Source organism: Janthinobacterium sp. ROICE36 (genome assembly GCF_002869965.1).
In the GTDB taxonomy this organism is placed as follows: Bacteria; Pseudomonadota; Gammaproteobacteria; order Burkholderiales; family Burkholderiaceae_D; genus Janthinobacterium.
In genome coordinates this window covers 1-53,366 of record NZ_PEBS01000042.1, presented here as the reverse complement: position 1 = coordinate 53,366, position 53,366 = coordinate 1, and the positions used below count along the sequence as shown (strand labels likewise).

At 59.1% G+C, this 53,366-nt stretch carries 66 protein-coding genes, 1 tRNA gene and 2 pseudogenes; 57 read left to right on the top strand and 12 right to left on the bottom strand.

Annotated features, from left to right (window positions below):
- Positions 1-135 precede the first annotated feature (135 nt).
- Positions 136-423, top strand: a complete 288-nt coding sequence (locus CSZ94_RS17440) for a hypothetical protein (protein ID WP_146009829.1) — start codon at positions 136-138, stop codon at positions 421-423.
- A gap of 66 nt (positions 424-489) precedes the next feature.
- Here CSZ94_RS17440 and CSZ94_RS17435 read toward each other — a convergent pair whose 3' ends face one another.
- From CSZ94_RS17435 to CSZ94_RS17415, 5 genes are all read right to left on the bottom strand, one after another.
- On the bottom strand, positions 490-1,335 hold the full coding sequence (locus tag CSZ94_RS17435) for a DUF7946 domain-containing protein (RefSeq protein WP_146009828.1): 846 nt from the start codon (positions 1,333-1,335) through the stop codon (positions 490-492).
- 845 nt (positions 1,336-2,180) lie between these two features.
- On the bottom strand, positions 2,181-2,501 hold the full coding sequence (locus tag CSZ94_RS17430) for a hypothetical protein (protein ID WP_102122671.1): 321 nt from the start codon (positions 2,499-2,501) through the stop codon (positions 2,181-2,183).
- A complete protein-coding gene (locus CSZ94_RS27670; RefSeq protein WP_146009827.1) occupies positions 2,498-2,950 on the bottom strand; it encodes an SHOCT domain-containing protein in 453 nt (150 codons plus the stop codon). The genes CSZ94_RS17430 and CSZ94_RS27670 overlap by 4 nt, the downstream gene beginning before the upstream one ends.
- Before the next feature lie 99 nt (positions 2,951-3,049).
- Positions 3,050-4,012, bottom strand: coding sequence for a hypothetical protein (locus CSZ94_RS17420; protein ID WP_102122669.1), 963 nt, complete (start codon positions 4,010-4,012; stop codon positions 3,050-3,052).
- Positions 4,012-4,734: a LexA family transcriptional regulator gene (locus CSZ94_RS17415; protein ID WP_102122668.1), complete on the bottom strand. Its 723-nt coding sequence runs from the start codon at positions 4,732-4,734 to the stop codon at positions 4,012-4,014. The genes CSZ94_RS17420 and CSZ94_RS17415 overlap by 1 nt, the downstream gene beginning before the upstream one ends.
- 70 nt (positions 4,735-4,804) lie before the next feature.
- Between CSZ94_RS17415 and CSZ94_RS28765 the strand changes: the two are divergent.
- Together CSZ94_RS28765 and CSZ94_RS28760 are read left to right on the top strand one after the other, a co-directional pair.
- Positions 4,805-5,008: pseudogene (locus CSZ94_RS28765) on the top strand (helix-turn-helix domain-containing protein); the annotation flags it as partial.
- Positions 5,009-5,038: 30 nt separating this feature from the next.
- Positions 5,039-5,176, top strand: coding sequence for a hypothetical protein (locus tag CSZ94_RS28760; RefSeq protein ID WP_258001049.1), 138 nt, complete (start codon positions 5,039-5,041; stop codon positions 5,174-5,176).
- Between the two features lie 11 nt (positions 5,177-5,187).
- Here CSZ94_RS28760 and CSZ94_RS17405 read toward each other — a convergent pair whose 3' ends face one another.
- On the bottom strand, positions 5,188-5,583 hold the full coding sequence (locus CSZ94_RS17405) for a hypothetical protein (protein ID WP_102122666.1): 396 nt from the start codon (positions 5,581-5,583) through the stop codon (positions 5,188-5,190).
- An 87-nt stretch (positions 5,584-5,670) separates the two neighbouring features.
- On the opposite strand from CSZ94_RS17405, the gene CSZ94_RS17400 reads away from it, so the two are divergent.
- From CSZ94_RS17400 to CSZ94_RS28055, 18 genes and pseudogenes are all read left to right on the top strand, one after another.
- Positions 5,671-6,183: a hypothetical protein gene (locus CSZ94_RS17400; RefSeq protein ID WP_102122665.1), complete on the top strand. Its 513-nt coding sequence runs from the start codon at positions 5,671-5,673 to the stop codon at positions 6,181-6,183.
- 322 nt (positions 6,184-6,505) lie between these two features.
- The gene (locus CSZ94_RS27665) at positions 6,506-6,781 is read left to right on the top strand and encodes a hypothetical protein (RefSeq protein ID WP_146009826.1); all 276 of its coding nucleotides are present in this window, start codon (positions 6,506-6,508) and stop codon (positions 6,779-6,781) included.
- Positions 6,782-6,824: 43 nt separating this feature from the next.
- Positions 6,825-7,016 carry a hypothetical protein gene (locus CSZ94_RS17395; protein WP_102122664.1) on the top strand — a complete coding sequence of 64 codons (192 nt, stop codon included), beginning with the start codon at positions 6,825-6,827 and terminating at the stop codon, positions 7,014-7,016.
- Between the two features lie 78 nt (positions 7,017-7,094).
- A pseudogene (locus CSZ94_RS17390) lies at positions 7,095-7,334 on the top strand (helix-turn-helix domain-containing protein); the annotation flags it as partial.
- Between the two features lie 20 nt (positions 7,335-7,354).
- Entirely contained in the window at positions 7,355-7,519 is a 165-nt protein-coding gene (locus CSZ94_RS28060; RefSeq protein WP_180977519.1) for a hypothetical protein, read from the top strand.
- 88 nt (positions 7,520-7,607) lie between these two features.
- Positions 7,608-8,285, top strand: a complete 678-nt coding sequence (locus tag CSZ94_RS17385) for a Rha family transcriptional regulator (RefSeq protein ID WP_102122662.1) — start codon at positions 7,608-7,610, stop codon at positions 8,283-8,285.
- The gene (locus CSZ94_RS17380) at positions 8,282-8,665 is read left to right on the top strand and encodes a hypothetical protein (RefSeq protein ID WP_102122661.1); all 384 of its coding nucleotides are present in this window, start codon (positions 8,282-8,284) and stop codon (positions 8,663-8,665) included. The genes CSZ94_RS17385 and CSZ94_RS17380 overlap by 4 nt, the downstream gene beginning before the upstream one ends.
- The gene (locus tag CSZ94_RS17375; RefSeq protein ID WP_102122660.1) at positions 8,662-10,266 is read left to right on the top strand and encodes a DNA cytosine methyltransferase; all 1,605 of its coding nucleotides are present in this window, start codon (positions 8,662-8,664) and stop codon (positions 10,264-10,266) included. The genes CSZ94_RS17380 and CSZ94_RS17375 overlap by 4 nt, the downstream gene beginning before the upstream one ends.
- 345 nt (positions 10,267-10,611) lie before the next feature.
- The gene (locus tag CSZ94_RS17365) at positions 10,612-11,091 is read left to right on the top strand and encodes a nuclease domain-containing protein (RefSeq protein WP_219726017.1); all 480 of its coding nucleotides are present in this window, start codon (positions 10,612-10,614) and stop codon (positions 11,089-11,091) included.
- Positions 11,088-13,715 carry a DNA methyltransferase gene (locus CSZ94_RS17360; RefSeq protein ID WP_102122658.1) on the top strand — a complete coding sequence of 876 codons (2,628 nt, stop codon included), beginning with the start codon at positions 11,088-11,090 and terminating at the stop codon, positions 13,713-13,715. The genes CSZ94_RS17365 and CSZ94_RS17360 overlap by 4 nt, the downstream gene beginning before the upstream one ends.
- On the top strand, positions 13,712-14,119 hold the full coding sequence (locus tag CSZ94_RS17355; RefSeq protein ID WP_102122657.1) for a hypothetical protein: 408 nt from the start codon (positions 13,712-13,714) through the stop codon (positions 14,117-14,119). The genes CSZ94_RS17360 and CSZ94_RS17355 overlap by 4 nt, the downstream gene beginning before the upstream one ends.
- Positions 14,116-15,180, top strand: a complete 1,065-nt coding sequence (locus CSZ94_RS17350) for a YdaU family protein (protein WP_102122656.1) — start codon at positions 14,116-14,118, stop codon at positions 15,178-15,180. Before CSZ94_RS17355 ends, CSZ94_RS17350 begins: the two co-directional genes overlap by 4 nt.
- On the top strand, positions 15,167-16,015 hold the full coding sequence (locus CSZ94_RS17345; RefSeq protein WP_102122655.1) for an ATP-binding protein: 849 nt from the start codon (positions 15,167-15,169) through the stop codon (positions 16,013-16,015). Before CSZ94_RS17350 ends, CSZ94_RS17345 begins: the two co-directional genes overlap by 14 nt.
- A 36-nt stretch (positions 16,016-16,051) precedes the next feature.
- Positions 16,052-16,402, top strand: a complete 351-nt coding sequence (locus CSZ94_RS17340) for a hypothetical protein (RefSeq protein ID WP_102122654.1) — start codon at positions 16,052-16,054, stop codon at positions 16,400-16,402.
- On the top strand, positions 16,399-16,746 hold the full coding sequence (locus CSZ94_RS17335) for a DUF1064 domain-containing protein (protein ID WP_258001048.1): 348 nt from the start codon (positions 16,399-16,401) through the stop codon (positions 16,744-16,746). The genes CSZ94_RS17340 and CSZ94_RS17335 overlap by 4 nt, the downstream gene beginning before the upstream one ends.
- Positions 16,746-17,156: a hypothetical protein gene (locus CSZ94_RS17330; protein WP_102122653.1), complete on the top strand. Its 411-nt coding sequence runs from the start codon at positions 16,746-16,748 to the stop codon at positions 17,154-17,156. The genes CSZ94_RS17335 and CSZ94_RS17330 overlap by 1 nt, the downstream gene beginning before the upstream one ends.
- A gap of 84 nt (positions 17,157-17,240) precedes the next feature.
- Positions 17,241-17,783 (top strand): hypothetical protein, encoded by a 543-nt coding sequence (locus CSZ94_RS17325; RefSeq protein WP_102122652.1) that lies wholly within the window; start codon positions 17,241-17,243, stop codon positions 17,781-17,783.
- A 252-nt stretch (positions 17,784-18,035) separates the two neighbouring features.
- Entirely contained in the window at positions 18,036-18,212 is a 177-nt protein-coding gene (locus CSZ94_RS28055) for a hypothetical protein (protein ID WP_180977518.1), read from the top strand.
- Here CSZ94_RS28055 and CSZ94_RS17320 read toward each other — a convergent pair.
- The gene (locus CSZ94_RS17320) at positions 18,209-18,625 is read right to left on the bottom strand and encodes a type II toxin-antitoxin system HicB family antitoxin (RefSeq protein ID WP_102122651.1); all 417 of its coding nucleotides are present in this window, start codon (positions 18,623-18,625) and stop codon (positions 18,209-18,211) included. The genes CSZ94_RS28055 and CSZ94_RS17320 overlap by 4 nt on opposite strands.
- A gap of 69 nt (positions 18,626-18,694) precedes the next feature.
- Positions 18,695-18,871, bottom strand: coding sequence for a type II toxin-antitoxin system HicA family toxin (locus CSZ94_RS17315; protein ID WP_102122650.1), 177 nt, complete (start codon positions 18,869-18,871; stop codon positions 18,695-18,697).
- A gap of 296 nt (positions 18,872-19,167) precedes the next feature.
- On the opposite strand from CSZ94_RS17315, the gene CSZ94_RS29305 reads away from it, so the two are divergent.
- The gene (locus CSZ94_RS29305; protein WP_102122649.1) at positions 19,168-19,644 is read left to right on the top strand and encodes an HNH endonuclease signature motif containing protein; all 477 of its coding nucleotides are present in this window, start codon (positions 19,168-19,170) and stop codon (positions 19,642-19,644) included.
- Positions 19,645-19,668: 24 nt separating this feature from the next.
- Positions 19,669-19,742 (top strand) — tRNA-Gly (locus CSZ94_RS17305).
- 119 nt (positions 19,743-19,861) lie between these two features.
- Here CSZ94_RS17305 and CSZ94_RS17300 read toward each other — a convergent pair.
- Positions 19,862-20,080, bottom strand: coding sequence for a hypothetical protein (locus CSZ94_RS17300; RefSeq protein ID WP_102122648.1), 219 nt, complete (start codon positions 20,078-20,080; stop codon positions 19,862-19,864).
- 21 nt (positions 20,081-20,101) lie between these two features.
- On the opposite strand from CSZ94_RS17300, the gene CSZ94_RS27660 reads away from it, so the two are divergent.
- Both CSZ94_RS27660 and CSZ94_RS28050 read left to right on the top strand, forming a co-directional pair.
- Entirely contained in the window at positions 20,102-20,299 is a 198-nt protein-coding gene (locus CSZ94_RS27660; protein ID WP_146009825.1) for a hypothetical protein, read from the top strand.
- Positions 20,300-20,387: 88 nt separating this feature from the next.
- The gene (locus CSZ94_RS28050) at positions 20,388-20,534 is read left to right on the top strand and encodes a hypothetical protein (protein WP_180977517.1); all 147 of its coding nucleotides are present in this window, start codon (positions 20,388-20,390) and stop codon (positions 20,532-20,534) included.
- Between the two features lie 36 nt (positions 20,535-20,570).
- Here CSZ94_RS28050 and CSZ94_RS17295 read toward each other — a convergent pair whose 3' ends face one another.
- Positions 20,571-20,816, bottom strand: coding sequence for a hypothetical protein (locus tag CSZ94_RS17295; protein ID WP_102122647.1), 246 nt, complete (start codon positions 20,814-20,816; stop codon positions 20,571-20,573).
- Between the two features lie 90 nt (positions 20,817-20,906).
- Between CSZ94_RS17295 and CSZ94_RS17290 the strand changes: the two genes are divergently transcribed.
- The 14 genes from CSZ94_RS17290 (at position 20,907) to CSZ94_RS17225 (ending at position 33,461) form a co-directional block, all read left to right on the top strand.
- Positions 20,907-21,152, top strand: coding sequence for a hypothetical protein (locus tag CSZ94_RS17290; protein ID WP_102122646.1), 246 nt, complete (start codon positions 20,907-20,909; stop codon positions 21,150-21,152).
- Between the two features lie 34 nt (positions 21,153-21,186).
- A complete protein-coding gene (locus tag CSZ94_RS17285; protein WP_102122645.1) occupies positions 21,187-21,807 on the top strand; it encodes a hypothetical protein in 621 nt (206 codons plus the stop codon).
- Positions 21,807-23,126: a terminase large subunit domain-containing protein gene (locus tag CSZ94_RS17280; RefSeq protein ID WP_102122644.1), complete on the top strand. Its 1,320-nt coding sequence runs from the start codon at positions 21,807-21,809 to the stop codon at positions 23,124-23,126. Before CSZ94_RS17285 ends, CSZ94_RS17280 begins: the two co-directional genes overlap by 1 nt.
- Before the next feature lie 14 nt (positions 23,127-23,140).
- Positions 23,141-24,508: a DUF4055 domain-containing protein gene (locus CSZ94_RS17275; protein ID WP_102122643.1), complete on the top strand. Its 1,368-nt coding sequence runs from the start codon at positions 23,141-23,143 to the stop codon at positions 24,506-24,508.
- The gene (locus CSZ94_RS17270) at positions 24,509-25,732 is read left to right on the top strand and encodes a hypothetical protein (RefSeq protein WP_102122642.1); all 1,224 of its coding nucleotides are present in this window, start codon (positions 24,509-24,511) and stop codon (positions 25,730-25,732) included. It begins immediately after the preceding gene.
- Between the two features lie 73 nt (positions 25,733-25,805).
- Complete coding sequence (locus CSZ94_RS17265; protein ID WP_102122641.1) at positions 25,806-26,738, top strand: hypothetical protein; 933 nt, start codon at positions 25,806-25,808, stop codon at positions 26,736-26,738.
- A gap of 133 nt (positions 26,739-26,871) precedes the next feature.
- Positions 26,872-27,666, top strand: a complete 795-nt coding sequence (locus CSZ94_RS17260) for a DUF6651 domain-containing protein (RefSeq protein ID WP_102122640.1) — start codon at positions 26,872-26,874, stop codon at positions 27,664-27,666.
- Between the two features lie 168 nt (positions 27,667-27,834).
- Positions 27,835-29,004 (top strand): P22 phage major capsid protein family protein, encoded by a 1,170-nt coding sequence (locus tag CSZ94_RS17255; RefSeq protein ID WP_102122639.1) that lies wholly within the window; start codon positions 27,835-27,837, stop codon positions 29,002-29,004.
- 53 nt (positions 29,005-29,057) lie between these two features.
- Entirely contained in the window at positions 29,058-29,480 is a 423-nt protein-coding gene (locus CSZ94_RS17250; protein WP_102122638.1) for a hypothetical protein, read from the top strand.
- 62 nt (positions 29,481-29,542) lie between these two features.
- On the top strand, positions 29,543-31,690 hold the full coding sequence (locus tag CSZ94_RS17245) for a hypothetical protein (protein ID WP_102122637.1): 2,148 nt from the start codon (positions 29,543-29,545) through the stop codon (positions 31,688-31,690).
- Between the two features lie 12 nt (positions 31,691-31,702).
- Positions 31,703-32,218 (top strand): DnaT-like ssDNA-binding protein, encoded by a 516-nt coding sequence (locus CSZ94_RS17240; RefSeq protein WP_102122636.1) that lies wholly within the window; start codon positions 31,703-31,705, stop codon positions 32,216-32,218.
- Entirely contained in the window at positions 32,215-32,586 is a 372-nt protein-coding gene (locus tag CSZ94_RS17235; RefSeq protein WP_102122635.1) for a hypothetical protein, read from the top strand. Before CSZ94_RS17240 ends, CSZ94_RS17235 begins: the two co-directional genes overlap by 4 nt.
- 3 nt (positions 32,587-32,589) lie before the next feature.
- Complete coding sequence (locus tag CSZ94_RS17230; RefSeq protein ID WP_102122634.1) at positions 32,590-32,964, top strand: hypothetical protein; 375 nt, start codon at positions 32,590-32,592, stop codon at positions 32,962-32,964.
- 20 nt (positions 32,965-32,984) lie between these two features.
- Positions 32,985-33,461, top strand: a complete 477-nt coding sequence (locus CSZ94_RS17225) for a hypothetical protein (RefSeq protein WP_146009824.1) — start codon at positions 32,985-32,987, stop codon at positions 33,459-33,461.
- On the opposite strand, the gene CSZ94_RS17220 is transcribed toward CSZ94_RS17225, so the two are convergent.
- On the bottom strand, positions 33,456-34,013 hold the full coding sequence (locus tag CSZ94_RS17220) for an NUMOD4 domain-containing protein (protein ID WP_180977516.1): 558 nt from the start codon (positions 34,011-34,013) through the stop codon (positions 33,456-33,458). The genes CSZ94_RS17225 and CSZ94_RS17220 overlap by 6 nt on opposite strands.
- Positions 34,014-34,114: 101 nt before the next feature.
- On the opposite strand from CSZ94_RS17220, the gene CSZ94_RS17215 reads away from it, so the two are divergent.
- The 18 genes from CSZ94_RS17215 to CSZ94_RS28750 all read left to right on the top strand — a co-directional run bounded on the left by CSZ94_RS17215 (position 34,115) and on the right by CSZ94_RS28750 (position 52,253).
- Positions 34,115-34,516 (top strand): phage tail terminator-like protein, encoded by a 402-nt coding sequence (locus CSZ94_RS17215; protein WP_102122631.1) that lies wholly within the window; start codon positions 34,115-34,117, stop codon positions 34,514-34,516.
- A gap of 67 nt (positions 34,517-34,583) precedes the next feature.
- Positions 34,584-35,789 carry a phage tail tube protein gene (locus tag CSZ94_RS17210; protein WP_102122630.1) on the top strand — a complete coding sequence of 402 codons (1,206 nt, stop codon included), beginning with the start codon at positions 34,584-34,586 and terminating at the stop codon, positions 35,787-35,789.
- Between the two features lie 93 nt (positions 35,790-35,882).
- Positions 35,883-36,389, top strand: coding sequence for a BRO family protein (locus tag CSZ94_RS17205; protein WP_102122629.1), 507 nt, complete (start codon positions 35,883-35,885; stop codon positions 36,387-36,389).
- A gap of 123 nt (positions 36,390-36,512) precedes the next feature.
- A complete protein-coding gene (locus CSZ94_RS17200; RefSeq protein ID WP_102122628.1) occupies positions 36,513-36,986 on the top strand; it encodes a hypothetical protein in 474 nt (157 codons plus the stop codon).
- Positions 36,929-37,333 (top strand): phage tail assembly chaperone, encoded by a 405-nt coding sequence (locus tag CSZ94_RS29430; RefSeq protein ID WP_441326566.1) that lies wholly within the window; start codon positions 36,929-36,931, stop codon positions 37,331-37,333. Before CSZ94_RS17200 ends, CSZ94_RS29430 begins: the two co-directional genes overlap by 58 nt.
- Entirely contained in the window at positions 37,334-42,892 is a 5,559-nt protein-coding gene (locus CSZ94_RS17190) for a hypothetical protein (protein WP_102122626.1), read from the top strand.
- Positions 42,889-44,358, top strand: coding sequence for a hypothetical protein (locus tag CSZ94_RS17185; RefSeq protein ID WP_102122625.1), 1,470 nt, complete (start codon positions 42,889-42,891; stop codon positions 44,356-44,358). Before CSZ94_RS17190 ends, CSZ94_RS17185 begins: the two co-directional genes overlap by 4 nt.
- The gene (locus tag CSZ94_RS17180) at positions 44,355-45,968 is read left to right on the top strand and encodes a hypothetical protein (RefSeq protein ID WP_102122624.1); all 1,614 of its coding nucleotides are present in this window, start codon (positions 44,355-44,357) and stop codon (positions 45,966-45,968) included. The genes CSZ94_RS17185 and CSZ94_RS17180 overlap by 4 nt, the downstream gene beginning before the upstream one ends.
- Positions 45,965-46,225, top strand: a complete 261-nt coding sequence (locus tag CSZ94_RS27655; protein WP_146009823.1) for a hypothetical protein — start codon at positions 45,965-45,967, stop codon at positions 46,223-46,225. Before CSZ94_RS17180 ends, CSZ94_RS27655 begins: the two co-directional genes overlap by 4 nt.
- On the top strand, positions 46,222-46,968 hold the full coding sequence (locus CSZ94_RS17175) for a hypothetical protein (RefSeq protein WP_102122623.1): 747 nt from the start codon (positions 46,222-46,224) through the stop codon (positions 46,966-46,968). The genes CSZ94_RS27655 and CSZ94_RS17175 overlap by 4 nt, the downstream gene beginning before the upstream one ends.
- Positions 46,969-46,982: 14 nt before the next feature.
- A complete protein-coding gene (locus tag CSZ94_RS17170) occupies positions 46,983-47,813 on the top strand; it encodes a hypothetical protein (RefSeq protein ID WP_102122622.1) in 831 nt (276 codons plus the stop codon).
- Complete coding sequence (locus CSZ94_RS27650) at positions 47,813-49,693, top strand: hypothetical protein (protein WP_146009822.1); 1,881 nt, start codon at positions 47,813-47,815, stop codon at positions 49,691-49,693. The genes CSZ94_RS17170 and CSZ94_RS27650 overlap by 1 nt, the downstream gene beginning before the upstream one ends.
- A 65-nt stretch (positions 49,694-49,758) precedes the next feature.
- Entirely contained in the window at positions 49,759-50,091 is a 333-nt protein-coding gene (locus CSZ94_RS17160; RefSeq protein ID WP_096237047.1) for a peptidase M48, Ste24p, read from the top strand.
- A 2-nt stretch (positions 50,092-50,093) separates the two neighbouring features.
- Positions 50,094-50,333 (top strand): hypothetical protein, encoded by a 240-nt coding sequence (locus CSZ94_RS17155; protein ID WP_096237045.1) that lies wholly within the window; start codon positions 50,094-50,096, stop codon positions 50,331-50,333.
- The gene (locus CSZ94_RS17150; protein ID WP_096237043.1) at positions 50,330-50,794 is read left to right on the top strand and encodes a D-Ala-D-Ala carboxypeptidase family metallohydrolase; all 465 of its coding nucleotides are present in this window, start codon (positions 50,330-50,332) and stop codon (positions 50,792-50,794) included. Before CSZ94_RS17155 ends, CSZ94_RS17150 begins: the two co-directional genes overlap by 4 nt.
- A complete protein-coding gene (locus CSZ94_RS17145) occupies positions 50,791-51,186 on the top strand; it encodes a hypothetical protein (protein ID WP_102122620.1) in 396 nt (131 codons plus the stop codon). The genes CSZ94_RS17150 and CSZ94_RS17145 overlap by 4 nt, the downstream gene beginning before the upstream one ends.
- Positions 51,183-51,449, top strand: a complete 267-nt coding sequence (locus tag CSZ94_RS17140; RefSeq protein WP_102122619.1) for a hypothetical protein — start codon at positions 51,183-51,185, stop codon at positions 51,447-51,449. Before CSZ94_RS17145 ends, CSZ94_RS17140 begins: the two co-directional genes overlap by 4 nt.
- 597 nt (positions 51,450-52,046) lie before the next feature.
- Entirely contained in the window at positions 52,047-52,253 is a 207-nt protein-coding gene (locus tag CSZ94_RS28750; protein WP_258001046.1) for an SOS response-associated peptidase, read from the top strand.
- Positions 52,254-52,713: 460 nt separating this feature from the next.
- On the opposite strand, the gene CSZ94_RS17130 is transcribed toward CSZ94_RS28750, so the two are convergent.
- Entirely contained in the window at positions 52,714-53,028 is a 315-nt protein-coding gene (locus tag CSZ94_RS17130; RefSeq protein ID WP_102122618.1) for a hypothetical protein, read from the bottom strand.
- Positions 53,029-53,366 lie beyond the last annotated feature (338 nt).

Here is a 53,366-nt window from a genome sequence, read left to right as displayed (position 1 = left end):
CCCAAAAAGGAGATAAATATCGACCCATCGTGACCGCACCCACTACAATTTAACCGCGTAACACCATCTCATGCGCAGGTGGGCGCGATAGACCGGAATGGGTGGGCACGTTCACCGAAATACGCACTGACCACTGTGCGCGACCGATTGCCACTGCTGGAGGTGGCCCACCATGTTTTCACGCGCACCGGAATATTCTATCCGCAAACCTATGCCGCCATCAACGCGGCAGCCGGATCGGATAGCTACCGTTTGATGAAAAAAGGGCAGGCCGCACGCGTACTGCCGCAGGCATTGCGCATCAACACCGGAACCGACACGCAGGAAGACTGGGAGCAGCTGCACGTGAGCAAGCGCGAGCTTTCGGGCGACACTCAGATGGAACTTGGCTTCGGCGACATTGGCCCAAGCATTCTCGCGTAGAGCATTGACCGTCTGCGCTGGTGCCAGCGCCAGGCGCAAAAAAGCCCGCGCGCGGCGGGCTAGTCTTTACGGCTTGGCGCTTGGCGCCGATGGTTGTGGCGCCGTAGTCGGAGCGAGATCGCTGATAAAAAGTTTTGCAATAACGCCGTCCTCATCAATCTCTGCCTTTGCTAAAAACGATAAGGGCGCCTGGCTGGCCAGAGCCAGCGCATAGGGATTGTTTGGTAGGGATCGAATCGGATCGGTGATCTCGCATTGAATCCGTGGCTCACTTTCGCTTAACGACACTTTGCAACTTCCTGTCTTCGTATCAAGCTCTGAAAAAATTCCGACATACGTCTTGGTTCTATCGAATCTAATGCTTGTTGCAGCCGAGAAATACTCTTTATTTTTATCATCAAGCTCGGAGATCTTTGTGCCGCTCGCGTAAATGCCAATATTGTTGCAGGTCTTGTCGATAGGGCTTGTAGCCATTCTGGCAGCAGGGCGCAACGCTTCAGCCATCTTGTCGATGGTTGATATTAGCCTTTCCGTCATCTGTGCGCTATTTGCAAGTGACTTGTCTAATGCATCCTTTAGCAGCTTCATTTCTTCGCTTGATCTCCGGCTTAAGACGTATGCTACCACGGCGGTCAACACCGCACCGCCCGTGCCACTCCAAAAGTTCGCGGATGTCATGATGCCCTGAATGTACGCAACAACCTCATAGCAATGATGCTCATCTGGCTCCCGCGCCACTACTTTTACGGCCAGGCTATCAAACTGCTTGTTGTACTTCCCGGTCTCTACAAAATTCCCGCAAACTCCCAAAATGCGAGCAAAACCCTGAAGTGAAATTCCCAGTTGGTTCAAGTCGATTTCATGCTTTTCGGCATCTCTGCCCTCGTAGCGTATCGACATTTCTTCTTGCATAGTCACCCCTTATATTGGGCTTTATTATATGAAATATTACCAACAGGAAATCTATCCAATAGTTGCAAGCTTCCCACACAACCCGCACCACCGCGACCCACTCAGCCCAGCGCGGCCGCAATGCTCGCAGGCCGAATCAGACCGCATCAGGTAGCCGTCCGGCGACCAGGCGCTGGGGTTGTTCAGGCGATGGTCAGCGGCTGCCTCAAGGGCGGCCAGGAGGACTTTCTCGGCGTTGTCGAGCCATCGACTGGCGGTCATTGAGCGCCTTTATTTCGTCGCTCACGCGCCCGGTTTTGGCGCCACGGTCTTGCTGTTGTAAACCTCCGAGCAACGGTATAGAATTCGCTTCAGTTGGCAGGGCGGCGTTAACCGCCCCACCTTCTAGGTCAAAAAAGTCCGATTTGATGAAGCACTAATAGCATTCCTGAAATGGCAGAAATGCATTTCGCAACATCAATCGTCCAGCTAACCTTCGCTACTTTTCGTTTGGCTTTAGGCATTTTGCTTTCGCTTATGCGTGACGCCGAACGAGGCCTCGTTCAGCGCCTGGATTAGAGGGCTGAACATTTATATCGCGCCTTGCCGGGCGCTAGCCGGTGTAGCTGCAGCTACGGTGGCGCCACCAACACACCTTGGGGAGCACCCTGTGTGTTGGTGGTTGAGCTTGGTTTGATAGAGGTAGCCATACAGCAAGGCTTGCATTTCCGGCATCCGCCTGACCGACTAGACGGGCATGCTGTAAGCTCTTTTTCATTCCTCACCGCGAGCGGATTGATGGTCCGCAGTCCGGGAATCACCCCGGATTCTTAGCCAGCACACTGGATAGTGTGCGGGCCTTATTTTTATTTCACCAGTCGAACACCTGATACTGGTGATGCAATCCCCATCAGCTTGCCCTTGCGATAAAACATGATCTCAAACGCGGACCCGCGCAAACAAGCGTCCATGTCGGCATAGGCAGTGATCATTTTCAGGCGCTTCGCTTCGGGCAACTTCTCGATGGCATACGTCCAATGGACGGCCAAGTGATCGCCCTCAATGCGCCAGCTGGCGAATTCGCGGATGCCAAACTGCACATCCTGCGCGGCATCCCTATTGCAAGGCGCGGCAGCGACCTGAGGCGAGAAGATGAGGGCGAACAGCAAGAGAATTACGTACTTCATGGCGACGCCAAGAGCTTCCTCTTTGCCACTTCGAATTCATCATCCGACAAGAAGCCATCCTCTACCAATGTCGCAAGCTTTCGGATCTCGTCCGCCAGAGATGTGGGTGAGGCTAGAGTTTTTGAGTTTTTTGAATCACGCATTGCTGCTTCCACTATTTTTTTGAACTCTTCGACTTCAGAATTGTATTGTTTCTGAAAAATGAACGCATCCGGATCTTGCGTTGCCTCCATTAGTCCGCCACCAAATGGTTTGCTTCCCGCGTAGGAGAATAGAATATATCCAGGAGTCCACCCGCCAAGCTTTAGCTGAATAGCAGTAATCGTGGAAATAGGTATGGAGCGCTCACCGTTCAGTCCAGATGCAAGAAAATTTCCCGCACCTTTTTTACGAATTAAGACCGCATCCGCCAGAAACTCTAATTCGTCTTTTACTGATGTTATTTTCATGTTTATCCTAATGAGACTGCTGTCATAGTTAATCTAATTGGAAGCCTACATTTTTAAGAAAAATTGATAATTGATATTCTATCTAATTATTACGCCACTTCATCGCTCAACCAGATCCAGTCGATCAAGATGCCGATCTACAGTGATCTCGGAACATCTAGCACGGATCGATCGCAAAATGGACGGCCCGACGCCTTTCATGGTAAGTAGGATGTGATCCGGAGCCTCTTCTATTACAGCGGGCGAAGATAGGCCCGCCCGCAGCATTGATTCGATCGATTCGCGCCCCAGTTTAGGGATGGTCTTCAAGAATTGAGGAAAGAATTGATCAATGATGTCATCATCACTCTGTCCAAGTCTCTCGACAATGTCAAGCCATTCAGGCCGTAGCAATATTTCGCGAATTTCCATAATACGGTAATCCATCGAATGATCAGCCTCGAGAATTGCGCGGAAAGCAATTAGGAAATTTAGAAAATCGCCGCCATCTGGAGGGATTTTTCCAATATCCGACGGGATTAAATTGTCGGACTCATAATTAACGTCGATGCCAAGTTCTCGAAAAGTAAAGGAATGCGGCACCCATTTCCCCTCACTTTCTCCGACAACCATGGCGGGTGGAAAATTCGGTAGGTCGTCAAAGACGATGCCGTGCAAAGCTAGGAGCCTTACTGGTGTGCTAAGTCTCATCGGCACCTGATAGGTTAGGTGTTTATATAAATCATAATTTGGATACGCATTATCCTCTTGGTGTTTTATTTCCGCCGCTAATGTCATTAGGCCCGATTCGAATTTATCCAGGCTTGTGAGTGATAGGAATGAATGTTGCGCCGTCAAGTTTTTAAGTTCAGTAAGGCGATCTTGCGCCACTCCAAGCCTAGATCGTCTAGTTTTCAGATTTTCCGATTTGTTCGCTATTTGGGCTGATTCGTTGATTATTTGAACGAGTCTCTGGCATTGATCGGCTGCGAAATGTTCAGCTTGAGTAAAAATTCTCTCGGTCGCATTGGTGTCCTCAATAGGCTGCGCTTGCTTGAATTTCCAAACATTCGAATATTTCATTAAAAATCAACGCTTTGCCAAACCTTAATAACACGCGCCAATATTTGAAAATCCATGTCTGGCTTTATCGTCCAATCGCGGTAGGCTTTATTTTCGGATGATGCAATAATGCCCTCACCGGGTATTCTTTGGAGTCGTTTAATAAAGCCTTCATCGCCAACCCTGAAGAAATAAACTGCGTCTCCATCAAAAGTATTAATTCCCCGATCTACTAACAGTGGATCGCCTGGATTGAACATGCCTCGCATGGAGTCGCCAAAACCCGTGACGATGGCAAGATTTTTTACGCCGGTATGACTGCGGACATTTTTTTGAAGCCAGTCTGGCGTGACACGCCACCCGTTGATCTCGCCAGGCTGATCGCGCAGCAGCACGCCAGCGCCCATCGAACCGCCGGTATCGTATTGCGGGATAGCTATCTCAGTGCTTATCACATGGATTGGCTCGCGCTGTATGACGCCGCTGGAGCCGGCCTCAGTTTGACGCGATGCCTGCAATGCCTCCGCCGCAAGACGGGGGCTTATGTCATCAAGAGTGCAGCCGAAGCCCCGCGCGTAAGCCAGTGCAGCATCGAGGCTAATTGGACGCCTGCCGGTGATATTTTGATAAATCATAGATTGCCCGCCCTTTAGGCTGTGCGCGCGAGCAAACTCAGCGCGGTTCACCTTAGCAAATCGAGCCTTGAGCCTTTCGGCTTCCTCTTCTATTGTCAGAATCTTCATGTAGCTATGCTATCGAAAAAAAACAATAGCAAGGCTTGCGATAAAACTGTAGCAATGCTATTGTATTGAGATGGAAAATTCATCTCAGGTTTCAATTACGCGGGCGTGCTCGATTCTCGGTGGGCAGGCAGCCTTGGCGGGGCGCTTGGGTGTTACCCCTGCTGCCGTCAACCAGTGGATAAAGGGGTTGCGGCCAGTGCCCTCGAAACACTGCCCTAAAATCGAAGACATCACCGGCGGGAGTGTTCGCTGCGAGGAGTTACTCCCGTCATTCAACTGGGAATCCCTGCGCGCCAGGCCGCCCATGGATGCCACCCATCGCGCCACCGGTCCTGTCCCAGCGCCAGGCCACGCCGGCCGCCAGCCGCCCACGACGAACCGCATGCTCGACACCGTGCCAGACCGCGCTGCTGTCGGCCTCGATATGCGGGCAATTCCATGAGCTGGCTGTCCTCACTGTTTCGGCGTCCGCTGGTCATCACGCCCGTTGCCGTCCGGGCTGGCGACGATCTTGTCATCTCGCTGCGGGATCGGCTCGATTCGGATGATGCATTTGCGCTGCTCGACACACTTAAGCAGCAGTTCCCCGCTACGCGCATCCACCTGCTCACGGGGTTTGGCGACGTTCAGGTACAGCGGAACGATCGCGGCGGCGACAGCGCAAGTGGCAATGGTCGTCGTGACCCACCATTTCCAGTTGGCGGCCCAGCCCTGGGCAAGCCAGCTTCGCGCCTGTCGGCAGCGGGTGAGCAGGGAGACATTGTGGTGATCACCCTGGCTACCCAGTTCCGGCTGATAGCCGTCTACATCCCGCCAAAGTAGCAAAGCGATTCTGTCTCGCAAACCCATGTGATCCTTTTTAAGTGTCGAAAATGAAACTCAAGCAAACAATTTCTGTCGGTGCCGAAGCGGCGCCGTCAAAAACCGGAGAGCTACATGCCAAGCAATAAGATTATTTTGGAATGCATTTCGCTCCTCGCAAGCGCCATTCATCACGTCAACATGAATGCTCGCTCGCGTCATATTGCAGCCCAGGTCGAAGGCATGGTCCGTGGTGCGCAGATCGAAGCTGACACACTTGAAATCAAGCAATGGTGTGAAATTGCCTCTTCACTCAAAGGGATCAACGACCTCTTTGTGAATGCAGTTGCTGCAACCGGCGGCGCATCCCCGTCTCCCACTAGCGCAGCAAAGGAGACGCTTGCAACCTTCGCCGACCTTGCCGCCACCGTCACAGCCGCCGCCGAAAAACGCTTCGCCGCCGATCCATTTGCACCCACCTTCGAGATGCTCCCTGGCAAGGACGCTGTGACTGTCAAGCTGTATCCGCGTCCGGGCTCAGTTCAGTACATCGTCAACGTCACCGGCCCGCGATCCTCGGCCGTCAGAATGGAAGGCGGCCTACCGTCGCCGATCCTCGTGTCGCAGGTTGTGGAGTCTCCACTGTGATCACAAGCGTCACTGCCGGCGCGTCATCTCCGAGCGTCCATGTTCGCGCTGTGACGTTTGCGACGAAATGCTGCCCATTCGGCTTCCCAGCCACTTGGTCGCCGATTTGCGGGCTTGGCGCCCCGGCCGGCCAATCCATTTTTAATTTCCCGTCGAGCAGCAAATGCGCGGCGTAGTTGTTTTTTTCAGTCATGGGAGATTCCTTTGCAAGTTGTTGTGTGAGAACTGCAACTGTAACGCATTGGAATCTCCCGCCCGAAATAGCACCACCAGCATCAAACCGTAGTTTTCCTTGTAGTTCGAACCATAGGAGCAATTAGTAATGAACCAAGCATCAAAACCGGCAGCTCGCGGCGCCGATCTGACCGTAATTTTTAGTCACGAGGAAAAAGACTCGTTCCGTCGCAAGTGCAATTCCATCGGCTCACGTGCCGGCACCGAGGCTCGCCGCATCCTCAACGCCTGGAATCCGCTCCAGCAGCACGTGAATATTAAATTGCCGCGTCGACATATGGAATACCCATCTCATGGGCATTTTGTGCGCGCAAGCACTAGTCGGGCGGCGCGCGGCGGCGCGCCCATGCCGAGGCGTATTTAAGGGCTTCCGCTTGCGAAGGGAGCAGTTATCGAAGGGAAAGTAAATGCAGGACCAGAAGCAGGGCGTAACACGGGAGCAGCAAATCGTAGCGCACGCCACCGAGCTGATCCGGTTGTTTGATGCGCAGCGCGCCGCCGACAGGCTTAACGACAAGGCGGCTCGGGAGGTGGCCAAGCGCGCGCAGTACCCGCAAATGCTCGCGCTCCGCAAGGCGGTTCATCTCCGCCCGCCATAACGATTGCAACACCCGACAGCTACAGCATCACACGGCCGCCTGGCGGCCACTTTAATCACCATCAATTAGGAACATGACATGACGCAAACAACTGCAATTACGCCGTATCGCTCGCTGGACAACGCTGCTGGCAACAACGATCTGCTCGACACCCTCCTGGCCAAAGGCCCAAAGAACGACGCCGCCCTGGCCCGCGCGCTGGAAGTGGCGCCGCCGGTGATTTCCAAGATTCGCCACGGCCGCCTGCCTATCGGCGCCTCGCTGCTGATCCGCATGCACGAGGTGTTCGATGTGTCGATCCGCGAACTGAAGCGCATCGCGCGCGCCGAGGTGGCAGCTTGACCTGGGCGACAACGCAACCGGAAGGCGGCTCGCCTGTGCAGGCCGGGCAGGGCGCCCAGCAGCAAGAGCACGTCGAGCGCGAATTGCCGGTCGACCCCGGCCACGTCCGGACGCGCCAGCACTACGAAGCAATGCTGCAGGAACTGCAAGGCCAGAAATGAAAAAAGCCCACTTCGCAGGTGGGCTTCCTTGAAACGCAATAAATACCGGAAAGAATTTATGGCTCCAATTGTACAACAACATCCGACCATGACCAGTCGCGAAATTGCGGAACTGACTGGCAGCACGCACGATGCGGTGCTGAAAACCATTCGCCGCTTGCTCGCTGAGGGTGTCGTTTCTGGAAACGAGACCCCTTATAAGCACCCACAGAACAGCCAGACCTACAGCGAGTTCCTATTGTCGTTCCGCGACACGATGGTGGTCGTTTCCGGCTATAGCGCCGAGCTGCGCGCCAAGATCATCGACCGTTGGCAAGAACTGGAAGCGAAGCAGTTGGCTGTGCCGGCCGCCGCGCCCGCGCGCAGCGCAGTCTCGCCCGCCAAAGAGTTCCGCGCCATCTTCGGCATTGCGCGCCTGATCGGCCTCGACAAGAATGCCGCGGCCATCAGCGCGAACCAGGGCACGGCCGCCCTGACCGGCGTCAACATGCTGCAGCTGATGGAGCGCACGCACCTTGCCACGCCCGAGCAAGAAATCTGTTTCACGCCTACCGAAATGGGCCGCCGCTTCGTCAAAAGCGCCAAGCACTTCAACCAACTGCTGGCCCAGGCTGGCCTGCAAGAGCAGATCGCCGGCCACTGGGTGCCGACGGCGAAAGGGCGCACCCACGCGGTCGTGCTCGACACGGGCAAGGCACATGGCAGCGGCGCGCCGATCCAGCAAGTGAAGTGGCGCGATTCTGTCCTGGCAGAGGTGGCCTTGTGAATAGCCAAGCTGACAATCGCCCGCGCCCGGCTGCTGATTTAGCCGCCATCCGCAATTCCGTTATCGCCGCCCGTGCCGCCGATATCCTGGCCACCGTCAAACGCTGCGGCGCCGCAACCGTCATCGATATCGCTGGTGATCTGACCCTGAATCGTGAAACGGTGCGAAAGACCCTGACCGACCTACTGGCGGCCGGCAAGCTCGTGATGATCGAGCCGTCAGCTATTCATGTCCGCGCCCTGTACGGCATGCCCGACTTGGACGAGCGGGCCGAATTCGACCTGTACCGTACGCGCAGCAACTGGCCGCGCGGCCAGCACGGCCGGGATCCGCTCGTCGCCGCCATGTTCGGCGCGCCAGCTGCGGAGGTGCGCCCATGAAGCGCGATGAGCTCCCGGTAACTCCAATCCGCTATCTGTCGCTGTTTAGCGGCATCGAGGCGGCAACTGTGGCGTGGGCGCCGCTCGGCTGGGTATGCGTAGGCGTGGCAGAAATCGAAAACTTCCCCCTGCGCGTGTTGGCGCACCACTATCCAAACGTCCCAAAACTGGGCGATATCACCAAAATTACCGAAGCGGATATCGCCGCACTCGGCCGCATCGATGTGATGGTTTTCGGTTCGCCGTGCCAGGACATGTCCGTGGCCGGCAAACGCAAAGGAATGCTCAATGCAGATGGAACTGTTACTCGATCCGGCCTGTTCTTCGCCGCCTTCAATATTTTCCAGTGGGCCCGCAAGAACGGCGGCTGCCGATTCGCACTATGGGAAAACGTCCCTGGCGCCTACAGCAGCAGCCAGGGCCGAGACTTTGCAAGCGTGGTTGAGCTCCTGGCAGGACTTGACGACGTTGCAGTGCCCGTCAACGGCTGGGGCACGGAAGGCTGCGCGCTGGGCGACAATGGACTGCTCGAATGGGCATGTCTGGACGCGCAATGGTTCGGAGTGGCGCAGCGGCGCCGCCGCGTGTTCGCTGTCCTCGATACTGGAGACTGGTCCAGTCGCGCCCCAATACTTCTTGAGCGCCAAAGCCTGCGCGGGGATTCTGCGCCGCGCCGAGAAACGGGGCAAGACGTTGCCGGAACTCTTAGCTCGCGCACTACAGGCGGTGGCGGACTCGGAACTGACTTTGAATGCATGGGTGGACTCCAGCCCACTGTATTGCCTGGCGCACGGGCAGGGGGGGCGGAACTAGCAATTGACCGCAGCCCGACGCTGACCTGCAACCACGAAGCACCGATTGTGGCTGGCACGCTGACGTGCGGCGCCAAGAGTGCGGACAGCGCCACGCAGCAGGATGCGGAAGCCGATTTATTGGTCCCGACCTATGCCATCCAGGCAGGCGCGTTGCGCGAGAATCCAAGCAGTGGGCCTGATGGCGTCGGCATTCAGGCACACATTGCGTACACGCTAGAGGCACGTGCCGAGGTCCAGGCAATCGCGTTCTCATGCAAGGACAACGGGCGAGACGCTACGGTCGAGCTGTCACCGACGCTGCGCTCAATGGGCCACGCAGGCAGTCACGCCAATGGCGGTGGACAGATGGCAGTATGTGTCACAGGCAACGTCACGCACTGCCTCAAAGCGGAAGGATTCGACGCATCCGAAGATGGAACGGGTCGGGGTCAGTCGATTATTGCTGCATACGGCTTTCAGCCACGCATCGGGCGAAATGGTCGCGGTGACATGGGTGACGTAGTTTCCGCGCTCACTGCACAGGCTGGCGAGACGGGAAAGGGCGATGCCGCGCCGTGTGTTGTCACCAATGCCGTAGGGCAAGCGTGGGCAGTCCGTCGCCTGACTCCCATCGAATGTGCGCGCCTTCAAGGCTTCCATGACCAATACCTGCCCAGCGTCACATATCGCGGCAAACGTCCCGCTGACGGCCCAATGTACAAAGCTCTCGGCAATAGCTTTGCTGTACCCGTTGTCAAGTGGATCGGCGAACGGCTGCAAGCGGCAATGGAGGTTAGCAATGGGTGAGATAAGAGCCTTTGCCGCGCGCATGCCTTGGAGCGCCGACGAGATTTGCAAACTCACGGAATGCTACGCCACAAGCACGCGCGCAACTGTCGCATTGATTTTTCCGGGCCGGAAAACCTCAAGCATCGAATCGAAGGCGCACTGGATGGGGCTTTCGCGGCCAGTCAAGCCCGGTAGAACTGCGGCAGAAGTCCTTAAGGCAAAGCGAGAATCAATGGCTCGCCGCCGGGCCCTTGATCTCGATGTCGCGCGCAGCCAGATTGGCGGCCGGTTGTTGGCGCGCCCAGGCTCGCGCCGGCGCGACTGGATTTGCGCAGGTTGCGCGGCCGATTTGGCGGTAATCACATGAAGCGCAGCCAGCCCATGAAGCCAGGCAAGGGCTTCAAGCCCCGCAAGGCGCCCATGCCCAGCACCGGCATGCTGTCCGTGCAGTCGCATCAGCGCACGGCGCCGAAGCGCAAGGCCAACTTGAAGACCAAAGGCTCGCGCTCGACGCCGATCCGGCGCGCCGCGCGCGGCCAGGACTGCACGCTGCGCCTGGCCGTCTGCAACTTCGACCCTGAGACCTCCGTGCTCTGCCACAGCAATTTCCTGGCAGACGGGAAGGGCATGGGCCTGAAAGCGCCGGACACCGCCGCCGCGTTCGGTTGCAGCGCTTGCCACGACGTGCTCGACGGCCGGCGCCCGCGCCCGGCTGATCTGTCGATGGCCGGCCTGGAGGTTGCCTTTCGCGCGGCTGTCGGCACCACACACGAAATTTTACGGTCGATGGGCCTGCTCGATGCAGCGCCTGCCGCCACTCAACCTACATTGGAACACCCATGAGCGCCTTTAGCCCACAAGAGCAAAAACACCTGAAAGAAGCCGCATACAGCGAATTCCTGCGCGCCAAGATCAAGCTGGCCCAGCGCAAGGGCTTCGACGTGCCGCTGGCCGATATCCATCCAGGCCTCAAGCCACACACCCGCGACATCGTGCGCTGGGCCTTGGCCGGCGGCCAGCGCGCCATCTTTGCCTCGTTTGGCCTGCACAAGACCAGCACCAACCTGGAAGTGATGCGCCAGATCGGTATCCACCGGCCGGGTCTGCGCCTGATCGTGCTGCCACTGGGCGTGCGCCAGGAGTTCATCCGCGAGGCCGCGAAGCGCTTCACCGGCGAGTACGAAGTGCAAGTGCGATTCATCCGTACGGACGCCGAGATCGACGGCCAGGACGTCGTCTACCTGACGAATTACGAATCGGTGCGCGAGGGCAAGATCGACGTGCGCAAGTTTCGCGCCGTCAGCCTGGACGAGGCTAGCGTGCTGCGCAGCTACGGTAGCAAGACCTATCAAGAGTTCCTGCCGCTGTTCGAGCAGGTCGAGTTTAAATTCGTCTACACGGCCACGCCGTCGCCGAACCGTTTCAAGGAACTGATCCACTATGCCGGCTTCCTGGGCGTGATGGATACGGGCCAGGCCCTGACGCGCTTCTTCCAGCGTGACAGCGAGAAGGCCGGCAACTTGACGTTGTACCCGCACAAGGAACAGGAATTCTGGCTTTGGGTGGCCAGCTGGGCCGTCTTCATCCAGCGCCCGAGCGACCTGGGACATTCCGACGAAGGCTACGACCTGCCGGCGCTGGAAGTGCGCTTCCACGAGGTACCGAGCAACTACGACACGGCCGGTGCCGAGAAGAATGGGCAGGGTCTGCTGATCCCGAACGTGGCCATGGGCTTGTCGGCGGCCGCCGGCGAGAAGCGTGACAGCATGGCCGCGCGCGTCGCCAAGGTGGCTGAAATCATGGCTGCGGATCCCGATGATCATTTCCTGATCTGGCACGACCTGGAGGACGAGCGCCACGCCATCCAGGCGGCCGTGCCCAGCGTGGTCAGCGTATGGGGCACGCAGGACCTGGATCAGCGCGAGCAGCGCATCGCCGACTTCAGCGACGGCAAGATCAAGGATCTGTCGACCAAGCCGATCATTGCCGGCAGCGGCTGCAACTTCCAGGTGCATTGCCATCGTGAAATTTTCGCGGGTATCGGCTTCAAGTTTAACGATTTCATCCAGGCCGTCCACCGCGTCCAGCGCTTCCAGCAGCAGCACGCCGTCCGCATCGACATTATCCATACCGAGGTCGAGCGCAAGGTGCTGGCCGACCTGATGGAAAAATGGCGTCGCCACGACGAAATGCAGGCCAAAATGGGGCAGATCATCCGCGCTTACGGCCTGGACCAGCTGTCCATGCAGGATTCGCTGGCGCGCACCATCGGCGTCGAGCGCGCGGTGGTGGCCGGTGAGCGGTTCTCGGTGGCCAATAACGACTGCGTGCTCGAAGCGATGCAGCAGCCCGACAACTCGATGGGCATGATCATCACCAGCGTTCCATTCGCCAACCATTACGAATACACGCCCAGCTACAACGATTTCGGCCACACCCAGGACAACGATCACTTCTGGGCGCAGATGGACTTCCTGACGCCGGAACTGCTGCGCATCCTGCAGCCGGGCCGCATCTACGCCTGCCACGTCAAGGACCGCATCAATTTCGGTAACGTGACCGGCGCCGGCGTGCCGACCGTGAGCCCATTCCACGCTGAGGCGCTGTTCCATGGCATCAAGCACGGCTTCGACTACATGGGCATGATCACGGTAGTGACGGACGTGGTGCGCGAGAACAACCAGACCTACCGCCTGGGGTATTCCGAAGTGTGCAAGGACGGCACGAAAATGGGCGTCGGCTCGCCCGAGTACATCCTGCTGTTCCATAAACCGCAGACGGACCGCTCGCGCGGCTACGCCGACACGCCAGTCACCAAGGCCAAGCCGATGTGTCTGGACGATGCCGGCGACCGGATCCCGTTTGACCGTAAGGCCGCGCCGATTCCTGGTACCGGCTACAGCGTGGCGCGCTGGCAGGTCGACGCGCATGCTTTCTGGCGCTCGAGCGGTGATCGCCTGCTGGGCGCGGCCGAGCTTGCCAGCTTTGGGCCGGGCAAGCTGGCCAAGCTGTTCACCAGCATGTCGCTGGACAACGTCTACAACTACGAATACCACGTCGAGGTGGGCGAGGCACTGCTGGCCGGCAAGGCGCTGCCTGCCGATTACCTCAGCCTGGCGCCCGGCAGCGCAGATCCTGCCGTCTGGCACAACATCGTGCGCATGCGCACCTTGAACGGCGAACAGTCGGCGCGCGCGGTCGAAAAGCATGTTTGCCCGTTCCAGATCGATATTGTTGACCGCCTGATCGGCCGCTACAGCAATCTGGGCGAGGTTATCTATGACCCATTCTGTGGCCTGGGCACCGTGCCCGTTCGCGCGATGAAGCTGGGCCGCCGCGGCGCTGGCAGCGAATTGAACCCGGCATATTTCACCGACCAGGTGCATTACTGCCAGGCGATGGAGCGCGAGGTCAGCATGCCCACGTTGTTCGATATGGAACTGATGGACGAGGAGAACGCCAAGTGACGCGCGCAAATTTCAGTGAGTTCGTGCTGGGCGCCATGCCCGGTACCAAGGCCGAGATCGTCATCAAGTCGGGCGTCAGCCAAGCCACCGTGCTCAAGTGGATAGGCCAGCTGCACGCCGATCGCAAGATTTACATCGCCGGCTGGAAGCCGCACCCGCGCGCTGGCGCCGCTATGGCCGTGTATGCGGTCGGCGACCTGCCGGACGCCAAGTGCAAGCTGAAGCACATGACGAAGCGTCAGGTTCGCCTGCGCTTCGAGGCCAAGGCCAAGCTGGACGGTCGCTGGGACCAGATGCAGGCGCGCTGGCGCAGCAAGCACTGGATCCGTAAGGCCCGCGCCGTGGGTGATCCCCTCGTGGCTGCGCTGTTCGGTGCGGCGCGCGGGCAGGAGGTGCGAACTTGAATTATTACCCCTTCCACATCGGCGACTTCCGATCCGGGACGGTGAACATGTCTCGCCAGGCGCGCTGGATTTACCGCGACATGATGGACGTCTACTACGACGCAGAAGCGCCACTGCCGCTCGATATCGATGTGCTGTGCGACGCATTAGGCGTTGATACGGCGGACGAGCACGCGATTGTCGAGCGCCTGCTGCGCTTCAAATTCATTAAAACTGACGACGGCTACCGCCACGAGGTCTGCGAACAGGTGATAGCGGACTACCAGGCTAAAGCTGAGACCGCAAAGGCGAACGGCAAGAAGAGTGCCGCGACCAGGTATCAGAACGGCCGATACATGCCGGGCGAGGGTGTCATGTATGCCGTGCGCGTCAGCCCCACGACTGTCAAGGTCGGGGTCACTGCAAACATGAAAAGCCGTCTACATCAACTGCGCAGCAAATATGGCAAACATGCCTTCGTACTGCACCAGGTCGCGGTCGCATGCATGGGCGATGCAGAGGGTGATTTGCTCGCCGAGTATGTCGATGTGCGCAGCGGCGAGGAATTTCCTGTTGAGGTCGCACAGGAACCGCTGCTGATATCAGCAATGGATCGCATACAGGTCGCATACCAAGTCGCCTTAGTGTCGCATGCCGGGTCGCCTAACCGGTCGCACACTAACCAAGAACCAATAACCAATAACCATAAACCAGTAAACCTAAAACCTTCGTCGGCTTCGCCTCCCGAGCCTTACCCCGAAGAATTCGAAACGGCCTGGCAAGCGTACCCGCCGCGCCCCGGTGCAAGCAAAAAGGATTCGTACAAGGGCTGGACGGCCCGCCGGAAGGAGGGCGTACCGGCCGAAGCGCTCCTTGCTGGCGTGCAACGGTACGCGAACTACGTGCTGTTCTCGCGCACCGAGCCGCAATTCACGAAACAGCCGGCCACGTTCTTCGGGCCAGGAGAGCACTACAAGGCCGACTGGGCAGTCGGCGCAACGCAAACACAGAAAGGCGTCATCCATGGAAACTTTGGCAAGCAGGATTACCACAAGGGCGTTAAGGCAGATGGCACCTTTTGAAGGCAAGAAACGCTACGCCAGCGCGCAGATCGAGCGGTGCCCGATGCACGGCGAGTACACGGCAATGCTGATTCGCGGCGCCTGGTCCGGCTGCCCGGATTGCATGAACGTCGAGGACCAGGTGCGAGAGGCCGAGCAGCGCGCCGCCTGGCGCCAAGAGCTCAAGGCGCGCGAATGGAGCGCAAAGCTCGGCCGTGCCGCTATTCCCGAGCGTTTTGCTGATCGCCGCCTCGAATCGTACCGGCCGGATTGCCCTGGCGCCGAGCGTGCGCTGGCCGTGGCCACCCGGTACGCCGAGAACTTCGAAGATGCACGGGCCACTGGCGCATGCCTGATCTTCGCTGGCGACGTCGGAACCGGGAAGACGCATTTGGCCGTAGGCATTGCCCACCACATCATGGCGCAAGGGCGCCAGGCGATATTCACATCGGTGATGCGCGCGGTGCGCTCCGTCAAAGAAACCTACGCCAAGGGCGCTGGTCGCACCGAGGCGCAGGCCATCCGCGATCTGGTCGACCCTGATCTGCTGATCCTCGACGAGGTGGGCGTGCAGCACGGTAGCGACACGGAAAAGCTGATCCTCTTCGAGATCATCAACGGCCGATATGAGGCGGCGCGCCCGACCATCGTCATCAGCAATCTGGACGCTGCCGGCCTGGAGCAGTTCCTGGGTGCGCGGGCGTTTGACCGACTGCGCGAGGGTGGCGGCAGGCTGGTGGTCTTCGATTGGGAGTCGCACAGGGGGAAACGTCAGAGTGTCCAGGCTGCGAATGCCGCTCAGGATTTGCCAGAGGCACCGCCGCACTGCGCAAGGGCCATGGCCGCTACGAAGTGACGTACCCATTAGAAAAAACGGCTTAAAAGGCTTCAAATGAAAAATCAAGAAAACAAAATCGCAGCAAACAAACGCCTGGCCGAGCTGCTTGGCTGGACCAGCATTGTCGAGGTCGACGGTGCACTGCTCGGCAAGCCGCCGGCGGGCGCGGCCGAAAGCCGTGGCCAGGCGCTGGTGCCGGACTGGGCTGGCGACTGGGCGGCGGCAGGGCCGCTCAGCACCGAACACGAAATTGATCTCCTGCACAACTGGGGCAGCGTAAATGCTGTTTGGGCGCATGGGAAGCAAGCGCGCGAAGTATTCGAAACCGAGATCGATAATCGCGACGACGGCATCCGTCTGGCCATCGTTCGGGCCGTGATTGCGAAACTGGAGGCGGGCCAATGATGCCCCGTGGCTTGCAGGCACTGGGCCGCCTCAAGGTCGGCGCCATGAACCAGACCGAGGCGGCCTATGCCAGGACGCTGGAGCTGCGCAAGGCGGCCGGGGAGGTGGCCTGGTACAAGTTCGAAGGCCTGAAATTCCGCCTGGCCGATAACACGTTTTACACGCCTGACTTCGCCGTGCTCTTGGCTGGCGGCGCGCTGGAGGCGCACGAAGTGAAAGGCCACTGGCAAGACGATGCGCGCGCGAAGATCAAGATCGCGGCCGACATGTACCCCCTGCGCTTCGTCGCCGTGCAGGCGCTGCCGAAGAAGTTGGGTGGCGGCTGGAAACTGGAGGAATTCTGATGAGTGCACGATATCCTGGCCCCGCCAGCGCGCTCGACCTGATCGCCGTCAAGCAGCGCATCGATGCCGACACGTGCGACCAGCTGGCCATGGCCATGCTCCTGGCGCTCGATGCGGCAAAGCGCGGTGCTGCGCCGGCGCCAGTTGCCAATACGCTGACCGAACACCTGCTCACCAGCGTGGCAATTTGGTCGCAGATGGGCAACAAGCCGCTGTACGCGGCAGGCGTGAAGGCATGGGACGCATTGCGCAAGGCATGTGCCAGGCCGACAGCACTGCTCGACCTGACGACTGGCGAATACGCGGCGATCAGCAAATCGATCAGCTATTACGTCCGGGCGCTGCCGAGGCTGGAAATCGGCGTGCTGGTGGCGGCGCAGCAGCGGGCGCTGGCGCAACTGCAAGGATGAAAATATGTGTCGAAAATCATGTTGAAAATCATAAATATTTGGTCGCATGTGATACGCTCGTGTCATCGTCTTTCGGAGGGTGTTATGGGTTTTGCAGATCGTTATATTTCCGCTATCGGTTCGTCAAACCTGCTGGACGACGCGCTGCACCACCAGACCGAGCCGCTGGCCGCCGCTGCCCTGGCCGGCGATATCGGTGCGCTGCTATGTCGCGTGAAATATGCCGACGGTACGCTCACGAAAATGTTTGAAGGCAATGCGGGCAACCTGGCGCAGCTGCTGCGCATCTGGACTGCCGAGGTGATCCGGCGCGGTCAGGCGCGCCGCTGGCTGCCGGAAAATACGGCCTGGGATGCCCAGTCGGCCCAGGCGCTGTATCGCCGCGTGGCCGAGAAGTCGCTGGCGCACTGGCTCGACAGCACCTGCAAAGGCTGCAGTGGTACCGGCGTCAAGGCACTGCTGGGCAATGGCATCTGCACCAGCTGCAAGGGTTCGGGCGCCGCCGCGATTCACGGTACAGCCGGCCTGGAGCTGGAGCGCGTCAAGGACATGGTGAGCGAGTTGAGCGCCATTTCCGATAGCCACTCGGGCAGAGCGGGCGGCTTGTTGCGTGGCGACGACCGGTAGCGAAAAATGTAGTGAACCTGTGTTTACAAACAGTATTCCGTTGTATAATGCAGGCTCTTATTCAAGAAAACTCTTCCGGAAATCGTAATGTGCGCTTGGCGCCACCGATAGCCGGAACTAGCGACAGTACCCGGACCCAGCGCCGTATCTGCACGCCTTGAATTTGCGTAGTACCCGGCAGATTGTCCGGGACGAACCCATGAAGCCACCCTTGAGGTGGTTTTTTGCATTTAGCGCCACAATGATGCGATCATGAACGCAATAGCCATCCTCAAGCGCCTTCGACTTCGGCGCACGCCCGGAGAAATGGCCGCCATCATCGCCGACACAGCGCCGACCGAGCCACCCACGCGCCAAGAGGTGATTGACCAGCTCGACGCCGACGTGGTGCGCCAGTTCCAGCGCATGCTGGACGTGGAGGGTGATTAAGAAAGCGACACTTCAAGTCGCTTACCCAGCGCCTGCAGCGCGGCGTCGATCTGGTCGATCTTTGTCGCATGCTCCAGGTCAGTCAGCCGCGCAGCCGTTTGTGGTGAAGCGCCAAGGCGCCGGCTCAACTCAGAGGCGTTGACCTTCTGGGTCAGCATTTCGTTGAGCAGCAGCACCTTGGCCGCGACACTGATGGGGAGATCGACCAGGCGCTCATCGCGCTGCGCTTTCGATGGCATCGGCACAGGCCGCTTCTCATCGAAATAGATGCTCATGGCCTCGCGCAGCACATCGCGGGCCATAAACATCGCTTCGTCGTCGTCATCGCCTTGGGTGATGGCCTCAGGAATATCGCGGAACGTGACGACATAGCCGCCGTCCGGATCGGGTGTAAAGCTTGCAGGATATTTCATATTCGTCCTCTTCTTGGTGCGGATAGCTGGTGCTGTGAATGGTGCTGCAAACCCCTTTCGGGGCTTGCCTCACTTCAGATTTAGTTGCTTCTTGACGCCTTGAACAAGTCCTGTTTTAAGTTCCTTGCTCGGGTGTCTCGGTAGGTAGCTGGTTTTGCCGTTGAGTTGGACTTTCGTGTGATTCGTACTATCTGTGAAAGTCGCTCCCTGCAGTTTCAGCCACCGAACAAACTCACTCTGTTTCACCGCACCTCCTTTGTTTGTTTCAATGAGGCTATTTTATACAAAAATGTGTAAATAAGGAAGAATTATTTATACATTTTTGTGTAATATTTGGTGAGGCCAGATGCGCGCGCGAGCATGCCGCCGCAGGCCTGAAAAGGAGGTACATCATGAAGTAGCGAAGACAGCACCCGACCACACGGCGCCAATTCCGGCGCAGGCATGAGCAAGAACCTCGCGGATAGAGCCTGCAGCTCGATACGCCGCCTCCCTTGGGCGACTTCCGCGAGATCCCCAAGGATCTCACTTAAGGAGTGGGTATGACTATGGAAGAACTGCGCGAATATGTGCGCGCTCGTGTTCGAATCACCCCATCAGGCTGTAGGAATTGGACGCTCTGTCTCGATAAGGATGGATATGGTCGCGCCTTCGTTGCGTCCTTCCCAGAAACGAACCGCGCACACCGGCTCTCCCGCATCGCCTTTCATGGAAGTATCTCAGATGGACTGGTCGTCATGCATTCGTGCGATAACCCGCAGTGCGTTAATCCAGTGCATCTTTCCCTTGGCACCCAGTTGCAGAATATCGCCGATAGCAGAGATAAGGAGCGTGGCGGTGCATATTTCTATTCCGGTCAAGAAAATCCAAAATGCGTCATAGATGATGATGGTGTTAGGCGTATTCGGACGCTCAAGCGCAGTGGCATGACGCACAGTCGGATTGGCGCGGAAGTGGGGTGCAGTAAGACGCTCGTCACCCTTGTTGTAACAGGTCGACGGTGGGCACATGTAATTTAGCGCATTCCACGGCAACCAGATTTCGCGGGCGTAGCTCAATGGTAGAGCCGAAGCCTTCCAAGCTTTGAACGCGGGTTCGATTCCCGCCTCCCGCTCCAGTTCAATTCTGTCGAAATCGACGGAATTAAAAATGCACCACCAACGACGAAGCCCCGACAGACGCGAATCTGGTCGGGGCTTCTTGCAGTTACGAGATCACATTTGATGCGAGCAAGCCTTATGCAGCGCCGGGCTGGCTGGCCTCGTGAATTGCTTTTGCGACGCCGGCGAATAATTTCGACTCATACGAATGCGGGTTGCGCTGCGAGCGATTCATCAAGATAGCGATGACTTCATTCTGGCGTTGCACATATTCAGAGCTGCTTGCGTATGCTGTCTGGTAAAACTCCAGGGTTGTAAACGCTTCGTGGATTGTTTCAAACGTACTTTTTGTCATTCTAAACTCCATAGGTAAAACATGAACATCATTACCCTCGCGACAGTAGTGGACGCAGCCACGCATGAGTACCAGGCAAATGGCAAGATCGTGCGCGCCTTCGACACCAACGGCCAAGGGGATCTTCTGCCTGTCGAACACAAACAGCACCCGGATAATAGCAAGTTTACATTGCCGTATTCGCCATTCGGGAAAGTCTACGCCGAAGTGGTGCGCTGACCCGACTCCAGTTTCTCCTCGCCCGGCACGCCGGGTTTCGCCGCCGGCCGTATCATTGCGCTGGCGGCTTTTCTATATGAGGTGCCGCATGTTCGATATCGACTTCCGCCGGATGATCATCACCGTCGTCCTGGTGGGCGCCATGATTGGCGGCGCCGTAGTCGCGCTCATGCTGCTGGCCTGGCCCTGGTTGTGGGCACTGGCCAAGCCTGCGCTGCACGCCTGGACCACCTGACACTTGCGACTGCCAGCGCGCTCCAGTGGCAGAGGCTCACAAAACGGGCGCAGTCACCGACGAGCAAAAGCCAAGAGGATCCACCGCAGCGTATCGCGGCCCTGCTTGGCGCGGGCGGTGACAATACAGCGCGATAACATCAGGCGCGCACAGGTAGGCCTCGGCAGCGGCAAGGCCTTCTTCCATAAGGATGCGCACGGCGGCGGCAATGACCTCCTGCCGCAAGTTGGTGGCGGTTCGCGCGACAGGCTGGCTTGGAGTGCAATCGAATTGCTTCGACATAGGATCGGTCCTCGATAAGAATCAAGAGGATGGCAGAAATGCATGGCGATCATTTGATAAATATCAACATAAAGCCATCGGGCTAAGCAAATGAAAAAGATCCAACACACCTCGAACAACGATGTTTTGGGTGCACCGGCTGGCTGGGACCAGGGCGAACTGCCTTGCAACGCGCTGCCGATCACGCGCACGCATGTGGGCGATCTACCTGCCGTGCTGTCGTACTGGCGCCCTGACGCCGACGAGCTGGCCGCGCTGAACGCCGGTGGCGCTGTCCGGCTGTGGTTGGTGGGCGCAACGATGCCGCCCGTGATGCTCGATGTGGAAGGTAGTTAAGCTGGCAGCAAGGGAAGATCAATTAGAGGTAAATATGGCGCAGACCGACAAGGCTACGCCGGATTGGGAGCGCATTGAGTCTGATTACCGGGCCGGGCTGCTGTCCGTTCGGGAAATCGCCGCACCCCAGGGAATCACAGAAGGCGCCGTCCGCAAGCGGGCAAAGCGTGACGCTTGGACAAGAGACCTCGCCGCAAAGATCAAATCGAAGTCTGATGACCTGGTACGCAAGGAGGCGGTACGCAGTGCGGTACGCACAGAACGGGCCGGTACCGATGCTTTCGTCGTCGAGGCCAACGCTGAGGCAATCGCCGCTGTCCGTATCTCGCACAGATCAGACATTGCCCGCTTTCGCAGGTTGGCGCGCAGCCTCTTGCGCGAAATCGAGATTGAGACCGAAAGCCTCGACTTGTTCGAGGAGCTCGGCGAATTACTGCGCAGCGAGGACGACAAGGGGCAGGACAAGCGCAACGACATCTATCGCAAGGTAATTACTGGCGCATCCCGCGTCGATAGCATGAAGAAGCTCGCCGAGACGCTGAAAACGCTTATCGGGCTGGAGCGCGAGGCATACAACATAGGCGAGGCCATGAAACCATCTGACACGGATAGCGCCGCATTCTTGCGCGAGATCGCATCCCACTTGCCAGACTGATGGCCGTCAGCCTTCAAACCCAGCGCGAACTCGCTCGCTGGTACAAACTGGTCGACCATCCGGTGCAACTCGCCTTGGTCGCCGCCGTCGCCAACGGCGTGCGCTTCCCTGTGGTGCCAGCTGGCCGCCGCTCAGGCAAGACCGAGCGCGCTAAGCGCTTCGTCGCCAAGATGGCTATGAAGAATCCGGGTGAGCGCTACTTCATCGCGGCGCCGACGCATACCCAAGTCAAGAAAATGTACTGGGCGGACATGAAGCAGTTGTGCCTGTGCAGCTTGCAGGCCAAGGCGCCATCTGAAACCGACCTGATTATCTTCCTGAACAATGGTACTGAGATCCACCTGATCGGCCTGGATCGGCCGCAGCGCATCGAGGGGGTGTTCTGGTCAGGTGGTGTGATCGATGAGATCGCCGACATCAAGCCTGAGGCCTGGGAGGCGAATATCAGGCCAGCGCTGGACACGTTCAACCCGACCCGGCCTGACTATCGCGCTTGGTGCTGGCTGATCGGCGTCCCGGACGGCTTGAACCACTATTACGACATGGCCAAGTACGCCGAGTCGGCAAACGATCCTGATTGGAAGGTGTTTCACTGGAAGAGCTCGGAAATTCTGCCGGAGGCGACCATCGCCGCGGCCAAGCGCCAGATGTCCGCCAAGCAGTACAAACAGGAATACGAGGCCAGCTTTGAGGGCGCAACGGGGCGAATTTACGAGGACTATGATCTTAGTAACCACACGGACGCCAAGATCGAGCCGCACGAGCAACTGCTGTGGATGCACGATCAGAACTTTACGCCGCTGTCGTCCGCGATTGGCGTGCGGCGCGGCAATGCGCTGCTATTGCTCGATGAGATCGTGCTGACCAGCGCGGTGTCTAAGCAATCAGCCGCCGAGTTTGTGGAAAAGTATAAAGATCACAAGAATAAGCATGTTCTGGTCTACGGCGATCCGGCAGGGCGGGCGGGCGAGAAACACGGGCACGCGTCGGACTATACCGACATCGAGGGCGTGCTTAAGGCGAGCGGCTGGGCATTCACTCGCAAGGTCAAGCACGCGGCGCCGGCCATCAAGGACCGCCAGAACGCGGTGCGAGCCAAGGTATGTACTGCGGACGGCACGCGCACGCTGTTCGTCAACCCGTCTACGGCCAAATGGTGCGACAAGGGCCTGGCCACCGTCCAGCTACAAAAGGGCTCGACGTTCCAGGAAGACCAGACAAACAAGTATCAGCACATCACGACCGCCATCGGCTATTGCATAGACGTTGAATGGCCGTCGGTGAAGACTGGCACAACCGTTGCGCCGCTGCGCATGTAACAACAAGGAATTCCATGACTGACGCCGTACGCAAACAATCAGCCGAAGCCGCAAAGCTGAACGAGGATTGCGCCCTGGTTGCCGCGCTGTTAGGCGGCACCAAGACAATGCGCGCCGCCGGCAAGGCCTATATGCCGCAGTGGCCGGGTGAGGACGTCGGAAGTTACGATTTGCGCCTCGCTGTGGCCACGCTGTTCCCGGCCTATGCCCGCACCATCGACGTGCTGTCGGCCAAGCCGTTCAGCAAGCCGGTGACGCTGGGCGAGGACGTGCCGGAGCGGCTCAAGCCCTGGTTGCAAAATGTCGACCTGTCCGGCCGCGACCTGCATAGCTTCCTGTCCGAGATCACCCAGGAGGCCATGGGCTACGGCTTTTCCGGCATTCTGGTCGACTTCCCCAAGGCAGGCAACTTGGTCACGAAGGCCGACGAGCAGGCTGCCGGCGTGCGTCCGTACTTTGTCCAGGTGCACGTGCAGAACGTGCTGGGCTGGCTGCCGAAGAATGAGACAAGCTTGGAAGGCCTGACCCAGCTGCGGTTGCTGGAAAGCGTGTCCGAGCCGAATGGCGACTTCGACACCAAGGAAATCGAGCAGGTTCGCGTCTTGGGACGGGGCACCTGGCAGACCTGGCGCCAGAGCGATACCGGCAGCAAAAAGGAGTGGGCGCTGCATGAAGAGGGCATCACCAGCCTGAAAATCATCCCATTCGTGCCCGTCTACGGCAAGCGCCTGGGCTATATGCAGGCCACGCCGCCGCTGCTCGAGCTGGCGCACAGCAACGTCGAGCACTGGCAGAGCAAGAGCGACCAGCAGAATATTTTGCACGTCGCGCGCGTGCCAATCCTGTTTGCCAAGATGCTGGGCGAGGGCGGCATCACGGTCGGCGCCGGCAGCGCGGTCAAGTCCGAATCGCTAGAAGGCGATCTGAAATTCGTGGAGCACGGTGGTAAGGCCATCGAGGCCGGCCGTCTGTCGATCCTTGACCTGGAAGACCGCATGCGCCAGGCTGGCGCTGAATTGCTGGTGATCAAGCCGGGCAACGTGACCGAATCGCAGACCCTGGCCGACAACGAGCAGGGCGCGTGCGCATTGCAGAAGATCGCAGGTAACGTCGAGGACGCTGGCGACCAAGCGCTGCAGTTCATGGCGCAATGGGTGGGAGAGGCCGAAGGCGGCCATATCACCATTTTCAAGGACTTCGGCGCCGCGTCGCTGGCCGAGGCCAGTGCAGAGCTGCTGTTCAAGAGTGCCGCCAGCGGGAAAATCTCGGGCGAGACGTACTTCAACGAGCTGCAGCGCCGCGGCATCCTGTCGCCGGATCTGGACTGGGTGACGGAGCAGGAGCGTATTCAGTCGGCTCCGCCAGACCTGATGGGAGCATAAATGGGCGCGCTTGAAGAGTGGATTGCCGAGATGTTTCTCGTGCATTCGTTGAACCTGCTGCGCTTTTCATCTGGCGCGCAAGAGAAGATCTTGCTGCTGATGGCCGCCATGTCGAAGGAATTGACGGCCAAGCTGAACGAAGGCGAGATATCGACCTACGGCAAGCAGCGCCTTGGCGCACTGCTGCGCGAGTCGAACGCAGTGATTTCGTCGCACTACACCGGCATGCAGGCGGAAATGACCCGCAACTTGACCGGCATGGTGCGCATCGAGGCCGATTACACGGCCAAAGTGCTGAGGCAGGCGCTCAAGATCGAGCTGGGTGCCAAGCTTCCGCCTGCCACTTACCTCGAAAAGCTGGTCGGCGACACCCTGATCAAGGGCGCGTCGTCGGCGGATTGGTGGAAGCGTCAGGCACTGGATACGCAATTCCGCTTCGCCAGCCAGGTCCGGCTCGGTGCAGCGCAGGGCGAAACGACGTCGCAGATCGTGTCGCGCGTGCTGGGCAAGAGCGCCAAGGCGGCTGATTCGTTGTCCAACAAGCCGGCATTGCCTGTTACGCCGCCGATGCCCGATTCGAAGGCGCCACCGGCCGGGCCAGCAACGAAGCCGGGTGCGCCGCCAGTTGATCCGAATGCAAAGCCGCCCGGCACCGCACCAGATCCAGTTGCGCCGGGCGAGCAGGGCATCTTGAAAACGTCAGCCGCAAATGCGCGCGCGCTGGTGCACAGTTCGGTGCAGGCCGTGGCCAATGCCGCGCGCCTGGCGTCGTTCCAGCAGAATTCGGACCTGATCGAGTGCCTGGTGTGGCTGTCGACGCTCGATTCGCATACCTGCCTGCTGTGTGCCATGCGCGATCTGCACGAGTACTCGCTGGACGACCAGGAGCCTATCAACCATACCCACGAGTGGGCGGGTGGGCCGGGCGCCATTCACTTTAGCTGCCGCTGCGTGCTCAGCACGCGTACCAAGTCATTCAAAGACCTGGGCATCGAGCTGGACGAGCCGGGCGACAGCACGCGACCCAGCGACGGCGGCCCGGTCAGCGGCAAGATGAACTTCAAGGACTTCTTGGCCAGCAAGGATAAGGCCTGGCGGGCTGAGTACTTAGGGCCGGGGCGTGCCGAGATGTATGAGGCAGGCAAGATCACGCTGAACGACCTGATGAACCTCAAGGGGCGAAAGCTGACGCTGGAGGAGTTGCAGGCGAAGTACGCCAGATAAGTTAAGATGTGTTTTTAATTATCAAAATGGCTGGGATTACTGGCTAGATTGATCCATTGCAAACGAGTCGAGATTGATTGAGCACATTATCAAGCAGGATATCGCTGCCGTTGAACGATATAACTTGAAGGCGAAGCCGCATCATGTTTTGCAAACGAGCATGGGGCCAAGTCCATTCGAAGGCAATATCCACAGCAGCCCAGTAGTTTTGCTTTTGGCAAATCCAGGCTTTGATGAAAATTCATCTGTCGACGATCACCATTTTAAGGTCGACGGCTGGCCCCTTGCCGGAATGCACCCAAGCGCCCCCTCAGGCATGCGTGATTGGTGGCGGCCGCGATTGCGAAAGCTCTGCGAAATACATGGAGAGCAAACTATTGCGTCTAATGTTGCCGCGCTTCAAATTAATCCGTGGGCGAGCACGAATTACGACGCGGGGTTGAACTTGCCAAGCCGAAAAGGTCAAATTGCTTTAGCGGAAGCGGCTGTAAATCGTGGGGCCGTGTTGATTATCATACGTGCTGAGAAGCTGTGGCGATCCAGCGAAGTGATCGACAAGTACAGTAAGACCTTCCGCACGAACTCGTATCAAAGTTCGTATATAACGGAGGGCAATTTGCCGGCCGAGGCGTGGCGTGAATTAAACGCGCAGATCTCGCGCGCCTCTCGCGGGCAGGTTGGTGGTCCGATGCGAGTTTTAAATCATGCAGCGGACGAACTGACGGTGTTGCCTGGAATTACCGCTGAAGTGGAATTTTTATCGTTAAGCATGCGTTTGAATGGCAATATACCCGCGCTTTCTAAAGTACAGCTTGGAAATGGTAGCCTTCAATTTGACGTTACGGGCGATATTGATCAAGTAACATGGGCTCGCAAACAGATTGAGGCAGATGAGTGCATCGTACGCATTTGCGGCAAGTTGTTCCGCGTGAAAAGCACCTTGGGTTTCCTATTTCCTGAATGGCTCAGTATCAGCGCAACCCTTGAGCCGCTGACCATAAAGTAAGCTCAAGCAATACTACATAAATGATTTTGAGGCCGCCCGGGCAACCAGGCGGCTTTTTTTATGCCGCCAGCGGACGCGACGCGGTGCACGGCCGGAAGGCCATCGATAGGGCGGATGCCCGGAAAGCTCTCAAATGAAACTGAAACTCGATGCAAATGGAAACGTGGTGCTGCAAGACGGCAAGCCAGTCTACATTCTTGACGATGGCCGCGAAGTTGCTCATGACGCCGCCGCGACCGTGGCGAAGATTTCCAGCCTGAATGGCGAGGCTATGAGCCATCGCCAGGCAAAAGAGGCTGCGGAAGCCGCGCTGAAGCCGTTCAAGGATGCCGGCATCGAAGACGCTGCCGCCGCTGCTGCTGCATTGCAAACCATGGCAAACATCAATTCCGGCGATCTGACCACTGCCGCCAAGGTGCAAGAGATCAAGGACGCTGCGACGCGCTCGGCGAACGAGGCAGTCGCTGCGGCCACCCGCGCGGCCGAAGAAAAGCAGCGCACGCTGACCGAGCAGAACACCAAGCTCACCAATGACCTGAACGATCACATCATTGGCGGCTCGTTCGCGAGTTCCAAATTCATTTCCGAGAAACTGGCAATTCCGGCTGACATGGCACGAACCTTTTTCGGAAGCCGTTTCAAAGTCGATGGCGGCAAGCTCGTGCCCATGGACCAGCAGGGCAATCCGATTTTCTCGTCCACGAACCATGGCAACCATGCCGACTTCGATGAAGCCATCCAGGTGATGGTCGGCCAATACGCTAACAAAGACATGATCCTGAAAGGAAGTGGCGCGTCTGGTGGTGGCGCGGGCGGCGGTAAGAGCGGCGCAGGCGGCGGAAAGGAAATCCCTCGCTCGCAATTCTTCTCCATGGCCCCGCAGGCCCAGGCTGACGCAATCAAGGGTGGCGCCGTCGTTACCGACTAAGTATCCCGCAACCAATTCACCCAATCTTTTCAATGAACTATTTTGATGCCTTGCTGATGGATGTCGGCGGGGTGCTTTGGGCTGGATAGCCTATCCGTTGTACAACTCAAATCATCCCGACTGGTTCGCATTGTGCGGGCCATTTTTTTTCCCGAAAGGCATTAGCAAATGACTACCCTTACCCTCACCGGTCTCATCCCCGACATTTACGCAGCGATGAACGTCATGGCACGCGAGCAAGTCGGCTTTATCCCTGCCGTGTCGCGCGACTCGACCGCAGAGCGCGCTGCCCTGAACCAAACGGTTCGCTCGCCAGTCGTTGGCGCAATGGCTGCTGAAGACCTGACTCAGGGAGCGTACGCCGAGGATGCTGGCAATCAGACCATCAACTACGTTGATATGACGATCTCGAAGCAGCGTTCCGTCCCGTTCGGCATCAACGGCGACGATACCCAGCGCCTGCAAAGCGCTGGCACCTACGCCAACATCAATCAGCAGCGTATTGCACAGGCCCTGCGCACGCTGACCAATGAAGTCGAAACGGATCTGGCTACCACCAGTCTGAAGCTCAGCCGCGCCTATGGCGTCGTTGGCACGATTCCATTCGGTGCCGCTGGCGACCTGTCCGACTTTGCTCAGCCGAAGAAGATTTTGAAGGATAACGGCGCGCCGCTGTCCGATCTGCACATGGTGCTCGGCTCCGCTGCGATGGCGAACATCGAAGGTAAGCAATCCGGCCTGTTCCGCGTGAATGAAGCGGGTACCGACGATCTGCTGCGCCGTGGCGCCGTTAGCGTCGTCCAGGGCTTCGACCTGCACAACTCCGGCGCCATTGGCGACCTCATCGTAGCAGGCACTGCTGCCGGCTCGACTACCAATAATGCAGGTTACGCCAAGGGCGCCACCGTCATTAACCTCGCGTCGGTCGGCACTGGCGCGTTCATCGCGAATGATGTCGTGAAGTTTGCGGGCGACCCGAACCAGTACGTCCTGGCGTCTGGCGACGCAGACGCATCGAACGGCGGCGCGCTCACGCTGCGGGCGCCCGGCCTGCGCCAAGCAATCCCAGCTTCGGCAACTGGCATTACGCTGATCGCGGCAACCGTGCGTAACTCCTTCTTCCAGCGCGCAGCTATCCAGCTCGCGACGCGCGCGCCGGCCATGCCGGAAGGCGGCGACTCGGCGGATGACGTGATGATGGTAACGGACCCGATTTCGGGCATCACCTACGAGTTCTGCATTTACAAACAGAAGCGTCAAGTGCGCTACGAGGTCAATCTGGCCTGGGGCACGGCTGCCCCGAATCCACACCTGGGCGGCCACCTGATCGGCGGCTAATCCATCAACCCACCCGGCGGCCAACACGGCGCCGGGTAACTTGCGAGAACAATATGACCACCATCAAGATCAAACCATGCCACCCGAGCCAGGGCGAATTTGTCCTGATCGAGAAAACAGACTTCGACCCGTCGAAGCACGAACTGCTCGAAGGCGAGAGCCTGGGCGCCGAAGGGCAGGGTGATCGCGTCCCGACCGTAGCCGAACTGCTCGCGGCTCGCGCTGACCTGCTGGCCGAACACGATAACCTGCAGCAGCGCGAGCGCGAACTGGCGGCCGAGAAAGAGCGCGTTGCCAAGCAGGCGCACGAGAATGAGCTCGCTGTCGCCCGCAACGCGGAGCAGGCCACTGCCAACGAAGTCGAAGCGCAGCGCCTGCGCGACGAAGCTGCGAGCCTGCAGGTCGCGAAAGATGCAACTGCGGCCGCAAGTCTTGCCACTTCGACAGAAAAGCCCGCCAAGGCTGCCAAGGCATAAGCCCTAGACTGCACCGCCCCGTGCGCCGGGGTATTTCATAAACCGCATTCCTGAAAGTCACTATGCCAACCATCACCGCCGGCGGCACGCCGCAAACCATCGCTTTGCCCGAGGGCCAGGTCCTGAACGTGAGCGGCGGCCCCGGTACGACTGGCGTCGTCTACCGCCTGGATCAGGCGCTGGGCGGGACGAATTCGCTGCAGTCGTGGCCAGTGGGCAGTGGTGCGCTTGCGCCTATCGGACCGTATGCTGGTGAGCAGCGGTTTCTGGTGACGTGTTCGGCCGGCTCGATCAATATTGGCGTAGAGAATGCTGTGCTGGCAGCGCCGCAGTTTCAGAAAACGGCAATGGGTGCAGTTCTCGGCATCGCGTATGCGGGGATGGTATTCAGCACCGCCGTGCTATCCCTGGCAGCATCTGGCGATTTGTCTGGCGCGACGGACACTGCAAACATTGCCGCATACCAGGCGATCATCGCCGCGTCGAATCCAGGCGGCAAAAAAGCGTCGATGGAATTCAACGGGTCGAATGGGGCCTTCTATCTCAAAGCGACGAACATCACAGGGTCAAAATTTGCTGCTATCTGGTGGACGGACGGCATCGACATGGTAGGGAAAAATTCCCCACGCATCGTGTTGGCCGCCAGTACCGAGCCAAATGGATATGGGGGGCACGTTTTTTTCTGCCCGAATGTGTCGTTCCGCGCCACAGGGCTGGAGGTTGATGGCAATCGCCGCTCATTCATTTCACCGCCTGCGGCCACCTCACTGGACGGGCAATTTGGCAGTGGATTCTATGTTGCTGGATCGTCTAACGTCTGGATCACGAACAACTGGATTCACGGGCATATTTATCACGGCGTGTTGGCGGTCGACGACTGCAGCTATATCCACACCGATTTCAACCGGATCAACGACAACGGCTACCGCGCTGTACATTACAACGCCAACGACACCAGCTCTATCATCAACAGCTCGATCAATTTCAATGACGTCTACAGCAATGGCATGGCTGCGGACAATACGCTTAATTCTGGCATTTTTATGGCCCTGGGTTCGAGCTATCGGATCGAGGCAATTGGCAACAACATCCGGGACGAAAAAGCGGCCTGTCTTCATATCGCGGGATTTGTTACGGGCGGTACGAACCTGAGTCGTGAAATCACGGCGTCGATGAACCACACGAATGGTGGCACGATTGGCATTCTGATTACGGCCAATTTGCAGGATTCGAACATCACAGGGAACATCAGTTCCGATGCCTCAGTAGCCGCGTTCCAGCTCGGCCCCATGGTGGGCTGCAAAGTCAACGGGAACACGGCTCGTCGCGCGCGCGGGCCCGGCATGATCGCCGGCGCCACCGGCACCGACGCGATCATCGGCAGCCAGATCAACGATAACCATTTCATTGACTGCGACGGCTCCGTGGCGACCAATCGGGCCGCGCTGTACTTCGGTAGCGGCGCACACAAGGGCCTCTCCGTGTGGCGCAACACATTCCTGAACAACGGTATGACCGGTGGCACGGTATGCGGTGGAATCGCCAACGGCGGCGGCAGCCGCATGAAATGCTTGGGGCTCGGTGCAAATAATTTCATCGGGAACCGGGGTCATGCCATCGTACTGAATAACGTTGATGATGCATTATTGGTGAGCAACACCGGCACGGACAACTTTGAAGCGAGCGGGCCGCGCGGCAGTTTTATTTCGATTGGCGGCACGTCGAACAACACTCACGTCCTGGGCAATGTTTGTTCGAACGACGGAGTGGTCAATAATGTCGAGCAGTATCTGTTTGGCGCTACCACGACAAACAGCGTGGTAGCAGGCAACTACGGCCGTTGCGCTGCCAGCACCAACGTGTTTCGGGCCACGGCAGGAGCCACGGGCGTCCAGCGCGAGAACATCGGCCAACAGCGCTGGAATGCCACGTTTGCCCACGGTTCGGCAGCGCCGGTGACGGTGACGGTGACGGCGAACTACGTGGCACTCAATACTGATGTGTATGTGCGCTGTAACGGCGCGGCGGCCATCGCCGTGACGCTGCCGACGCCGGTCGATACCGGGATCGGTAAATTGATAATGTTCAAAAATCTATCGGCTTTTGCGGTGACATTTACCGGCACCGTGGACGGTAGCACCACGTTCACTCTCGCAGCAGGCCAAGCTGCGCGCCTGATTTCCAATGGGGCATCGTGGGATGCTGTTTAATTCGGAGGCGACATGACCATCATTATCGAAACCGGCGCCGGCCTCCCCGACGCCGAATCCTACGCCAGCGTTGCCGCAGCAGACGTGCGCTGTGCCAGCCTTGGGCTGACCGCCTGGACAGCGCTGGCCGAAGCTGACAAGGAAATCGCCCTGCGCAAGGCCATGATCTTCATGTCCACCTATCGCACCCGCTGGGCTGGCCGCCGTGTTTATCAGCAGCAGGCGCTGGACTGGCCGCGCTACAACGTCGAGGTCGACGGCTTCATCGTGCCCAGCAACACGGTTCCGCTGGACATCATCAATGCCTGCATCGACCTGGCCGTGCGCGCTGGCAGCGGCGAGGATCTGTTGCCCGACCTCGATACCGGCTCGAACGCGATCAAGAAAGACAAGACCGGCCCGCTGGAAACGGAGTACTTCCAGAACACCACGGATGCACGCGAGCGCTTCGTGGCCGTGGATGCGCTCCTGGCGCCTTACTTCGGCTCAGTCGGCAGCGGCAATTCGATCAAGGTGACACGAGCATGAGCGAGTATCCAGCAGTGAAGATCGACGGCTGTTTCGTCGCCAACAATACCTACCGCGACGGCGATAAGGTCTGGATCGTCACCAACCTGATCGCACGCGCTAAGGACTTGGTTCCGTTCGACCTGCCGCTGGCAGCGATTTACAGCGGATCGGAAGTCTGGCCAGCCGTGGGATCAGCTTACGGCATCGCGCATCATGTGCGGCGAGCGCTGGACGTCGACACCAGCCACCCGATCATCATGTGCCAGCAAGGCTTCATCATGGACGGCTGGCATCGCGTGCTGCGTGCCCTGATCGACGGCAAGACCACTATCAAGGCCGTACGCTTCGTGGAGACGCCGCCGTATGACTACTTGAAAGCGCCATAGGCTATGACCGATTACAGAAAAACCGCCGTGCGCACCGACCAGTCGCTGCGGCGCAAGGGCGGCATCGTGGTGCTGCGCCAGGTAGTCACCGGTCCATATGATCCAGGCCTGGGCACGGCGCCCAGTACCACCACAGACTACGAAGGCACGGGCGTCAAGATCAACTACGAGGCCGAGAACATCGACGGCACGCTGATCCAGGCGGGCGACCAGAAGCTGCTGTTGTCGCCACTGCAGCGCAACGGCGCGCCAATGCCGGCGCCGACCACGGCAGACTTGGTGCTGTTCGGGGGCGCCAGCTACACGGTCAAGGCGGTCGAAACCACAGCACCGGTCGATGTGGCCGTGCTGCACACGCTGCAACTGCGGGGGATTTGATGGCCAGTATGTCGTTTTCCATGCAGATCGCCGAATTCATTGCGAAGACCAAGGCCAACCAGGATCTGGTCGTGCGAGCCATCACGATGGAGATTTCCAAAGAAATCGACAGCAAGTCGCCTGTTGGTAATGCCAATTATTGGAAGAGTAAGCCTCCACCGGGTTACGTGGGCGGAAGATTTCGTGCAAATTGGCAACTATCTTTGGGATCTCCCGCCACAGGGGTATTGGATAAGGTCGATAAAGATGGATCTGCCACTATCGCCGCTCACGCGGCTGCGAACAAGGCAGCAAAAGCAGGCGACGTTATTTATCTGGTGAACAATCTTGCCTATGCAAAAAGAATCGAAGAGGGCTGGTCCGGGCAGGCGCCGATTGGCGTGGTTGCCCGCACGGTAGTGAAATTTAGCGTCATCGTTGATAATGCCGTCAACGGGGTGCGTAACGGCACAAGCACCACCGATTTTGCGCAAGGGTATAAAACTTACGGTCTATAGGGATGTAAGTGCTTGAGGTGTTATCGCTGCGCGCCAGGTGTTGCCGGTATTGATCCTGCAAATGGTCGCTTGCGCAACGCCGAACTTCCGCGCAATCGATGCCTGCGGTTCTCCCACTGCCAGCAACGACCGAATTTCTATAACTTCTTGGTCGGTAAGTTTGGTCTGCTTATTTGCCATGCCCCGGTGTGTGCGTCCGGCTGCAACTTTATGATCTTCATTGCCCTGTCGGCTCACCCATTCAAGATTGAAGTCCTGGTTGTGCTCTTTGTCGGAATTTATATGATTCACTTCAAGTAGCTGATCCGGATTCGCCACAAAGGCCATCGCGACAAGGCGGTGAACATAATGTTTAGTGACATGGTTTTCAACTGAAAGCTGAACCATTTGGTAGCCGCTATTCGATATCCAGTGTTTGAGCGGCGTAGGCTTGATGAACCGCTTACCGCCTCCCCGTATGCGCGCGTATCGATTCGCAGACTGCACGCGGCCCAAATTGGAAACCTGATACAGCCCTTCAAAGCCGACAATCGGACGCCAGTTTTCTTCCATTTTGCTCTCCATTAAAGAGTGATCATTACTGAGGTGGCACGGCAGGCGGGTAATGAATCCGCTTTTCGACCGCTAAATCTATCCGTGCAAGCAGAGTATATATGAGCCAATCAACAATACGCGCAGCGCTTGAGGCGGCCCTAGCCAGCCTCGCGCCAGTGATCGACACAGCATGGCAAAACGTGCCGTACACGCCAGTCACTGGCCGGCCGTACCAGGCCGCATACCTGCTGCCGGCGGAGCCGAACAACCATTCCATGGGCGACGGCTCGCGCCAAGAGCACGGCATCTTCCAGGTCAGCCTGATGTATCCGCCAGGGCAGGGCACAGCCGGCGCGGGCGCGCGAGCTGAAATGATCAGGGAACTGTTTCGCCGCGGCGCAAGCTTCACGAAGGGCGATTTGACCGTGCAGATCGAGCGAACGCCTGAAATCGCCGACGGCCGCGAGGACGGCGACCGCTGGATGGTTCCTGTCAAGATCAGGTATTTCTGCAACCTGTAACCCGCATTACCCCACACAGATCGCCTCGGCGGTCTTTTTTTTCGACCAAAGAAAGGCAATCCACACCATGACCACTGCAAACGGCATCGACAGCCTGCTCGTTATTGGCAAGCAAACAGCGGAAGGCACGAAGGCTCTGGCCGCCGCCGGCCGCCTCTATCCGCGCGTGACCGCGACGTTCGACACGGACGCCGACAAGTACTCCAGCAACGAGATCGACCCCAGCCAGCAGCAAAGCGATACGCGCCTGGGCAACTTCCGCACTTCCGGCGCCATCAAGGGTGAAGCCTCGTGCGGCACCTATGCGGTGCTGCTGGCCGCGCTGCTGCGCCGCGACTTCACGGCCGGCGGCGTCACTGCAGCGCAAAACACCATCGCTTCGGGCACCACCGGCCTGACGCGTAGCGCCGGCTCGTTCCTGGTGGACGGCCACCGCGCGGGTACCGTCGTGCGCATCGGCGGCTTCCTGACCACCGGCACGGCCAACAACGGCAAGAACTTCTTCGTCACCTCGGCCACCGCGCTCAAGTTGACGGGCCAGTTCATGGACGGCAGCGCCATGGCGGTGAAAGTCGAAGGCGATCCAGTAACCGTGACCGCGACCGGCAAGCGCAGCTTCACGCCGCTGACCGGCCACACCACGGACTGGTTCACGGCTGAAGTTCAGGATCCTGGCATTGCCGTCAACCGCTGCTTCATCGACCAGCTGGTCAGCAAGGTTGATATCTCCGTACAGCCGAACGGCATCACGAGCATGGATTTCACCTTGATGGGCAAACTGGAAGGCGCGACCACGCCGGCCGCTTACTTCAACGCGCCAGCCGCCACGCCCGGTACCGGCAAGTTTTCCGGCGCCACCGCGATGCTGTCGGTCGCCGGTATCCCGTCGCAAATCTGCACTGGCATGTCGCTGTCGCTGGATGGCCAGGTCAAGATCGATCCCGTGATCGGCTCCAAGTTCGCCACTGCCGCCTCGCGCGGCAAGGTGTTGGGCAGCGGCCAGTTCACCGTGCTGATGCAGGATTCAGCCTATATCGACTACTTCAAGCAGGAAGTCGAACTGCCGCTGGCCTACGCCATGGCAGCCAGCACGGCGCCGCTGGCCGAAGTAATGGCGATCGCCATGGGCCGCATCAAGATCACGTCGGCCAAGGTGGATGACGGCGAGAAAAACAAGATCGTGACGTGTTCTTTCGATGTACTGCGCTATCAAGGTACTGATGCGCAACACGAATCCACCACCATCGCGTTCCAGGACACAAGCCTGGTGTAACCACTTTACGCGCGAATAGGCCAATGAGCCGAAAAGTGGTGTGCACACCTGCACCTCCTGCCGCGCGCCCAATTTCAGGTGCGGAGATCGACGATGAAAGAACTTTTGTTTAATGACCATCAATTCAAAATAATTGAGCGCGACGGCAATACCTGGCTTTCGGCAACTGATATCGCGCTGGCACTTGGTTATGCGCGGAGTGACAAGGTTTCGCAGATTTACGATCGGCACAAGGCTGAATTCTCTGCTTCAATGGCGGCAGTTTTTCAGAACCTCAGTTTGGGACATGGCGCCCCACCATCCGACGTGCGGTACTTTAGCCTGCGTGGTGCGCACCTGGTGGGCATGTTCGCCCGTACCTCGAACGGACAAGCTTTCCGCGCCTGGGTGCTCGACCAGCTGGATGAGGCGGATCGTCAAGCCGCGCCCACCCGCTCACTGATGGCGGCCTGGTTCAAGGCCAAGGCGGCCGTCGACGCGCAGGACAAGTTCGCCAGCATGTGCGGTAAAGGCCTGAGCGAGCACAAGCAGGTCAAGCCCCCGTTGAAAAAAGCGCTCGACCAGATCGCAACACAGATTCAACCTTCACTTCTCAACTGACCCGGCCCTGCGCCGGGTTTTCTTTTTGGTGCAAGCCAACCCAAGCACCGACCGGTCGCTGTCGCCTTCGTGGGCGCGGCGGCCGGCACGGGCACTTGTCACAACCCACGAAAGGCACTATCCATGAATACCACCCAGGCACCTGCAGTCCTGAACGCCGCTCAAGCCATCGCCGTCGCCGGCTTCGACATCGCCAACCTGTCAGCGCCTGCCGCGCGCGTGACCTTCGATGTGCCCGTGATCTTCGACGCCGACGGCGAGCCCGTGGCCGGCATCAAGATTGTCGGTAAGAACTCCGACGAGTACCGCAAGGAAAGCCACGCCGTGCGCGCCGAGGGTTACAAAAAGTCGGCCAAGCGCAAAACGGCCATCGACGCCTCCACCGACGAAGGCGCAGATCAGCTGGTGAACGTCATCGATGACAACCAGAAGCGCCTGGCGCTGGCCGTGGCTGTCGACTGGTACGGCTTCACCAGCAACGGCGCGCCCGTCGCCTTCGACAAGGGCATGATCGCCGCGGCGTTCGACAAGTACCCGACCTGGCAAGACCGCGTGACGACCGCCCTGGAAAACGACGCCAATTTTTTGAAGGTCTAACCCAGGCCCTGCTGCTGTATGCCGATCACCTATTTGATCGCGCGGCAGCTGCAGGCGATGGTAACGCCAAGGGCGATCACCTGGATACCGCCCGGCAGAACCCGCTTTATCGGGCGCCCGAGGCACCGGCGGTGCCGCAACTGCCGCCCGAGTTGGCCTATATCTGGACCTGGTTCACCCAGCTGAACCAGAAACGCCAATGCGGCATGGCCGTGAACTCGCTGACCAGTGCCGAGATATTGGCCTGGCAGGCGCGCCATGGTGTCCGCTTCGATCCGTTCGAAGAGTGTGTAATTGACCGCCTTGACGTGCTTTTTATGCACCATCAAAACAAGAAGGAAACATAAATGCCAGATATCGCCCAACTTGGACTTTCCATCGATACGCGCCAAGTGGTCGATGGCAGCAAAGCCCTGGATTCTCTCGGTGAGGCAGCGGTGCGCGTCGAGCAAAAGACTGCTGGTGCCACTGCAGCTGTCGACAAGTTGGGCGAGGCCAGCGCTGGTGCCAAGGCCAAGGCCACTGAAGGTGCGGCGGCTGTCGATGCGCTGGGTGATGCCGGTGCACGGGTCGCGCCAAAAGTGGCTGGAGCAACCACGTCCGTTGATTCGTTGAGCGCGGCAGCCGTGCGCGTGCGCTCGACGTCGGTGGAGGGGGCTGGCGCGCTGGACAGCTTTACCGCTGCATCGGCTGGTGTGTGGCGCCGTGGTAGCGACGCCGCAAAAAGCGTCGAAAGCCTGGGTGATGCAACTGCCCGCACCGGCCAACGTGCAGCCATCAGCAATGGCCAGATGGATGACGCGTCCAAAATCATGCGTGCCCAGGCGGAGCAGGCGCGCCAGGCAGCGCAGGCCACGACGGCGCTGGGTGGCTCGACCACGCAACTGACGCTGGGCCAGCAGCAACTGATCGAGCGCATGCGCGAACAGGCGGCCACGATTGGCATGAGTCGCACACAGCTGCTGGCCTACCAGGCTGCGCAGATGGGTGTTACCCAGGAAACGCAGCGAGCAATTGCGACCATCAAGGCGCATGAGGATGCGCTCAAAGCCGCCGCCAAGGCAAAAGAGGATGCGGCCCGCTCGTCCGGCGTTCTCGCTGATGGACTCAAAATGCTTGGCGCGGCGTATGCAGCGTTGAAGGTTGGTGAATACATCAAAGATGCTGCGATGATGGCGGCCCGCTACGAGACTCTGGGTGTGGTCATGGAGGTAGTCGGCCGCAATGCCGGCTATACGAAGACGCAGATGGATACGGCATCGCAAGGCATCGCGCGCCAAGGCATCACCATGATCGAATCGCGCGAGGCGGCTGTGAAATTGGTGCAGGCGCACGTCGATCTGCGGCACGCCAGCGAATTGGCACGCATTGCACAGAACGCCGCAGTGATTGGGCACATGAATTCGAGCGAGGCATTTGATCGGCTGGTCAACGGCATCGCGCGCGGCAACGTGCTTATTCTGCGGAATATCGGCATCAACGTGAACCTGCAATCCGCCTATCGCGAAATGGCGGACTCTCTCGGGAAAACAACAAAGGAATTAAGCGAGAACGAGCGCGTCGAGGCGCGCCGGATCGCCGTGTTTCAGCGCGGGGTTGATATTAATGATGTGTACGAGAAAAGTATGGACACGGCTGGTAAGCAGATTTTGTCCATGCAGCGATACACTCAGGATTTCAAGACCACGTTCGGCGAGACTTTTAACGAGGTCCTGACCATCGGCGTCATGGCGCTTACCGACCACCTGAAAAATTCCAATAAAGAGATTACGGCACTGTCGAAAAACAACGATTTGGAAGAGTGGGGGCATAGCCTCACCCGGATTTTCTCGAGTATCGGAAATACCGTTGACAACGCCGTTACGACCTTTCAAAAGCTAAAAGGTTGGACCGACCACAAAACCGCGCAGGATCACATCAACACAGACTTCGATGCGCAATCGAAGGCAAATAGCGACGCTGGTGGAGCATGGGGCGACAAAGCAATCTACGAACGCGAAAAGCGTATCGAGTCGATGCGCAAAGCGGCGCTTTCACAAGAGAACGTCGACTACGTTACACATCAGGCCGAACTGGATGGGCATTTTGATCGTTTCGCCAAGGCTGCAACTGAGCGCGAGGCGGCTCGCACTGCCAAGCGGAAAGCCGATGCCGATGATCGACTGAAGATCGACGAGGACTATCTCAAAAAATCTACCGCGTTGCTCACTGCCAATACCAATAAGAGCGTGGAAATTCAACAGGCAGCGCAGACCAAGCTTTACAAGGAAATCTACGAAGGCAAGCCAAACTACCGCGACACCGAAGGTCGTGAGCTCAAGCCAAAAGCTGACCAACCTGAAAACACTCGGCTGGCAGCTCAAATCAAAGGCTATGAACGCGAAGCGGCCGAGGTGAAGCGCCAGAATGATGCTTTGGGCAAGTTGGACGATCTGTACCTGAAAGCCGGCGAATTGTCTGCAGAGCAGTCCTACGAGAACAAGCGCGCTTATGCTGCTGCCACCTATCAAGCTGAGGTGGATGCGTACCAGAGCGAACTTGCGGCGCTCGCAAAGCACAAGAACGCCACAACTGCGGAGGAAGAGACGCACCGAAAAGAATCTGAAGCAATCATCGGTAAGCTTGATGCGACTGAGAAAGCCTTCTTTGACGAGAGTTTCCGTCGGGACGAAGAGGAGCGCCTGCGCCAGGCGGCCATCGCCACCGCCGCATCAGATGCTGCAAACAAGGAAATCGCGGCCATTAATGCCCAGGTGGCCGCTGTTGAGGAGCAAATTCGCACCTACGGCTTGTTGCCGGCGCAAAAGACCGCTTTGGCAGTCGCTGACCTTGAAGAGCAAAAAGCTGCTCTTGCAAGTTTCGAGGGCAATGAAAAGGTTATCGATGGCATCAATCGCAAGATCGAAGCGATGAAACGCCTTGGCATCGTGCAAGGCAAGGCTTCGACGCAAGAGCAGGGCGGCGACGTTGCCAAGGCCAAGGAGCTGCTGGACATCCTGACGGCTGTCGACACCGCAACGAAGTCGGCAGCGCAAGGCATGGCGGCGTCGTTCGGCGCGGTCGGCACTGCGATAGGTGGACTGACGACGGCATTGTCTGGTTATGCCGTGCAGCAGCAGGCAATCGCTGCCCAGTTGGCCGCCGCTACTAAAGATGCGCATGGTGATCCGACCAAAGTCGCAAAGGCCCAGGCCGCTGCGGCCCAGCAGGGTGCGCAGGCGCAGATCAAGTCGTATGGCGACATGGCCAGCGCCGCGAAGGGATTTTTTAAGGAAAACAGTGCCGGCTATAAGGTAATGGAAGGCGCCGAGAAGGCTTACCGTGCCGTGGAGATGGCGATGGCCGTCGAGTCGATGGTGCAAAAACTGTTCGGCGTGACAACTGTGACGACCGCGACCGTGGCCGGCGAGGCCATGAAAGCAGGGGCAGTTCAGGCGGGCGTTGCAACCCAGTTGGCAGCCGACACTGTCAAGGGCACATCCGCTGCGGCAGTGGCCGTGGCCACCCAGGCGCAAGGTGATCCTTACAGCGCATGGGTTCGCATGGCCGCAATGGCGGCTGCGATGGCGGCGCTCGGTTTTGCGGTATCTGGTGGAGGCAGTTCCGACACGACCGCCAAGGACCGCCAAGCCGCCACCGGTACCGGATCCATCCTGGGCGACTCATCCGCGAAATCGGAATCGATTGCCCATAGCCTGGCCATCATGGAAAAGAATTCAGGGCTGGGCCTGGTGCATACCATTTCGATGGACGCCTCGCTCAAGCAGATGGTGGCGGGCATCGGCAACCTGGGCAACCTGCTGGCGCGCTTGGGTGTGACGGCCGAAGGCGGCGGTGCGGCAGCTGGTGTGCAGACTGGCACCAAAGTGCTGGGCGGCACCCTGGGTACCGTCGCTGGTGTTGCTGCTGGCGGAATTGGTGGCGCAGCGCTTGGCACATACCTGGGCATGGGCATGGCCGCCATTGGAGGTCCGCTGGGTCTGGCCGTTGGCGCCGTGCTTGGGGCTGTGCTGGGCGGTGTGGTGTCGAAACTGTTCAACACTTCCACTTCCATCAAAGATCAGGGCATTACCGGCAAGGCCATGTCGCTGGGGAATGTGGATGCGTTGGGCTTCACTGCCCAGGCATACGCTGATGTCAATACGAAGAAAAAGGCTTTCGGAATCAGCTATAGCGACAAAGACAGCACCCGAACTTCCGCGCTGTCGGAAGAGATGAACCAGCAGTTCAGCATGATCATCAGCAGCATGGGCAATACGATCCGCAGTGCAGCGGATGCGTTGGGCATGGGCGGCGATGTTTTTAATGCCAAATTGAATACTTTCGTCGTCGATCTTGGCAAGATCAGCCTGAAAGGGCTGACGGGCGAAGAGCAGCAGAAAGCGCTGGAAACCGCGTTTTCAAAGATGGGCGACGACATGGCCAAGTTCGGCGTGGGCGGCCTGCAGCAATACCAGGCTGTCGGCGAAGGCTATCTGGAAACGCTGGTGCGCGTCACCAACGACTACATGCAGGTGTCCGATGTGCTGGCCGTGCTGGGCAAGTCGTTCAGCACGACGGGCCTGGGCGCCGTCGCGCTCAGCGAAGGCCTGATTGCCGCAACTGGCGGTCTGGACAAGCTGACCAGTGGCACCAGCTATTTCGTGCAGAACTTCCTGAGCGAGGCCGAGCAGATGGCGCCGATTACCAAATCGGTACAGCAGGCCATGGCCGCCCTGGGTCAATCCGGCGTAACGACCAGTGAGCAGTTCAAGGCCCTGGTGCTGGCGCAGGACTTGAACACGGCCGCTGGCCAGGCCATGTATGCGCAGCTGATCGCCATTGCCGAGCCGTTCAAGAAGGCTGCCGATTACGCTGCTGAGCTGGCGGCGGCCACTGGCGAGTTTGCCGCAGTGGCAAAAACTGCCAGTGAAATCGCCAGCGAGCACCGTGACCTGCAGCAGCAGCTGAACGAATTGACGAAAAGCGAAACGGAACTGCTGGCCATCCAGCGCTCCAGCATCGCCGCCGTCAATCGCGCGCTGTTCGACCAGGTGCAGGCGGCCAAGGCTGTTGTTTCGGCCAAGGATGCGCTGGCCAAGGCCTACGAGACCGAATCGACTGCCGCCAAGGCTGCGCTCGACAAGTCGAAGTCGTGGGTGACCACGCTCAACGGCCTGAACGCCAGCATGGCCCTGGGCAACCAGTCCATCCTGACGCCGGAGCAGAAGTACGCCGAGGCGCGCGCGCAGTTCGAGAAGACCCTGGCAGCGGCCAATGCCGGCGACACGACGGCGCAGTCCGGCCTGTCGGCAGCCGAGCAGGCTTTCCTGACGGCATCGCAGGTGGTCAACGCCTCGGATGCCCGCTATGCGGCAGATTACGCCCGCGTGGTGGCTGCCAACAACGAGGCGTTGAAATGGGCCTCGGCCCAGGTCGACGTGCAGCAGGCCAGCCTGGATGCCCTCAAGGCCCAGGTATCGGGCCTGATCACCATCAACGACAGCGTGCTGACGGTGGCGCAGGCCATCGCCAACCTGCAGGCGGCGATGGGCACGGCGACCGGGCTGGGCGTGCAGTTCGACGGCTCCCATGCTGGCGGCCTGGCCAACGTGCCGTTTGACGGCTATGCGGCCGAGCTTCACCGCGGTGAAGTGGTGGTGGACGCGCAAGCGGCGGCAGCCATGCGGCGCTATTTCGGCGGCGCGCCAAGTCAGGGCGGCGGCAACACCGATGCGCTGGTGGCGGAAATTAAGCTGCTACGCGCGGAAGTGGCTGCGCATCGAGCCGACCAGAGCAAGCAAACCGGCGCCGTGGTCCAGGCTACAGTCGAATCGAACGACAAAGCAGCAAAAACGGTTGTGGCCGGTGTTGATAAATCTGCCAAGGCATCTGCCTGGGCGAAACAAGTGGAGTACTCGCAATGACCGATGTGCAGTTTCTTGAATGGCTAAAGAGCCCGCTGGCCATTCGCATGGTGCTGATCGAGGCCCAGGTAAACGTCGCCGGCAGCGAGGTGACACGCTACATTGCCTCGCGGCCGTATGTCACAGGTCCAACGGAGGTACCGGCCAACACCGTGTATCTGCCGCTGGCCACCGGCGGCCTGGCTTTCACCGAGCAGGTCAGCCTGACTGGCGAGGCGGGGCTGTCGGGCGGCGATATCGAGCTTGGCAACGCTGACGGTGCTCTCGACGGCTGGCTCGGCGACGTGTGGCGCAATCGGCCGATCAAGGCCTGGGCCGGCGATCCGCGCTGGCCGCGCGCCGATTTTCGCCTGGTGTTCGACGGCATCATTGCCGACATCGCCAGTGCGAGCCGCGAAACGCTCAACCTGTCCTTGCGGGACAAGCTGCAGCGTCTGGACGCGCCTATTGCCGAGGCAAAGCTGGGCGGTACCACGCCAAACAAGGACGCGACGCTTCCGATCCCGTTCGGCGAATGCCACAACGTCACGCCGCTGCTGACCAATCCTGCCACGCTGGAGTATGGCTTCCTGGGCGCGGTGGAGTCGAGTTTCGAGGTGCGCACCAACGGCAAGCCGATTGCCGTGGCTTTGAATGACCAGGCGGGCCGCTTCAACCTGACCACCGATCCGTTTTCCACCACGATCACAGTCAGTGTGCAGGGCGACAAAGGTGGCGGCTACGCACCGCGCATCGCCCCGCTAGTGCAGCGCATCGCCACCGCCTACGGCAAGGCCTCGGATCGATTCACGCTGGCCGACCTCGACCTGGACAATCTGGCCGCCTTCGATGCCGCCCACCCGCAGTTGGTGGGCCTGTACGTTGCGGACCGGACGAACCAGGCGCAGGCCATCCAGCAGCTGGCGGCCAGCGTGGGCGCCCAGGCGCTGATGTCGCGCACTGGCCAGCTGCGCCTGGTGCAGATCGCGCTGCCCGCCGCCGGCGTGCCGGTGCAGATTGGCCCCGAACACATGAAACTCGATTCCTTGCGCCCGGTACAGCGCCTGCCGGTGGTGGCGGCCGTCAAGATCGCCTTCGACCGCAATTACACGCTGCAGGCCAGTCTGACCACCAGCATCCCGGCCGAGCATGCCGACCTGTATGCGACGGAGTGGCTGACGGAAACCGCTGTCGATGCCGTGGTCAAGGCACGATACCGGCTGACGGACGACCCGCCGCAGATCGAAACCTGCCTCAAAACCAACGCAGACGCGCAAGCGGAAGCGGCGCGCCGCCTGGCTCTGTACAAGGTGCAGCGCACGATTTACGAATTTGACGGAGAACCTGAGATGATGATGCTGGAACTGGGGCAGCCCGTGGTGCTGCGCGATGATCGCTTCGGGCTGCAGGACGGCGTGCCTGGTGTGGTGGTGCTGCTGTCGCACCAATGGCTGGCCGGGCGCGTGACGGTGGGAGTGCTGGTATGACGGCCATCGGCGGTGCGCGAGATACGCTGCTGCAGGCGACGGCGGAGCGTTTCAGCACGACGGCGGACGGCAAGGCGATCCTACTGGCTGGCAGCACGCCTGTGTTCCGCGTGAACAGCGCCGGCGCCGGCGCGCCCGGCTCGATTGCCATTACCGCCAAGCCGGTGAACGTGGTGGGCGATATCGTATTTTCAGTCTCCGCTGGCACGCAGATCACCGTCAACGGCAATGTGGCCACGGTCGATTTTGCCACCATGACCACCGATACGTCCCTTGTGCAGGCGCGCATCCGCGAATTCGGTGTTGACTACATCGCCAATTACATGGTCAGCAAGGTATTCGACGGCATCAATGGCGACGCTGGCCTTGCTGGCTTGAACACGGGCCAAGCCTTCGCCTACAAGCGCGCGGCCGTGGCGCCTGTCGATTCGCCGGGTGACGTGATCTTCACCTTTTCCACGGCCAGCATCACGACGCCGGCCGGCAACGACTTGGCCAACGGCTGGTCGAAGAATATCCCGGCAGGCACGGCGCCGCTGTACGTGCGTGTGGCCTCTGCCAGTTCGCGCAATGCCACGGACAATATTGCCGCTAATGAGTGGGCGGGAGCGGTGCAGCTGGCCAAAGATGGCGCTGCCGGTGCAAATGGCAGCAACGGCGCGAATGGCGTGGACGGCCTGAACGTAGCTCCCGTGCGCATCTACCAGCGTGGCGCCACCAACATCGCGCCGGCGCTGCCGAGCGCGGCATGCACGTTCACTTTTGCCACGGGCGCACTGGTGGGCCTGAACAACGGCTGGTCGACCCAAGTGCCCACTGCCGGCGGCGCCTACCTGTTCACCTCAGGTGCCACGGCCGCTGCGCGCACGGCCACCGATGACATCGCCCCAGGCGAATGGGCGGCCGCTGCGCGCCTGGCCGCCGACGGGGCGACTGGCCAGCGTGGCACCGTCACCGTGACGGCGCCCAGCTATTCGACCTGGTCGGATACCTCGGCTGTATATGAGCTGGGCCGCGCCGGCTACGGCGCGCCGATCAACCGCGACACCGTCACGCTGTACGACGCCACGCATGCGGTGACGAAGTATTTTGATAACGGCGCATGGCTGGTGCTTGGCACGGTGCTGAACGGCAATTTATTGGTGGATGGCTCCGTGGCGGCCAAGGCGTTGTCAGTGGATAAACTGTCGGCATTCAGTGCAAACCTGGGGAATGTGACTGCGGGCGACTTGTACGGTACGACGTTGCATGGTGGTGTTGGCTACCCCGGCAATGCTTATGGCTGGCCGAGCAACGGCGGCATCGGTTTTCACCTCAGTGAGCGTGGCTTACTACTTGGTAACCCTGCAACAGGTGGCTACGTAGAGTTGGGGAGCAGTGGCTATGTGGCCATGCCTGGCTTTACTGTGGTAAATGGGAATGCTACTTTTTCGGGTGTCTTATCGGCAGCTGGCGGGTCGTTTAAAGGCGAACTGGTGGCCGCTACAGGGACGATTGGGCTGCTACGCAGCAAAGCGACAGGTGGCCGCGTCGAAATCTACGGTAGTGCCATCAAGATCTTCGACGATAACGGTACGCTTCGAGGAATTTTTGGCGAGCGAAACGCATGAAATTCGGGGTGACATTATTAAAGGCTGACAGCACCGTGCTGGTTAGTTCAGACAGTTTCGGCATCGTATTTGTCGATCTGATGGCCGTATCTCCAGGCGTTTCTGCAACGAGATCTTTTCCCGCCTTTGCGGGCCGCACATTTAAAACGCTGAGCGGTTCATTGGCTCAGCTGAGCTATCCGGCGGGTGTGCCGACAGTTTCTGTCAATGGTGCGGATTTTACAAAAATTGAAAAAATATACATTTTCTCGCTATGACCTTTGGCATCTACTTTGAAAATAACGATGGCAGCCTGATTCTGTCTGCTGACAGCCCGGGGCTGGCCTACGTAGGTGTGGCGCCATTTATTGGATCGGCTGACGCGCCAGGATCTACCAGCACGGCGAAGGTGCTGGGCCGCTACCGCGTAACCTCGATAAACGAGCCGCTGGTTTTCATCGAACTCGCCCCTGGCGTGCTGTTCAACGTCTATTCGGTGACACTTTCGGCAGTCAATACTTGGGACATTCTGTTGTATTGCGCAGCTTCGTCGGGTGGGAATGGGCCGGCACCAGCAGCCCGCCAGCCCAGCGTGCATTGTTTCGCCCCGCTCACAGGCGAGGTGAGCGGTGGGTATGGTTGTTGGCTGTTTGATGCCTCCGGCAATTGCACATTCGATGCGGGCGCAAAAATGATCATGCCGCGCGCGATTGGTGACTTTACTGCTGCAACACCGCCAGCTGGTTCATTTGACCTGCAAAGCTACACGTTACCCAGCATGGCGCGGCCAGCGGTTTGCGGTCTGGCTGATGGTCGTGGGTCGCGCGGGCTTGCCGTATCACCTGGCGCCAGTGGCTCAACGCTGATGCAATTTTCTGGAGCATTTTTGTTTCGCTCGCCGAACATCTTAGATCGAACCCAGATGTGCGTCGATGCCCAGCCGGAGGATATTCCGCCCTTTGCACTGAACATGCGCTACCGCGCCAGCACCGTACTGCTCATTGATATGGCAGATTATTAACGAAGTGAGAGAGCATGCCAAATCTACGCATCATCTACGACAACGCAGCCGACCGCGCGGCGCTCGCCGCATCCAGTCAGTCCGGCGCGCTGGGCCCGGCCAACCTGCAGCGCGACAGCAAAAGCGCCGTACTGCGCTCGCTTGGCCTGGCGCTGACCATCACTGCCACCTGGCCCACGCCCGAGATCATCGGCGGCGTGGCACTGCCATTTTGCAACCTGACGCCGATGGCGACGATCCGCGTGCGCGGCTACGTCGAGCCAGGCGACGCCGCGCCCGATTTCGATACGGGCGTTGTACCAGCATGCGAATACGCTGCGCTGGGCATGTGGGACTGGGGCGCGCTGCCGCTGGGCGTGAACGCCTTCAGCTACGGCGGCGGCACGTATGCGCGCTGCTGGCTCCAGATGCGCAGCGTCAAAAAGCTGGTGATTGACCTCGCCGACCCGGACAACCCGGCAGGCTACATCGAGGCGGCGCGCCTGGTGATCGGCCCTTACTGGAGCCCGGAGCAAAACGCCTCGTACGGTGCCGGCGTCACGTCGATCGACACCAGCACGCAGTATCGCAACGGCGCCGGCGGGCAAACAGTCGGACGCGGCGCGCTGTATCGCAAGCTGTCGCTCGCATTGGATCACATGACGCCGCTGGATCGGGCGGAACTATGGCGCATCGTGCGCGGCAACGGCCTGTCGCGCCCGCTGCTGATCAGCCTGTATCCAGAGAGCGACGACGGTGAGCTCGAGCAGACGCACCAGGTGTATGGGCGCATCGCCAGCAATTCCGCCATCACCACCCCGTATTACCAGGCATATGCCACCAACATCGAAATCGAGGAAATGTAATGGGTGACTTTTTTTATTATGGCCAGAAGGACATGATCCGGCGCCTGAATGAACTGGCTGGGCGCGGTGCCGTGGTGGCGTCGTACGCACCGGCTGTGGGGAAGTCGCCGCTTGGCGGGCCGAATGGCTTTATTGATCCATTCTGGCTTGATAGCTCTCTTCCGATCAAAAGCCAACTTCCAATTTCAGCGGGGTCTGGGACGGTAAATAAATTCGGCTTTAACTACCTGCAAGGTGGTCAGGCAGTGCGCATGTATAAGATCGCTACTATGCAAGCAACTGCCTCAAATACCTACGCTTCGCTGCGGATTGACGCGATGGCCGGTGGCTGGGATGGAAATGGCTTGACGGCCATGACCATTATCTTGGGTAGTCGCGTTGCTGTTGCGAGCGAAGGGGTTTTCGTAGACTGGACAACAAGTCGTTATATCCCGAACACCGTGCGTTTTCATGCATATCTTGAAGCGGATAATAAAGTGTCCGTGTACTTATATCTGGCTGCTGGGGCTTTTGCTCAAGCGTCTTTTTCCCTGCTGGGTATGCAGACTATCACCTATGAAGCTCCGGTAGCGACAGACACTGCCACAGGGGCACTTGTATGGGATTCCACTGCTGCTGTGGGTACGGCTACGTATCGTTCGCCTCGTTCTTACGGTACGGCTGCAACAGCCCCGACTTTACCTATGGGCACCAGCTTTGACAGTATTGTCGAAGTGCGTGCGCAAGATGGTGCAACAGCATGCACGTCGTACATGGCTGGTGCAGCAAAAGCCAATGTCACTGCTGCTGGTGCCAGTCTTGAAGTTATCCGCTATGGTGTAGCCGGAAATACTGGGGTGAACTCGGCAGGCTATCTTCAATGGCTTGCTTCGGCGGGGAATGGCAGCACACAAAAAGAGGGCTACAAGCTCTCGCTGAAGGCACGAGATACTGGTTCTGGAACAGTCTCAGGTACGCTATTTTCTGTGGACGGTGTGGGGCGTATGTACGCGCCATGGCTTAAAGCCGGTACTGCCAGTACACGAGCAATCCACACCCTGAACACTGCAGTTGCTCAATTCGGAGAGATTCTGGAAGTCGGGCGGGAAGGCTCGGTAACCAGCTGCATGGCTATCCGTGCTTCTGATGGCCTTGGGGGCTGGAACAATGCGCAGTCTGTGATGTACGTTGGTAAGAACTCCACGACTAATCGTGGCATTGCTTCCCCCGGTACATTCAATGCCCAAGGTACTGACTACGCTGAATACTTCGTAAAATGTCACTCCTGCGCTGCTGTTATTGCGGGGCAGCTTGTCGGAGTGAACAACAAGAATCAGGTCGCGGATTTGTGGTCAGACGCTGTAATGTTCGCCATCAAGTCCACTGACCCATCATTTTTCGGTGGCGATTCATGGGCCACCGACGTAGGGCCACGCCCATCGCCCCAAGCTGGCCAAGAGCCAACCCAGCCCCTGCGCCGCGAAGACGTGGTCACGCAGCAGCCAGTGCCCGGCACCAACCCGCCGGAATACGAGAACGTGGTAACGGAACCCGGCGACACCGATGACGAGTGGGCAGAAAAGCAGGCCGCCTACACCGCCGCGCTGGCCGCCCACAACATCGCCGTGCAGCAGGACGCCGAGGCCATGGCCACCTTCGACGCGGCGCTGGAAGTCGAGCGCCAGAAGGTCGACCGCATCGCCATCGCCGGCCGCGTGCCGGTCAACGTGTTCGGTACCCAGCCAGGCGACTACATCGTGCCGGTGCAGGACGGCGCCGGCATCAAGGGCGTTCCCGTGCATGAGGATAACCTCAGCATGAAACAGTACTTCCGCGCGGTCGGCCGCGTGATCTCGATTGAACCGGACGGCCGGGCCTATGTGATGGTCAAGGTTGTGTAATACAGCAGCATTCCTAACAAACCCGCTTCGGCGGGTTTTTTCATTTCCACCACCTGAGAGGCCCTATGGCACCTGATGCACAAAGCAATACCGTCGCCGGCATTTCCTACGCCGTGCTGATCGGCGGATTTATCGGCTCGGCCGCGTCACTGAGCTACGCCAAGGAAATGACGAAAAAACAGGCGGTCGCGGCGTTCCTCGTCGGCGGCGCTGTTTCCTGCGCGGCCACGCCGCTGGCCATTCACTACCTGGGCGCGCCTGCCGAGCTGGCCGGAGCCATGGCGTTCTTTTGGGGGCTGGGCGCCATGCGAGCCGTGCCTGTATTTTTCGCCCTGATCGACCGCACGCGTAGCGCCAAGCTGCCGATCTTGCCCGATCAACCTGAGACAAAGGAATAATCATGACAATTATTTCAATCATCCAGGCGGCAGTCTGGCTCTACGTCCTGTACCTGTGCGTCGTCATACTGAACAAAATGGATGGCGAAACGGCGATGATCTCCCGCGTCGGGAATGTCGTCCTGGCGTGCGGCTCGGCGTGCGGGATTATGTCGGCTATCTCTGATCGGGAGATTTTCGAGCTGATGATCGCTGCAGGCGTGGCGGTGAATATGACGCTCAACCGTCGAGGTGCAAAATGAATCTGACGAAAAACTTCACCCTGCAGGAACTCACCGCGTCCGACTGGGCCGCGCGCCATGGCGTCGAAAACACGCCGACACCGGCCGTGCTGGCGGAATTGCGGCGTACGGCCGAGCTGCTGCAGCGCATCCGCAATTACCTGACGGCCAGCACCGGCATCGATACGCCGCTGACCAATATCAGCGGCTACCGCTCGATTCCAGTAAATCGTGGCATCGGCAGCAGCGATGGCAGCGACCATGTGCGCGGCTGCGCAGCTGATTTCAAGGCGCTGCGCATGACGCCATACCAGGTATGCCAGGCGCTGCTGCCGAAATTGGACGAGTTCGGCATCGGCCAGATCATCAACGAGCTGACCTGGGTGCATGTCAGCACAAAGATGGTGGCCAAGCCGATCAACCGCATCATCACCATCGACCGCCACGGCACGCGCGCTGGCATCTTGCAGGTGCGGCCGTGAGCGCCCTGGCCACGCTGGCAGCTGGCGCCGTCAGCGGTATCTGGAAGGCCGCCGCCGTCATCCTGGCCGCCGCGCTGCTGCTGGTGGCCAGCTCCACCGGCACGGGCTGGTGGCTGGCCGCCGGCGACCGTGACACCGCGCGCGCGGCGCTGGTGCTGGAACAAGGCGTTAGCGCGCAGCTGCGCAGCTCGATCACCGAGCAAAACCGCGCCATCGATGGCATGGCCAAGGCAACCCTAGCGGCGCAGGAGCGCGGCGCTGTGGCGCAGGCGGCCGCCGTTGCCAAGGGCAAGAAGTACGACGCGGCACTGGCGCAGATCGCGGGCGTGCGCGCCACGACCTGCGACGAGGCCATGCCGGCCGTCAGGCTGCTGCTGGAGGGAGTGCGATGAAATGGATGCTTGTATTGCTGTTGGCTGGCTGCGGTAGTGCGCCGCTGGCGCCGCAGCGGGTCGAAGTTCCTGTCTTTACACCATGTGTCAAGGCGGTGCCGAAGCGGCCGGTCTATGAGTTCGACCAGCTGGCACCGGTAGCAACGGATGGCGAGATCGTCCTGGCGCTGGCGCGGGACTGGCTGCAAGGTCGGAAGTATGAGGGGGAATTGGAGGTGGTAATTGCTGGCTGTATTCTGCCAGATGAAAAAGCAGAGCGCTGATTGTTGCGGCGCTCATTCACGCGTTTTCACCTGCACTATAGAGAGGATGCAGACTCCACCGGCCAAGAACTGGTTTTGCCATCCTGTGGCACGAGCGCAATTATCGCGCCAGTTTCTATAAGTTGGCAAGCGAGAGCCGAAGCTTCGATCCTTGCCGCGCGATCCGCCTTAAATACGCTAGGTGTTGGGATTTCAATAATTGGCGAGTATTGCATGCCTGCATGAGCGGTAAGCAGGATCACCCCCTGATACATTCCGTCCGACCTCCTGTAGCTGGCGATGCGATACTCATATTCACCATGTTGCACCGTTTGATTGCTATCCAAGGGTATCCCCATCAAGTTGGCTGATAGGGGTAGATTTGCAGAAACATTTTAGTACCAATTCCGATAGCTGAAAATACTGTTTTGTTATTATAGCTGAGTCGAACTCGTGCAAAAAAACAGTTGATGTAGTGACATGTATGCCCACTACGTCCCGACCTTAAAAAGTAGGTCGGAGAAGGGTTGCGGACAGCATAGCCGCTGCTCGACTTGCCGCCCGAGGCTTGGCCCGGCTACATGGCTCCAATCCTGTGCGCCTCGTACGAAGTCCCTGGTGAGCTGGAAGTCGCCCCCCGCCATGTTCAGCATGGTGCCCCACTGGGCCGAACACAAGCTGGCCTGTCAGACCTACAACGCCCGCACCGAGACGGTGGCCAGCAAGCCATCTTTCCGTAGTGCCTGTAAGCGCAAGCAGTTCTGCACTATCCCTGTCGCCAATTTCTTTGAGTCCACTTATGCAACCGGCAAGCCCGTGCGCTGACGGTGGACCGCTGGCCCTTGCCGGCGCATGCATGTCAGCGGAGCAGGGCGGGCTCTTCTAGTTACAAATTTCGCCTTCTGGTTTCCCAAGCTTGGCAATATACTGTGTTTTTATACAGTATATTGATTGCATTATGGACGGCACAACAAACAAGCATCAGTGGCCGGCGAAAGTGGAGGAGCGGCAGGGCATGCCTGTCCGCGTGATTATGCTGCGCAAAAAGGGGCGCCGAATTACGCGCCAGGAAATGCTCGACTCCGAGCCATTGGACGGCCTGCTTGTTTTCGAGCACGTCGGGACGGGCGGATGCGTTCGCCACCATAGCTCTGCCTCGTTGCGCCGGCCAAACTCTGCTGGATCGACCAACATTTGTAGACCGCTTTTCGAGCCCACGATGGAGCGTTTGGATGCTGATGGCCTGATACTCAAAGGGCATGAAAACGAAACAGTAGACGGGGCACTAGTCCAGTACGTCCAGGTCTGGCTCTGCATTCCCATTTTGCCCAGCGCTGTTGCAGCGGGCACCTGACGTTGCCCAGCCGGCCACGCGCTGTTGTTGGTCGACCAGCACGATCACTTGGCAGCCGGCCACCGCGCTGCCATAGTTCAGTTGCAGGTATTCCCCCTGATGTTGATAGCTGGCGGGCGTGCCGTAGCGGGCGGCGAGGGTGAAGCTGTCCAGCCCGATCAGATCGCCGCCGCGGTGTTCGACAATGCCGCTGGACGTGCAACTGCACAGTGCAAGCAAGAGGAGGGCGCCCAGCGCGTGCTTCATTGCAATCTTTCCTTTTGGGTTATTCTTACAGAAGGCAGTGCCTTCTATTATGTTGGGCGCCTACCGACCGGGTATTGTGCAGTCTCAGAAAAGGTCGGATAAGGCGCCAGAACAGGGGCGAAATTTGGGCGAAAACGTGGACGTTCCCAGACTTTTCCAGACATTTAGAGAGAAGTGAAAATGGCATTCCCGCTATGTCTACAGAGGTTTGCCAGGGCGATTGCATGAAGGGTAGGTGCTCGGAGTGACGATAGGGTGAAATATTGCTTGTAAACACGTTGAGAAAGGCGTTTACTCTCGGTATTTGGACGCGTAAATGGCAAACGAACCGATCTCTC

What these genes read in the sequence shown, in the direction of transcription:
- CSZ94_RS17220 (WP_180977516.1), bottom strand. Translation starts at nt 34,013, where the DNA reads ATGGAAGAAAACTGGCGTCCGATTGTCGGCTTTGAAGGGCTGTATCAG.
- CSZ94_RS17275 (WP_102122643.1), top strand. Translation starts at nt 23,141, where the DNA reads ATGACTGACGCCGTACGCAAACAATCAGCCGAAGCCGCAAAGCTGAAC.
- CSZ94_RS17235 (WP_102122635.1), top strand. Translation starts at nt 32,215, where the DNA reads ATGAGCGAGTATCCAGCAGTGAAGATCGACGGCTGTTTCGTCGCCAAC.
- CSZ94_RS17360 (WP_102122658.1), top strand. Translation starts at nt 11,088, where the DNA reads ATGAGCGCCTTTAGCCCACAAGAGCAAAAACACCTGAAAGAAGCCGCA.
- CSZ94_RS28055 (WP_180977518.1), top strand. Translation starts at nt 18,036, where the DNA reads ATGAACGCAATAGCCATCCTCAAGCGCCTTCGACTTCGGCGCACGCCC.
- CSZ94_RS17250 (WP_102122638.1), top strand. Translation starts at nt 29,058, where the DNA reads ATGACCACCATCAAGATCAAACCATGCCACCCGAGCCAGGGCGAATTT.
- CSZ94_RS17415 (WP_102122668.1), bottom strand. Translation starts at nt 4,734, where the DNA reads ATGAAGATTCTGACAATAGAAGAGGAAGCCGAAAGGCTCAAGGCTCGA.
- CSZ94_RS17160 (WP_096237047.1), top strand. Translation starts at nt 49,759, where the DNA reads ATGGCACCTGATGCACAAAGCAATACCGTCGCCGGCATTTCCTACGCC.
- CSZ94_RS17130 (WP_102122618.1), bottom strand. Translation starts at nt 53,028, where the DNA reads ATGAAGCACGCGCTGGGCGCCCTCCTCTTGCTTGCACTGTGCAGTTGC.
- CSZ94_RS27670 (WP_146009827.1), bottom strand. Translation starts at nt 2,950, where the DNA reads ATGAAAATAACATCAGTAAAAGACGAATTAGAGTTTCTGGCGGATGCG.
- CSZ94_RS17140 (WP_102122619.1), top strand. Translation starts at nt 51,183, where the DNA reads ATGAAATGGATGCTTGTATTGCTGTTGGCTGGCTGCGGTAGTGCGCCG.
- CSZ94_RS17175 (WP_102122623.1), top strand. Translation starts at nt 46,222, where the DNA reads ATGACCTTTGGCATCTACTTTGAAAATAACGATGGCAGCCTGATTCTG.
- CSZ94_RS17180 (WP_102122624.1), top strand. Translation starts at nt 44,355, where the DNA reads ATGACGGCCATCGGCGGTGCGCGAGATACGCTGCTGCAGGCGACGGCG.
- CSZ94_RS17420 (WP_102122669.1), bottom strand. Translation starts at nt 4,012, where the DNA reads ATGAAATATTCGAATGTTTGGAAATTCAAGCAAGCGCAGCCTATTGAG.
- CSZ94_RS17255 (WP_102122639.1), top strand. Translation starts at nt 27,835, where the DNA reads ATGACTACCCTTACCCTCACCGGTCTCATCCCCGACATTTACGCAGCG.
- CSZ94_RS17205 (WP_102122629.1), top strand. Translation starts at nt 35,883, where the DNA reads ATGAAAGAACTTTTGTTTAATGACCATCAATTCAAAATAATTGAGCGC.
- CSZ94_RS17430 (WP_102122671.1), bottom strand. Translation starts at nt 2,501, where the DNA reads ATGAAGTACGTAATTCTCTTGCTGTTCGCCCTCATCTTCTCGCCTCAG.
- CSZ94_RS17170 (WP_102122622.1), top strand. Translation starts at nt 46,983, where the DNA reads ATGCCAAATCTACGCATCATCTACGACAACGCAGCCGACCGCGCGGCG.
- CSZ94_RS17325 (WP_102122652.1), top strand. Translation starts at nt 17,241, where the DNA reads ATGGGTTTTGCAGATCGTTATATTTCCGCTATCGGTTCGTCAAACCTG.
- CSZ94_RS17270 (WP_102122642.1), top strand. Translation starts at nt 24,509, where the DNA reads ATGGGCGCGCTTGAAGAGTGGATTGCCGAGATGTTTCTCGTGCATTCG.
- CSZ94_RS17155 (WP_096237045.1), top strand. Translation starts at nt 50,094, where the DNA reads ATGACAATTATTTCAATCATCCAGGCGGCAGTCTGGCTCTACGTCCTG.
- CSZ94_RS17400 (WP_102122665.1), top strand. Translation starts at nt 5,671, where the DNA reads ATGCCAAGCAATAAGATTATTTTGGAATGCATTTCGCTCCTCGCAAGC.
- CSZ94_RS27660 (WP_146009825.1), top strand. Translation starts at nt 20,102, where the DNA reads ATGAACATCATTACCCTCGCGACAGTAGTGGACGCAGCCACGCATGAG.
- CSZ94_RS17230 (WP_102122634.1), top strand. Translation starts at nt 32,590, where the DNA reads ATGACCGATTACAGAAAAACCGCCGTGCGCACCGACCAGTCGCTGCGG.
- CSZ94_RS17290 (WP_102122646.1), top strand. Translation starts at nt 20,907, where the DNA reads ATGAAAAAGATCCAACACACCTCGAACAACGATGTTTTGGGTGCACCG.
- CSZ94_RS17185 (WP_102122625.1), top strand. Translation starts at nt 42,889, where the DNA reads ATGACCGATGTGCAGTTTCTTGAATGGCTAAAGAGCCCGCTGGCCATT.
- CSZ94_RS17320 (WP_102122651.1), bottom strand. Translation starts at nt 18,625, where the DNA reads ATGAAATATCCTGCAAGCTTTACACCCGATCCGGACGGCGGCTATGTC.
- CSZ94_RS17200 (WP_102122628.1), top strand. Translation starts at nt 36,513, where the DNA reads ATGAATACCACCCAGGCACCTGCAGTCCTGAACGCCGCTCAAGCCATC.
- CSZ94_RS17345 (WP_102122655.1), top strand. Translation starts at nt 15,167, where the DNA reads ATGGCACCTTTTGAAGGCAAGAAACGCTACGCCAGCGCGCAGATCGAG.
- CSZ94_RS17365 (WP_219726017.1), top strand. Translation starts at nt 10,612, where the DNA reads ATGAAGCGCAGCCAGCCCATGAAGCCAGGCAAGGGCTTCAAGCCCCGC.
- CSZ94_RS17150 (WP_096237043.1), top strand. Translation starts at nt 50,330, where the DNA reads ATGAATCTGACGAAAAACTTCACCCTGCAGGAACTCACCGCGTCCGAC.
- CSZ94_RS17280 (WP_102122644.1), top strand. Translation starts at nt 21,807, where the DNA reads ATGGCCGTCAGCCTTCAAACCCAGCGCGAACTCGCTCGCTGGTACAAA.
- CSZ94_RS17245 (WP_102122637.1), top strand. Translation starts at nt 29,543, where the DNA reads ATGCCAACCATCACCGCCGGCGGCACGCCGCAAACCATCGCTTTGCCC.
- CSZ94_RS28760 (WP_258001049.1), top strand. Translation starts at nt 5,039, where the DNA reads ATGGATGCCACCCATCGCGCCACCGGTCCTGTCCCAGCGCCAGGCCAC.
- CSZ94_RS27665 (WP_146009826.1), top strand. Translation starts at nt 6,506, where the DNA reads ATGAACCAAGCATCAAAACCGGCAGCTCGCGGCGCCGATCTGACCGTA.
- CSZ94_RS17190 (WP_102122626.1), top strand. Translation starts at nt 37,334, where the DNA reads ATGCCAGATATCGCCCAACTTGGACTTTCCATCGATACGCGCCAAGTG.
- CSZ94_RS17435 (WP_146009828.1), bottom strand. Translation starts at nt 1,335, where the DNA reads ATGCAAGAAGAAATGTCGATACGCTACGAGGGCAGAGATGCCGAAAAG.
- CSZ94_RS17300 (WP_102122648.1), bottom strand. Translation starts at nt 20,080, where the DNA reads ATGACAAAAAGTACGTTTGAAACAATCCACGAAGCGTTTACAACCCTG.
- CSZ94_RS29305 (WP_102122649.1), top strand. Translation starts at nt 19,168, where the DNA reads ATGACTATGGAAGAACTGCGCGAATATGTGCGCGCTCGTGTTCGAATC.
- CSZ94_RS17375 (WP_102122660.1), top strand. Translation starts at nt 8,662, where the DNA reads ATGAAGCGCGATGAGCTCCCGGTAACTCCAATCCGCTATCTGTCGCTG.
- CSZ94_RS17215 (WP_102122631.1), top strand. Translation starts at nt 34,115, where the DNA reads ATGAGCCAATCAACAATACGCGCAGCGCTTGAGGCGGCCCTAGCCAGC.
- CSZ94_RS17335 (WP_258001048.1), top strand. Translation starts at nt 16,399, where the DNA reads ATGATGCCCCGTGGCTTGCAGGCACTGGGCCGCCTCAAGGTCGGCGCC.
- CSZ94_RS17395 (WP_102122664.1), top strand. Translation starts at nt 6,825, where the DNA reads ATGCAGGACCAGAAGCAGGGCGTAACACGGGAGCAGCAAATCGTAGCG.
- CSZ94_RS17405 (WP_102122666.1), bottom strand. Translation starts at nt 5,583, where the DNA reads ATGGGTTTGCGAGACAGAATCGCTTTGCTACTTTGGCGGGATGTAGAC.
- CSZ94_RS27655 (WP_146009823.1), top strand. Translation starts at nt 45,965, where the DNA reads ATGAAATTCGGGGTGACATTATTAAAGGCTGACAGCACCGTGCTGGTT.
- CSZ94_RS17385 (WP_102122662.1), top strand. Translation starts at nt 7,608, where the DNA reads ATGACCAGTCGCGAAATTGCGGAACTGACTGGCAGCACGCACGATGCG.
- CSZ94_RS17340 (WP_102122654.1), top strand. Translation starts at nt 16,052, where the DNA reads ATGAAAAATCAAGAAAACAAAATCGCAGCAAACAAACGCCTGGCCGAG.
- CSZ94_RS27650 (WP_146009822.1), top strand. Translation starts at nt 47,813, where the DNA reads ATGGGTGACTTTTTTTATTATGGCCAGAAGGACATGATCCGGCGCCTG.
- CSZ94_RS28050 (WP_180977517.1), top strand. Translation starts at nt 20,388, where the DNA reads ATGTTCGATATCGACTTCCGCCGGATGATCATCACCGTCGTCCTGGTG.
- CSZ94_RS17210 (WP_102122630.1), top strand. Translation starts at nt 34,584, where the DNA reads ATGACCACTGCAAACGGCATCGACAGCCTGCTCGTTATTGGCAAGCAA.
- CSZ94_RS17295 (WP_102122647.1), bottom strand. Translation starts at nt 20,816, where the DNA reads ATGTCGAAGCAATTCGATTGCACTCCAAGCCAGCCTGTCGCGCGAACC.
- CSZ94_RS17330 (WP_102122653.1), top strand. Translation starts at nt 16,746, where the DNA reads ATGAGTGCACGATATCCTGGCCCCGCCAGCGCGCTCGACCTGATCGCC.
- CSZ94_RS17260 (WP_102122640.1), top strand. Translation starts at nt 26,872, where the DNA reads ATGAAACTGAAACTCGATGCAAATGGAAACGTGGTGCTGCAAGACGGC.
- CSZ94_RS17285 (WP_102122645.1), top strand. Translation starts at nt 21,187, where the DNA reads ATGGCGCAGACCGACAAGGCTACGCCGGATTGGGAGCGCATTGAGTCT.
- CSZ94_RS17225 (WP_146009824.1), top strand. Translation starts at nt 32,985, where the DNA reads ATGCAGATCGCCGAATTCATTGCGAAGACCAAGGCCAACCAGGATCTG.
- CSZ94_RS17240 (WP_102122636.1), top strand. Translation starts at nt 31,703, where the DNA reads ATGACCATCATTATCGAAACCGGCGCCGGCCTCCCCGACGCCGAATCC.